We start from the raw sequence: 57,671 nt of genomic DNA, 5'->3' as shown, positions 1-57,671 counted from the left end.
CAACTTCTGTTTAATCACAGGCATAGACCCTGACCAAGTAGACAGTTGGTACCTCGGTATTTACGTCGACGCAATTGAGTGGGTTGAAATGCCAAATACGCGAGGTATGGCACTGTTTGCAGATGGCGGGATCGTCGGAACCAAACCATACTCTGCCAGCGGTTCCTATATCAACCGCATGAGCGACTACTGCAAAGGCTGTCACTACAAGATAAAAGAACGCAGCGGTGAACAATCTTGCCCTTTCAATAGCTTGTATTGGCGCTTTATGAACCAGCACCGCGATGCGTTAAACCGCAACCCACGCATGGGCATGTTATATCGCTCTTGGGACAACATGGACGAGCAATCACAACAAGCGATTCTCGATACCGCTGAACAACGAATCACAAACTTGGAGAACTTATAATGGTGGAGCAACTCAGATTACACATATTGGTGGTCGGTGGGAGCGGCGGTATTGGTTTCGCTGTGGTTAAACACCTATTATCTGAGCTCTCTCGGTTTGACTTTCTTGATGTGCATGTAGACGCGACTTACCACTCTCAACAGCCGGAACTAGAAAACAATCGCTTGAGCTGGCACAAAGTCGACGCCACCGACGAAGCTGATATTAAGCGCTTGAGTTCTGAGTTTGACCAACTTGATTGGTTGATTAACTGCGTGGGTATGCTCCACACTCCAGATCTTGGACCGGAAAAGAACTTGTCGTCCATCGACCCTGAGTTTTTCCTCAAAAACATCTCTGTGAATACCCTACCCAGCTTGTTATTGGCAAAGCACTTCACGCCGATTCTAAGAACGAGTGACAATCCAAAATTTGCTGTGGTATCCGCAAAGGTGGGCAGTATTTCAGACAACAGATTAGGCGGCTGGTATAGCTATCGCTCATCGAAAGCAGCCCTTAACATGTTCATCAAAACCATGTCGATCGAATGGCAACGTACCATAAAGAAAGGCACTGTGTTGGCTTTGCACCCGGGCACAACAGACACGGCTCTGTCGAAGCCTTTTCAGACCAATGTCCCTGAAGGCAAGTTGTTCGAATCTAGCTATGTCGCCCATCAGTTGGTCGATATCATTCGCACTGCCACACCGGACAAAAGTGGGCACTTCTACGCTTACGATGGTGAACAGTTAAATTGGTAGTTAATACCAGTGGCCATCTTTCATGAGTGCAAAAAAGAAAACCCAACAGAAGTGAGGCTCCATTGGGTTGTTTTTTGAAAGAACGCCTCTGTTTTATAAGGCGTTTGCTTTATATCTAGCTAAAGATCAAAGCTGATCATCACGATTACTCAGCCCAGTTGAACTTGCTGTCGTCGACACCTTCTTTCTCTTCTTTCGCACGTTCACGTCGGTGTTGTTCTTCAATTCGCGCAGCGTCTATCTCTTGCATAATGGCTTCGATATCAGCCAAGTCGTCCGTTTCCGTAAACTCACCCGTTAGCTTGCTGTCTGGCTTCAAGTCGCCTTTCTCGTACAGCGCCCACATTTCCTTGGCATACTCGGTTTTCGCCAATTCAGGAGCAAACTGAGCGTAATAATCACGGATGTTATTAATGTCACGAGCCAGCATCCACTCAGCGTTGTTGTTCGCAGAAGCATCAACCGCTTGTGGTAAATCGATAATCACCGGGCCATATTCATCCACCAATACGTTGAACTCAGACAAGTCACCATGGATCAAACCAACACACAGCATTTTAACTACGTAAGTCATCATCACGGCGTGGTCTTCGATCGCTTGCTCTGCTGACATCACCACATCGTTCAAACGTGGTGCAACGTAACCATCATCGTCAGTGACCAGTTCCATAAGCAGTACGCCATCAAAGCAACCATAAGGGACAGGCACACGAACGCCCGCTTCTGCCAGTTTATATAAGGCATCCACTTCGGCACTTTGCCAAACCTTTTCTTGTTGTTCACGACCAAATCCAGAGCCTTTTTCCATCGCTCGAGCACGGCGGCTATTTCGGACTTTTCGGCCTTCACGATACGCGGTCGCTTTTTTAAAGCTGCGTTGGCTAATTTCCTTATATACCTTGGCACAACGGATCGTATCGCCGCAGCGCACAATGTACACCGATGCTTCTTTGCCACTCATGAGTTGGCTTGTCACCTCGTCGACTAAACCATCGTCAACTAAAGGCTGTATTCTTTTAGGTATCTTCATGCCGCCTTTATACATCACTTATCTTACAGATAGAAATATTAACTTGAGAAATGAATGACGAAACGATTAAAGGATCATCAAAATGATGACAAAGGAAGGAAATATTGGAGTTAAGGGCTTTAGATCATGAGGAATGTGCTGATCTGTTCAAGAGTATGAAGACTCAGATTTATTACGACGACAACGTTCAGAACAGTAGATCACGTCATCCCAACAGCGCTGCCACTTTTTACGCCATGCGAAAGGTTTTTGGCAAACAGGACATGTCTTAGTCGGTAAATGGGGTTTCTTGTGCATGGCCGTTTCCTTTTCGATGCGTCCACTTCCTGCGTTTACTAGAGATTCCCTATTGCGTTCGTACCTCACTTTAGGGAATGACGAAGGTAATGCGAACAAAGCCTAGTTATCCATGACGTTCGTTCCTGACTTTAGAGAATGACGAAGTTAATGCGAACAAATCTAGATTCCCTATTACGTTCGTGCCTCACTTTAGGGAATGACGAAGGCAATACGAACAAAGTTAGATTCTCTATTAGGTTCATTCCTCGCTTTAGGGAATGACGGAGGTAATACGAACAAAACCTAGTTCTCTATGACGTTCGTTCCTGACTTTAAGGGGTGACGGCGTAGTGATTGATGACAACTCCCGACTCCGTCATCCTCGAGAAGGAGGAACGACTGAGTCGGGGATCTGCTTCATCTAGCTCTGTTTCTATTTCTACACTGATGGAATATAGCTAGAACCTAAGCGACAACCTTGTACTGCTTCTCCATCTCACTCACACCTAAACCAGAGTGTTTTGTTACTTTAAGCTGAACAGGCACTCGCTCTTTCAATGCTTCAACGTGACTGATGACACCAATCATCTTGCCTGATGCATTCAAGTTATCGAGCGCATTGAGGGCAATGTCCAATGTGTCACTATCCAGCGTGCCGAAACCTTCATCTAAGAATAGAGAATCAATACTGGTTTTGTAGCTCACAAGATCAGAAAGCGCTAATGCCAACGCCAAGCTCACCAAGAAGCTTTCGCCACCTGATAACGTCTTGGTGTCACGCATAACATCGCCCTGCCAAGTGTCGAGCACTTGCAGTTCTAAACCATCGTCGGCTTTACGTTTTAGCTCGTAACGACCATGCAAACGTTGTAGCTGCTTGTTCGCAAGGTACACCAAGTTTTCCAACGTTAAACCTTGGGCAAACTTACGGAATTTATCGCCGTTCTTAGAGCCGATAAGTGAGTTCAGACGTGAGATATCATCAAACTCGACTTGTTGCTCATCGATCTGCTTGAACAGATCTTGCTGATTGGCGCGGTTCTGGCTATCCGTTTCAAGATTGGCAGAAATTGCACCGATCTTTGTCGCATGGCTTTGTTGTGCGTTTTGACACTCAGTCGTCGCTTCTTCAACTTGCTGTTGGTCTTGCTCTTGCCATGCTTTCGCATTTTCGTGGTTTTGTAGATCCACTTGCGCCGCTTTGGCGGTATTCAACCTTGCTTGTGCACTGACAATCGCTTCGTCTAAAGACTTCTTCAGGCTTTGAAGTTGAGTTCTAACCTCTTCATCCAACAACGCCGCTTCAAAATTAGCCTCATCTTCGAATGGGCTCGTTTTCAGTGCTTCTAACCAAGCATTCGACGCTTGTGTGTAGCTGGATTGCTTACTGACTAACTCGTCCGAGAAACCAGTGTGTTTGGTTTGCTCGGTTCGATGTTCCAGTTCGCTGCGGTTAAGCACTAACTGAGCGGCATCAAATGCACTTACCGCTTCAGTGACTTTTTGCTTCATCGCATTGCTGGTGGCTTGAATGTCTTTGTCACCAAACAACTCTGTTCTTTCAGCCGTTACACGAGTGAGTTCTGACACTAAAGACTCATGCTCTTGCGTCAGTGTCGTGAGCTCTTTCTCAACACTGCTTAGCTTGTCATCTAAGGTTTTCAATTCGGCATTTTGAGTAATCCGTTGCTTCTCAATATCGGCCTGTTGCTGTTTAGTTTGCTGCCATGTGCTTGATGCTTGTGATTTCGCAATAAACCAATCATCAATATGTTCAAGTTCAGGCGCTTCGATAGAAGTTTGAACAATGCTCTCTTTCAAATCGTTCCATTGCTGCTCTTTCGCTTGAGCAATCAGAGCCACTTGTTCGTTTGTGACTTGGTTTTGCTTATTCAAATCAGCTAAGCGTTGCTCGGCCAACTCGAGATTAGATTGCGCCTTGTCAGCCATAACACTTACCGACAAGCGTTGTTTCTCAGCTTCGGCGTAATGCGCTTTAGCATCGCCCAACGCTTTGAGTTGCTGTGCGCTGTGACTTAGTTGAAGTTCACACTGCTGAGCAAAGGTCGCGACTGTAGCTTCATTGCCTAAATCGTTAATCGTTAGCAGTGCCAGTTCAGGAGCTGTGCCAACGAAATCCGATAAGCTCTGTTGGAGCTTGCCGACAACGCCTTGCCAATTCAGCTGAGCTTGTTGAATATCCGCTTGCGCACGTTGAATGTCATCATTAAGCGCCGCAATCATAGGGGCAAGAGAATCTAACTGCTGACGATGCTCTTGGCCTTCTTTTTTGATAGCCGTTAGCTCTAGGTTTTCCCTATCTTTTTGAACAACCAAATTTGCAATGTCTTGCGACTGTTCAATCGAATGGTCTGTTGAACCACATAGTGGGCATTCAGTTCCTGACTCTAGAGCTGCACGATATTTTGCTAATTCACCTTCTTGATCAATCAAACGCGTTAATCGTTCAAGCGAAGTCTCTCTCTCTTTATATCGCTCCACCAGCACTTCACGCTCTTTCGAAAGCTTGTCGACCAACTGGGTGTTGGTTTGATGTGCTTGAGTTTTAGCGTGCAGCTGTTGTTGGGCATTTAGGAAACCACGATTGATCTCGAGTAATGAGTGCGTATTGCGATTCCAAAACTCCAACAGATCTTTTTGCGCATTCAGCACTTGCTCGCTAGTGTTGCCTTGCAATGTTTCCCATTGTTGCTTTGCACTACTCTCTAGCACAACCAACTCAGCTAAAGTTTTATCTTGCTTTGCTTTAGCTTCTTGCGCAGATTTGATGATCGTTTGCTGAGCATCAACCGCAGACAAAGCTTGCTTCGCTGAGTTCAACTGTTCTGAATGCTGACGCTCTAGAGTACGAACTTGCTCGACCTTTGCTTGCCATTGACCTAGGTATTTTTCCAGGTGTTGGTCAGCTTGATGCGTATCTAGGTACTCAGTGCAGAGTTGATCTTGTTTCTTCAGTGCATCTGTTTTTTGGACTAAAACAACCTGTTGATTGCGCTGCTGCGTATGTTGCTCGTTTAGCGTATTCGCTGCATTAACGGCCGCAGTTTGCTTATCTTTGAGTACTGCAATTTGGTTATCGAGCGGACGGACAAGATCGATGATCTTCTCTTGATCTTGTTGCTCACTTTTTACCTGTTCGACAATCGCACTGCTTTGAGTCAGTTTAGTTTGCGCGTCTTGCTTCTCTGCATCACGAACGGCAAGTAACTTGGTGCTGTTATCTAGGTGAGCTTGAGTAGTGTTCACCTCTTGTTCGCAACGCTTTAAATCTTTGTGCATTGGGCGCAGCTTTTCAGCCGGCTCACTGTTTGCTAAGCGCTCTAATGAAGGTTGATTACGGTCTAGTTCATCTTGAGCTGTTTTAAGATCGAGCTCACTGCTCGCTATAGTTTGCTCAGCTTTGGTCACGTCTTTCCACCAGCTTAGATGCGCTTGCCACTCTTTTAATTGCTCGGCTAAACGCTTCTGCTCGGCTTCTAGCGTTTCTCGTTCTGCGGTTAGCTCTTTGATTTGCTCTTCAGACAGTAAGCTCACACCTTCTGCTTTCGCTTTAAGGTAATTAAGTGACTCTTCACTCGACTTAAAATGATCATAGATACGCTCAGAGATCAGGCTATAGACTTCGGTTCCCGTCAGCTCTTCAAGTAGCTCTGCTCGATCGTTAGCATTGGCATTTAAGAACGCCGCAAACTCACCCTGAGACAACATGATCGATTTAGTGAAGCGTGAAAAATCGAGACCTGTTACCTGCTCCACCAACTTGGTTTTCTTGGTCAGCATGGTTTCTAAGACTTTATCGGTGTCAGCATCGGCAAATTCACACGTTGGCGTTTGTAATGCGCCATCGTGTTTTCCACGCGCTCTCTTTTGGTGGAAATTAGATCGGTACGTTTTACCTTGAACTTCAAATTCCAGTTCAGCAAAACACTCCCCCGTGCCACGCGTCATTAATTCGTTGTTGCCTTTGGCAATGCTCTTCAAACGCGGTGTGCGGTGGAACAATGCCAAACAAATCGCATCAAGAATGGTGGTTTTACCCGCCCCTGTTGGGCCAGTAATCGCGAACAAGCCATTTTCCGCAAACGGTGACTGGGTAAAATCGAGCTTCCAACGCCCTTTCAAAGAGTTCAGGTTTTCAAATTCTAGGCTTAAAATCTTCATACTGGTTACTCTTCTACTTTGTTTGGCGCTTGAGCGCTCTCAGACACTTCAACCATCACTTGTTTAAACTTCACCATCATGCGCTCTAAACGCGCTTTTTCAGAATCGGTTTCAAACTCTTCTAAGGCAATACGCTTCGTAAAGACGTCCATCGGGCTCAATTCTGACAGCGTTTCTGCCGACTCTTGCTCTAAAGCTTGGTTACGGCGTTCTCTTGCTCGGCGCAGTTGCAGCACTTCAACGTTCAAACCTTCGGTTAGTGCGCGCATGCGTTCTTGAAGATCCGACAAGTAATCTTGGGCTTGTACTTCTATCGATAACCATACGCTTTGGTCACTATCTAAACCTATGTATTGGTTCAGCTGAGATTCGATCTCGCTCAAGTCGCCTTTGATTTCAGCTAGAGGTTGGAATGTAGGAACAGGCAATTGAGAAATGGTGCGCTCACCTTCAACAAACTCAACAACACACACTTGTTTCTGAGACTTAAGTTCATCAAAGCTCAGTGGGATTGGAGAGCCTGAATAACGGATGTATTCACGCTTTGCCACCACTTGTGGGCGGTGGATATGACCAAGTGCGATATAGTCGGCATCTGGGAAGCCATCAGCGGCGAAACCATCAAGATTGCCGACATAGATATCACGTACCGAATCCGATTGTTGGACGCCCATCGCCGTTAAATGACCAGTAGCGATGATCGGCATGTGCTCGCTGTTTTCAAACGTCGCACGTTTAGCAACCGCCGCATCATAAACACTTTGGTAGTGCTGTTTAATCGCATCACCAAGTTGCTTCTGACGCTCAACACCAGTGACACCTGCCTGACTGGTCAACACATCGCGAGGACGAATAAAAGGAATGGCACAAACCAGCGCTTCTACATCGCCATTCTTGCCTTTTAGTTCGACAACCTGAGTCGCATGATCTTCATTGGTATTAGGAATCACGTCGGCACCCATGTATTTGAGTAACTGTTGCGTCTCTTTAAGCACAGAGACTGAATCGTGATTTCCACCTAATAACACCAATTGGCAGCCGATTTTGTTCGAGTCGACCACGAACTTGTTATACATCTCACGAGCGTAACTCGGCGGTGTACTGGTATCGAAAATGTCGCCAGCAACAATGATCGCGTCGATGTCGTGCTCTGTAACTTGCTCAAGTAACCATTGTAAAAACCGTTCATGTTCATTCTTACGGCTTTTATTGTAGAAGTTTTGGCCAAGGTGCCAATCGGACGTGTGAAGAATCTTCATTGCTGCTCACTGGAAGTCTGTAATACCTTTAATCTACCAAAATAGTCGAGATAATTCCCTTTTATAAGCTTGTGAAAACCAACTAATTTCAGGCTTTGGACCAACTCTGCCGATAGCGTGATCAATTGTTATTTTTGACATAAAAAAACCGCTCAACGTTAGAGCGGTTTTAGGTGTCCATAACTTTAGCTTTAAGCTATTTCACAGAGGTCATTAAAAATTGTACGAAGCGCCCAGAGTTACTGTGCTAAACGCTACATCACGGCTTGCCAATCTATTACCATTCGGGCCGAAGAATTCGATATTTACTGCATCTGCTTGTGAGATCAAACGTAAGGTTAGGTTTTCTACTGGCGTGTATTCAACACCGATACCAAAATGGAAGCCTGCACCAGAATCATCATCAATGTAACTAGAGCCCTTAGAGTTTAGCTCAACGTAGCTAAGGCCTGCGGTTACAAAGGGACGAATCGAGTTATCGAAGGTGTAGCCGAGGTTTGCTGCAACAGAAAGCGATGTTGGTGAAAACACCTTAGTACCAAATGATTCATAGTCAGCATAATCCGTATAACCAAGTTCGATACCTACAATGCGGTTAAACTGATAGCCACCATAAAGGCTGTATCCCATGCTTTCAGCATCTAGACTACCTGCGCCGTCAGTGTCTGAGTCTTGATAAACACCAAGGCCTGCGCCAATGTATGGACCACCCTCAATACCAGCAGCAAATGTAGGAAGTGAAACTAAGCCAACTAGGCCCAATAGAAATGATGATTTAAGCATGAAAATACCCTTTTTTTGTCTGTCCTACAGCAACGTTGACCAACAGCCAATAGTTTCCGACACTATTTAACCTGTTGCGTTACTGTTTAAAATAAATTAAATAAGCAACCCCAAATGAATAATAAAACACTGTTCATTTACGGAGCGAATGAGAAAGTACCACAAGATTTTTAGGTCATCAAACGAACAATCATAGATATTTAATCAAGTCTTATTTATGAGACAGTTGTATTTCCTGCGGAATAACGAGTACTAAATTACGAATAAACCTGATAGTAAACAGGAGCATCATCAACATTAAACTTATTATAATCAGATTGTTATCGAGCCAATTGAATTTTCATCCGATCTCAAAAACAACCTGAATCTTCATACCTAAATATAAAAACTCACCCTGTTTCTCTCTTTATCCAATAACAGATATAAAGAGAAGAACGAGTTTTATTTTGGGAGAGCATTTATTTAGAACAGCCTGCTATTAAAATATATTTCAATTTAATCTATATTATTAACGAGCTTCAGCGAGACTAGCCAAGTAGTTATTCGTTAAATAGAAACCGCTGAACTTCTCAATAAAGTCCGCAGGAACGGTTTTATCGGTCAAGCCAGATTCAATCAGCGCCGCTTGCCACTTCTGTACTTTCGGGAAGCCTTCAAGCATATCAAAACCAGAGCCTTCTTTAATTACTGACGCTCGGTGCAACAGTGGTAGCCAAGCGATGTCGACATTAGAGATATAATCGCCTTTAAAGAAGTCACTGCCACCCAATTTATTCTCGGCCTTTTGGAAGGATTTTTGAAGGCTCGCTAAACGTGTCTCAAAGGTTTCTTTATCTTTACTGCCCATAGTTCCACATTGTGGCATGTAATGTTTGCTTGCCTGATAAGACCAAGCGCGATCTAGTGCTTTTTGCTCGGCAGACACTTCTTCTATCGGCGCATATTTATCATCTAGGTATTCAACAATTGCATCTGACTCAAAAAGAACCGTTTCATTTTCTGTAATCAATACTGGCACTTGTCCGTTTGGCGAAATATCTAGGAACCATTGAGGCTTATTATTTAGCACAATGTATTCAATTTCAAATGGGACATTTTTCATTACCAAAGCACCCATTACACGTTGAACGAATGGGCAGTTTTTAAAGCTAACAAGTTTAATCATGGTGACTCCGAATTAGGTCATTAATTTGTATTTGTACCCCTAAGACGAACGCCAAAACTGAAAGACGAAAAATAATTCTATTTTTTTGGAAATAATTAAATGCGGAGATAACTAAAGGCAGTCACTTTAGATACGCACTTTAAGTAGTCACTTTAGGTAGGAGCTTTAGATCATATGTTTGAATGCCTAATTAAGCGCAGCTAGACGATCAAAGATATTGCAATAGATGCCATGATCACGCCAACGACAAATTCCAACACCTTCCACGCTCTCGGGTTCTTAAACATTGGAGCCAAGAAGCGAGCGCCATATCCAAGTGAGAAGAAGAACACAAACGACGCCGATACGGCACCAGCGCCAAACAACATTTGGTTAGGTTGATATTGAGTTGAGATAGAACCCAGCAATACCACAGTATCCAAATACACATGCGGATTAAGCCAAGTGAACGCCAAACACATCGCAATCGCTTTGGTTAGCGAGTCTTTGGTTTCAGCAGTGGCTTCCAATGCGTGGTTTTCGGTAAATGCTGAACGGAAGCTTAAGAATGAATAGACACCCAAAAAGATAGCACCACCATAACGGGCGAACTGCTCAATTTGTGGGAACTGCTTAACGATTGCGCCAAAGCCCGTCACGCCAAAGCTAATCAGTAAGGCGTCAGAAATGGCACATACAGCGCAAACTGCCAAAACGTGTTGGTTCTTAAGCCCTTGCTTTAAAACAAACGCGTTTTGAGAGCCAATCGCAAGAATCAACGAAAGGCCAAGGGAGAAACCTGCAAAGTAAGTCGACATCTAAGGCTAGCCTCTTAACGCAACTCAATACTCATAAACTGACTGTGCGGGTCCAACACATAATCAGCAAAGGGTTCACAGTATCCGAAGCCAAACTTTTCATATAGGTTACGCGCGGCCTTAAAGTAGTCTTCTGAGCCCGTCTCTAAGCTGATTGTTTGATACTGGCGAGCGGTTGCGGTATCCAATACGTGTTGTAAGAGTTGGCTGGCAACGCCTGACTTTCGAGCAAACTGCGAGGTTCTCATTGATTTGAGTTCAGCGTGTTGGGTATTCAGCTCTTTAATGGCGACACACCCAAGCAGTTGGCTGTCTTTCCAAGCGCTGAAAAAGGTAATCTCTGGTGACTTGAGTCCGTTCAGATCCAGAGCATGCACGCTTTCGGCTGGCGAAGTTGCGTACATATCAGCGAGGTGCTCTTCAAGCAATTCAATGACTTCCCCACCCGATAAGTCATCCAGCTTAATTTCTATTGAAGCTCTGCTTTCCAATGCTGTTCCATTTTCCATTGAATCCTGTGCATTTACTGCTGATATCATTGTCCCAACTCTCCTTGTTTAGTTCGCTTATTTAGCTTGAGTGATTTGGCTTTAATTACTGGCCTACTTTCCTGAATTGTTTCCTTTTCAAGAACTCGGTTTGAATCAGTAAAATTACTGCTTAATCATAAAATTATAAATATCACACTGGGGTTACTTAGATACCATATTTTTCCTATCTAGTCTCGTGATAAAAGTGTGCCGCAAAGCCCGTATGGTCGCAGCAGCGAGGGAGCAACACCTGTTTCAGTTAACGAATAAGTAGTCAGAGCAAAGTGAATAGCGATGACACGCGTACTGATGTTGTTGGCAGCTTAAACGTCCCTTTAATCGGTCCCATTTAAACCACCATAAGTTAGAAAATAAAACGCTTTCATTGATCGAATATTTGATTGCGATTTCCCAATTTCGGTATATGATGCGCCACCCTAATTTTTCAGCTTATGCTGCAGGCAAATATGTCCGCCAACGCACTCTATACCGACCTATCCGGTTACTATGATTTAATGTGTGTAGATATTGACTACCAAGCGCAAAGTAACTGCGTACGTAGACTCCATCAAATCTTTGGAAATGAAGGAAAAACACACCTCGATTTAGCTTGTGGCACTGGCCCACACGTTCGTCATTTTATTGATTTCGGTTACCAAAGCGGTGGCCTAGATCTTAACAAGCCGATGTTAGACATCGCTGAAGTTCGCTGCCCGGAAGCCAAGTTCTCAGTACAAAACATGAGTAACTTTGAGGTCACTGAACCACTCGATCTTATTACTTGCTTCCTGTATTCCATCCATTACAACGATGGCCTAGAGAAGCTTAAAGAGTGTATCGAAAGTGTGCATCGCGCGTTAAAGCCAGAAGGTATTTTCTGTTTTAACGTGGTTGATAAAGACAAGATCAGCAACGACCTGTTTGTTAGACACACAACAAACCAAGACAAAGACGATTTCACGTTCCGTTCTGGTTGGTATTACTCTGGTCAGGGTGATAAGCAAGCGCTAAAGCTTAGTATCGAGAAGACGACTGCTGGTGAAACTCAAGTGTGGAATGATGAACACCCGATGGTGGCATTCTCGTTTAAGGAGTTAATCGAGATATTGAAGCCCTATTTCGAGGTTAATATCTTCGAGCACGATTACGATAAGCTGATTCCTTGGGATACTCAGTCCGGTAATGCGCTGATCACATGTGTCAAAATCTAGATAAATAGATAAACGGCGAGTTAAGCCAAACCTATAGATCAAAAAAGAACCCACACTCGCCGTTCTCCTTATAGAGCATCAGCCAGTGTGGGTTCTTTTGTATCAAGCTATCAGTTACTTAACTCTCGATTAGAAGTCCGCTGTCATACCTACGTAGTAAGTACGTGGCTCTTCAACATAACCCATGCTCTCTAACTCTTGTGATACCGCTTCGTCAGTTAAGTTCGTGATACCTGCACGCAGTCGTACTGAAGCATTCACGTTGTAGACAGCACCTAGGTTCAGCGTTGTGTAAGCGTCTTGAGTTAGGTCGCTTTCGATCTGACGTTCACCACGGTAACGCGCACTCACGAAGGTACTTAGATCGTAAGTTGGGCTCCAGTTCAGTTTAACTAAACCCGAGTGCTTGTAACGCTCAAGTAATTCTTCACCAGTAGACTTATCTTCAGTGTCTAAGAATGTGTAATTACCAGACAAGCCCCATTCATCAGTAATTTGGAATTGGCCAGTAAGCTCAGCACCTTGAACTACAGCCTCTGAAACATTTGTATAAGTACGCTTACCATTCACATAATCGTTTGGTCCAGGACCAACTCGACAACCGCTACCCGATTCAAACACTCCACCGTTCTCACAGTATGTTTCATCACGATCAATTAGGTCGTTGATTTCATTTCGGAACAAGGCACCTTCAACATTCCAACGAGGTTGGCTATAAATCGCAGCGATCTCATAGTTCAAACTTGTTTCTGGCTTAAGATCTTCATTACCATATAAATCACACACGCCTTTGCAGCTCTCAACTGTGTAGTCTGTCTGGTTTTGAGTCAATGTTGGCGCTTTAAATGCTTTACCCACACCACCCTTGATGATCAGGTCATTCGTTGTTTGATGAACCAAATACACACGAGGGCTGAACTCTTCACCGTACAGTTCATGCTTATCTAAACGACCACCAATGGTTGCCGTTAGTTGATCCGTCATTAGCCATTGGTCTTGTACAAACAGTGCACCTTGGTAGGCTTCTGATGACCCACTCGACAGGTTTTCCTTGTTTGTTAGCTCGCTTAACTGGTAGTCCATACCAAAAGTAATGGTATGACTATCACCAAGGTAAGTCGTCGCTGATGCTTCTACTATTTGTGTTAGCTCTTCAACATCACTGCTGTAGCTTTCGTCAGAATCTGCCGCATCATGGTCAGTCACGTTTTCACGAGAGTAACGCACCTGTGTATCACCCCAACTCCAAAAGCCACTGTGCGTAATCGCTTGGCTCTGACGCACAACTCGCGTGTCAGATTCCATAACAGAAGTTAGGCTTTCAGCTAATGAATCACGTTCATCGTCGCTATAGCCAAAATCAAAGTCGATAGTTTGATTATCAGTAGCATGCCATGACAGACTCGCCAATAAACTTAAAGTATCTCTTTCTTCTAATGCTGTAATATCAGAGCGATTTGTAACAACATCTTGGCCATCAACTTTGTCTGTACGGTAACCGGAATATGGTTGCCATGCGTTACGGCTTGTTTGGTTAACAGAAACTCGCGCGAACAGCTCATCTTCAATCAACGCACCAGAAGTAGTAAAACCAACAGACTGCTCTTGGCCACCGTTGCCATCCATTGGAGATGAAGTGTCCATGCTTAGAGTAGAGCTCCAATCGTTTTCTGGAGCCTTAGTGATGATGTTGATTGTACCGCCCATACCATCTGAACCGTAAAGTGCAGACATTGGGCCACGGATAATTTCAACACGTTCAATTGAATCAGCAGGAATAGTTGATAGGTCGAAGTCGTTACCACGGATGATGGCACTTGCAGAGCTTAAACGACGGCCGTTTACCATGATAAGCGTGTAGTCTGAATCCATACCACGAATAGAGATCATCTGACGGCCAGCACGTGTGCTATCAAAATCAGACTCTACACTCGTTGATTCTGCAACGATGTCAGCCAAGGTAATACCAGGGCTGTCTTCAATGTCTTGCGCGGTGATAACCGACATTGAAGCTGGCGCTTGTTTTAGTGCCATCTCGGTACGAGTTGCCGTAACAACCATTTGTTCATCTGTTGCTTGCGCTTCTTCTTGCGCTAACACGTTAGCTGAAAGTGAGGTACAAATAACAGCGACTGCGATCGAAAGGGGTTTGCGAATCAAAAGAGATCTCTCAGACATGACATTCATTCTTATATGTGATTAGTAATGATAATGGTTTGCATTAAACAACCAGCTACCATTCTTATCAACGAAAGTTTCATACCAAAAATCGATTCTCGTTATTCACCATTCAAATAATGAAAGAGATCTATATTCAACTCGATAGATATTCATAAGTTTCATTCGCCCTGCAGATGAATTATGTATAGAGCTCTTTGAATATATTGCGAACCCAGCGACACATCGGGTCGTTATGAAAGCGCTTATGCCAATATAGATAGACGTCTTCTGATGGGTGGCGCAACGCTTTAGGCACACGTTTACAAACCAGATCTCTTTGCTTAGCGGCTTGTTGAGCAAAAGGTGTCGGTAAATGAAAGATGATGTCGGTTGCTTCAGCCATATCCGGTGCAACGTTAAAATTGGAAAGCTGAATTGGAATGGAGAGTTGGCGCTGCTTATCAATTAAGCCAAGATCTTTAAATCGACTTTCGATCGAGAGCTTCTTATCCCCTTGCAGTGAGATTTGACCAAGTTGGCTATTCAACAAGTCATCAACGGTGATCTCTTTGTCCGCCAAAGGATGGTTTTTACTCATCAACAAACGGTAATCGCGGCTAATCACGAACATTCTATACAAATTTTGCTCTGAACTTAACGGCTCATGGGTCGACAACACAAAGTGCGCATCACCGGATAACAAAGGCTCAAAGTGTCGTTTAGGGATCGAGTCGATATCAACAATCATGTTCGGCGCTTGTTGGCGTATCTCCGCAATTACCTTCGGCAACAAGTGCGCGACATTAGGCACTAAACCAAAGAAGCGAACCGTACTGTCACTACTTTGCGGCTCGAATACATCGCCATGCACCAGCTTTTCTAAACGTGTCAGAACCGAGTTGAGATCTTGCTTAATGGCTTCTGCTTTTGGCGTTAACTCATAGCCATAAGCCGCTCGCACCAGTAGGTCATCATTGAAAACGGTACGCAGTTTTTGCAGAGATCGGCTCACCGTAGGTTGGCTCATATCCAGTGCCAATGCCGTGTTGGAAACGTGCTTCTCTTCAAGAAGGTGTTTAAGAATAACGAGTAGATTGAGGTCGACTTGAGCAAGATTCATTATGCAAATATTAACAATATAGAAAATTCAATGAGCGCATAGTGCTATTTCTTAACAAGTAATACAATTGATAATCACTCCTATTTTGATCTAGAGCAATATGCAGAGCAGAGTTTAAGGTTAGGTGGGTTATAAAGCTCTAAGTCAGAAATGTTTAAACATAAAAAAGAGAGGCACTGTGGCCTCTCTTTGATTGTCTACTTTATATTTCTAACGTTGAGCTATCAGACTACAACTTAGTCCAAGCATCTTGCCAGTATTGGCTATCCGCTGGAGCGTAAGACGCGCTTGCACACCATGCTGTGTATGGCCAAGGCTTACATTCGTACAAGCCATTATCGCTGCCGACCACAATGTCACCCGCTGCGTAGTTGGTACCCGCTTCATACGGAGGGTAATCACCTGGAGGAGGTGTTGTACCACCACCGTCTTTAACAGCGAACGAATCGTTTACCATCACCATTTCACCGTCAGATGCTTTACCGACCACTTCAAGTGCATATTGCCCTTCCGCTACATCGTACAAGTCGATGGTAATAGCGCGGCTGTCCGTAACGTTAACCTTAGCTTGCTCAACCACAGTACCTGCACTGTTGATCACCATAGCGGTAACATCTAAGGCTTCATTTGATGTCAGTGTCAGATCTAAACGTACATTGCCGTTATCTGGCGCATATTCTGATTGAAGCCCTGAAACTGAAAGCTCTAAGTCGCCGCCCGGATCTGGGTTACCACCACAAGAAGAATCTGAAACTTTTCTCCAAACGCCCCACTCACCTGTTGTTCCTGGTTCTTCGCCACGAGTGTACCAACCTGCTCCCCACGTTGAACCGTCATGAGATACTTGGTCACCTTCAACATAAACGGTGTCTGCATCCCATGCCGCAGCACAGTTAGAACCATCAGTCACAGACACCTTACGGTCAGCGGTTACAGTTTGGTTTGCGCTGTCTGTTACGCTATACACAAGTGTGTAGTTGCCGATTTCATTTACATCGACACTGCCAGTGTGTGTAATAGTGCTTGTCAGGTCGCCATCTTCAGCATCATTTGCCGTCACGCCTGCCATAGCATCAAACGCAGTTCCCAACACAACAGTCGTGTCAGACACACCATTAAATACCGGCTTCTGGCTGTAAACCTCTACCGTTCTCGCTTTAGTGGTTTCGTTGTTATCGCTGTCTTTCACTCGGTAAGTTAAAACGTAAGTGCCAATAACACTGGTTTCAACGTAACCTTCAACATCGATTGATGACGTTAGATCGCCGTCTTCTTTGTCTGTTGCCGTTACGCCATCCATAGGATCAAATGTTGTTCCGTGAAGAACACGCGTATTTTCGATACCTTTAAGAACTGGCTCACCCTCGACTGGTGGTGGCGTTACTTGACCGTGTACAAACGGGCCGTAGTCTTTAATGAACTGCTCGTTGTATTGTTGGCCGTTTTTGTTAGTGCCCATGTCCCAGTTGATAGACCAAGTCATCACACCACGTAGCGGTTGGCCTTGTGCCGTTAGGCTATCAAATGCGTCGTATAAATCTTGTGGCTCTTGCACAAAACCTGTCGCTGCGGCATCGATACTTGAAGGAATACCAAACACGAGCTTGTCATGTGGGATCTTGTGGAAGCCACGCGTTCCGTTGATAAGAGAGTCAGAAATGTAGTAGATAAACTCTTCTTTTAACGCATCGTTATTTTGAGCAATCCAACCCACACCTTCCACCCAGATACCATCGCCACCTTGGTTGTAAAATTGTGGGTTAATCCAGTCGTAGTAGCCTTCTAGATTATCGATATAAGAAACGTACTTACCGCCTGTCGTTAGATACGGGAACTCAGGCGCCATTGTAATAAGGAAGTTTTTACCTTCTGCGCGGTAGTGGTCTTTTACCAACTTAAGTGCATCAGGAATCACGGTTTGGTTGTTTGCGGCGGTTACGGCTGCTTGTTCAAGGTCGATATCTAGACCATCGAAACCGTAACGCTCGGTAAGACGGATAATCTCATCAGCAAAGGCTCTTTCATCACCGGTTTCTAGCTCTACGTGTGCATCAGCACCACCCAAAGCCAACAGTACAGAACGACCTTGCTTGTTGAGTTCAGAGATTTGGTCAATAAATTGTTCTTCTGAAAGCCCAATAGTTGGGTCCAGTTTAAAAGTTGGGATTCGACCATCAGCCACATCGTAAACCTTCATGAATGACACATTCACGATGTTGTACATTGGGTTCACTTCATCCAGCGTTACACATGGCGCATTACCACCTTGGTAGCCGCCACCGTCACACCAGTTATGCCAATAGCCAACCACGACGCCAGAGTCTGGATTCGTCATATCTGAACCATTCGCATAAACAGCGCCAGACATAGCCGCCATGCCGACCGATACTGCTAATTGTAGAGCTTTACGTTTCAACATTAGTCCCACTTCCTTACTTAACAGCTGTGCCAATCACAACCGAACCAATTCATTGTAATCATGAATATTTATAGAGAAGTAATGGAATTTATAGGAAAAGATGACCTTTGATTTAACTTGTGATTTTAAGTCACAGATTGAATATCAGAATCAATATGATTTTGACTTTTCATTCAAATTGAAATGCTAAAACAGTGACTTGTATAACCTTTTGATTAGCATTACGCTCGAAAAATTCACCAGAGAAATAAATTCAAGCTCGTTACAAGTTATTTGTCAATATTGAGACTCAGATCATAAATCTTATATGGTACGAATGGATATCACCTCAAATATAAACAATAAAAGCAAACTACACTGCTTTTTTGGCAGAAGATCACAAAAATATCGAATTTCACACGCAACTCGAATGAATATGCACAGTGTGGCATTTGACAGTTTTGTTATTCATCAAGTATCATTTTCTCGCTAGGTAAGGCTTTGAATCAAGGTCACCAACGTCGCACTGACACACTAAATAACTAACAATAATGCTACAAAAAATATGACATACTATTTCAATAAGGTACCAGGTACGATATGATTGCACTCATAGAAAATTCAAACATTGAGGTTGCTTTGAGTCGTATCACCAAACAGCAAAAAGAAGAAAATTACCAAAAACTAAATTCTGTTATTTTGGACATCTTCTTGACCGAAGGCTGGGGCAAAGTTACATACGATCGTATCTCAAAAATTACTGGGCTTCGTAAAAGTACATTACAAGGCTACTACCCTAGTAATAATGATTTTTTAGTCGCCCTCAAAGGAAATTTAAAAAGTTTAATGCTTGAAGAACTTGACCTAACGAGCAAAGAGAGTTTGTTGGATTCGTGGGATAGAGCTCTTGAAAAGATGGAATTCAGTTTCATTGTTCAAATGCTTATATCGCATTGTATTTCAAGTGAGCCCACGCCAATTGCTAATCAAGCAATGGAAAGCTTCCATAAAACAATTACTCACGCCCTTCCCGATGATGACACCAACGAAATAATGGTTCATGTTTTCGGGTTAGCTGTTATAGCCCCAATAAAAGAGACTCTTACAAAAACTGTTTGTTAAAAATAAACAGTTTTACTATCAGCCACTTAAATTTATCGAGTTAGCTAGGACGTGTTCGTTGTGCTAAGAACGTAGCCTTTTAATACACACTTTTCGGCATAGACGATAACCTAATGGTTATGTTCTCGTCAGTTAACTCGACATATCTCAACTCTCATATTAGTAGTATCTCCACTCCTCTTTAGTCGGTAAATTATCAGTTAATAACTTTCTACTTATTTCACCAAAAAGTATGATTTACCACTTATCTATGTCAACAGCATGTAAAATACTGTTATCCTCTGTCAAGATACTATACGTACCTATTACTTTTTAAAAATTTTGTGCTAATGTTTCATTTATCAACATTATGGAGACAACTATGGCACGTATTAGTAAAGCGCAATGGGAAGAAAATTTCGCCTCTTACAATGCGATCATTCTTGAAATTTTTCTTAACGAAGGCTGGGACAACGTAACTTACGACCGCCTAAGTAAAGAAACAGGATTGAGGAAAAGTACATTACAAGGCTACTACCCTAGTAATGCTGATTTTGAAACCGCGATTCAGGGCAAAGTATTCCCTATTATCCTCAGACATCTCGATTTTTCATCGCGAACTCAACTCATTGATTCTTGGAAACAAGCAATGAGCTCGAATCAATTTAGAATGATCATGCGAATGTTTATCATGCATGCTCATAAGAAAGGCGCCGATGGTAATGGTCGAAATGGTGTGATCACTCTAACGAAGCTCATTTCAGAAAAGCTTCCCGAAGAAGATTCGTTTGCACTAATTCAACTATTATTCGGCTTAACGGTTACCGAGCTAATGGAAATTAACTTTTAATTAACCTCTTATCTTGATGACACTAACAGCTGATATGTAATTGGTGTCTATCAAAAATAAGATGGAGCTCTAACCGATCAAATTTCATAAAAAAAGCAGTGCGACGAATGTCCCACTGCTTTTTTATTTAGCCAACACTAATTTCGTAAACACGGCGACGAGCATCGCTTCATAGTGAGCTCTGCTTAAGCTATCAGTTGAGCGCAACATGCTACAACACTTCTAAGCCGCACAGTTACACGTAACTCTTTAACTGATTTGCTGAAATCAGTCGTATTATTTACCTTCAATTACCAGCTAACAGTCGCACCTAGCGCATAGTTAGTGGCTTGCTGATCAACGACTTTAGTACCGTCATCAACAAGGTTCACTTCAGCATAAACACTTGCCCACTCAACGATTTCGTAACGTGAACCTAGATAAAAGTTATTGATTTCGCCGTCTAAAGTACGTGTATTTGAATCTTGAGAGATGAACTCATAACCAGTGTAACCAAATAGCTTTTCAATGATTTCCATTTGACCGGCGATAGCGAAAGCGTTTTTCTTAACGTCAAGTTGGCTGTTTGAACGGTCTTCAATATCAGTATTGTAGTACGTTGCACCTAGCTTGTAGTCACCCATGTTGAGCTCACCGCTCAGCATAGAGTACAGCTCATCTTTACTGTTTTGAGTCACGTTTGTTGAAGAAGAACCCACACCAGCCGTTAACGTTAGATCAGCAAGGAAATACTGACCGTAAGCTTCCATAATTTCACGGTCTAAGTCACCGGCTTCAGGCCCGTAGTTAACACTTAGAGCAAACACTTCAGTTTCGAATTTGTACTTAAGGCCAAGGTCATGTTGGCTTACCGCATTAAGATTAGCTAAACCACCAAACGCTTCAGAGTAATCAACGCCATTTAGGTCATCAGAAGTTGTTGCATGTTTACCAAACGTTAGCGTACCTAACACTTCGTGTTGTGCGCCTGCATAGTATTTTGATAGGTAAAGATCATCTTCATCTTTATCTTCTTCTGCGTCAAAGTTGATTTCAGCTTCAACCAGTGAAAGTACGCTAGTTGTGTCCGTCACTGAGTAACGCGCATCTACACCAATCTTAGATTCGCCGAACGTATAATCGTTGCTCTCATTGTCGTAGAAAAACGCCCGAGCTTTCACTTCACCATATACATCTAGGTAAGCCGTTTCGTTATTAATAATTTCGTAAGCGTAAGCGGGTGACAGAACAGCCGACGTCGCTAAAGCGAGAATAGTCTTCTTCATTGTTATTTCCAAACTAATAGCTACGCACCATTGCGTACCTAGACCGTAAAATGAATACAAGTGCTGTATTCCTTAAAAAATTTAAAGGGGTGTAGTTGATACCCCATTAAACTCAACTTCTTAAATTGATGAATTCCTGACTTATCTATCAGGACTCATTTAGTCCACTGCGTAATTCATGTCGCACCTAGCTGATATTGCACCTAGTTAATATCTTGCGTAGCTCATATCGCAGTAGTTAATATTTTCACTAATGCCGTAAATTAGGCGATCTTTTGCGCCCATTGGCGACTTGCTTGTAACACCTGTTGCAGAGCAAATTCAAAAGCCTGTTGGTCTTTTTGGTAAGGGTCTGCAATAGTCCCTACGCTCCACTGCCCTAGCAATAACGTCTTATGCCTCGCGTTAGGTGCAATGGACGCCACCAAATCGATATGGGCAGGCTCCATAACCAAAATAAGATCACTAAGATCACACAATTCTTGAGTTAGCTGTTGTGCTTTGTGTTTATTAAGTTCTAAGCCATGATTCGCCGAAACGTCTTGCATCATAGAGTCTGCGGGTTGACCAATTAAGCCACTTGGCTCAGTCGCAATCCCAGCAGAAGAAACCACTTTGTTCGGCATTATCGCTTTCAATGACGCTTCACCTAGTGGAGAACGACAGATGTTACCCATGCAAACCACTAAAATTCGATTAAACATTGTGACTCTCTTGTGTAGACGTGTGGCGTTTGCCCGATGGCAATACAGATGACACCCCGACTAGCACCAAGACCATTAAAAACGTCATGGCATTAGCCGAAGGTTGAAGGTTAAAATCCACGGAAATGTGAATCAGCATGCCAACAATGGCCATGTAGCAGCCAAGCGCTGTCCCTTTCATTGTTTTACTACGGCGTTTACGCATGGTTTGAATCGTTTTATATAAAGCGACAATAAGCATTGTTCCCAACATTAACGTCATTGGTAAACCTGACTCCACTGCAAATTGCAAATACTCGTTGTGCGCATGATCGTAATAACCAATGTTCCAAAAACTGAACCTAGGAAATGTGGAATGAAAGCTACCCGCTCCATAGCCAGTCACAGGTGCCTGCTCAACCATTAACGTGCCCCAATCGACCACTTCAACACGAGTTTCTTTCTCCAGAGCAGTTTGCTCTAAGCGATCTTTTACTTTGGCTAAACCAAACAAAGACCCGACAACGACGGTATCTATCAAGACCAAGCTGATGACTAGTGCTACTAATGCACGCGGCTTTTGATTATAAAACAATAGAGCTGTGAATCCGCCAATCAAGGTAGCAGCGAAAAATGCCGTGTTGCCCATTCTAGAACGCGTCATTACAAGCGCGATAACCATCATGATTAGGCCGCAACGCACAACCATCTTGTTAGAAATTAACCCTGATACCCAACGTTGAATTCGAATATGCCAAGAACCAGAGGAGGACACATGAAGCTGTGAAACCAGTAATCCCGCACCTAAACATAGGCACATCATCATGTAGTTGGCTAAGTGATTTTTATAGATAAATGAGCCCGTTGCGACATCAGGTAGTCGAATGCCAAAAATCGGTGAAAACTCGAACCCAAACAACAACACTAACGCGCCGTAAACGGCTTGAAAGCAACCACTCAACAGCAAAGCGCTAAGCATCCATTTGATGCGTTTTTCCGTATTGATAAGCACGATAGCTAACACGATAAACAACAGGTAAACCAAGCCTTTAATTAGGCTGCTATATGTGCTGAAAGCGTCAACACTAATTCGGGCCAATCCTTGTGTATTTGTCGCTAAATGTACCTGTTCATAAGCCAAAGAAGCCATTGGCGATATAAACAACAACAGAGGTTCAGACATTGGCAATAGTTGCAATCCCGTCCAAAATTGGAAAAAAGCGATGGGTAAAAGTAACCATTTGAATTGGTTCAGGCGCGGAAAAGGGAATGCTTGCCAATGAGAACGAAAGCTCAGAACCGCTGCGATTAAAGTAGTGCCTACCCAAATTCCAGCAATGGACCATGCCCATATGCGGTTAGAGCCTAGCGGAATAGGTAACCAAACTAGCAATGTAAGTAAGCTATAGAAGCTAAAAGTATTCAAACGCATTAATCGTAACATTCTCATTGGAAAACAAATCGTGCCAATAAAGCCCGCTCCCTCTTGATATACAAAAGCTTGGTAGTGCGCAATATGACCGTTTCAGGTCATTTATCGACTACCCAATGCTATACATCAGTAAGGGCTGTGTGCGGGCTTTATACTGTTTTAGTTGCCTGAAACAGGTGAATCTTTCACAGGTTTTGTCGGCTCTGCACCAGGGAACTTCTTGTCCGTGTCAGGCCCTTTTGGTGTTTCGTCTTTTACTGGAGCGTCGTCATTGACTGGTGTGTCAGCGACAGGTGCGTCAGCAACTGGAGCCTCTTCATTGACTGGCGTTTCAACTACAGGTGTTTCTGCTACTGGAGCCTCTTCAACGGGAGCATCTTCGATAGGTGCCTCTTCAACAGGAGCTTCTTCGACAACAGGTACCTCTGCAGCAGGCGCTTGCTCTACTGCTTCAACAGCTTCTTGAACCTGAGTAGGGTCAATGCCAGCTTCAATCGCCGCTTCTGTAACTGCTTGGCTAGAAACACCCGCTTCAGCAGCTACTGTTGCTATAGCAGCAGCTTGTTCTGGTGCCGCTGCGATCGCCACAACCGATACGGCTTCAGCCGATTCTGGTTCAGCTGCTACTGCCGCTTCAACAATCGAAGCCGCTTGTTCTGGTTGCGCCGTTACAGCTGCAGTTACTACCGACTCAGCAGCTTCAGGGTTAGCCGTTACAACCGTTTCAACGATTGCTGCAGCCATTTCTGGGTACTGAGCGATCAACTGTGCAACTAGCTCTTCTGGTGTCAGCTCACTTTGTTCTACGATACCCACTAAATCGACAGATTCAGATGTAGCAGCATAAGTGACCGAAGTTGACATCGTCATACCAAGCAATGCGCTTAGCATAAATTTGTTTAACTTCATGTATATACCTCTTTTAAGAATTAAACAGCGTGAATTCTGCATCCACACCATGGTTTACCAAAGCAAGCTAAGCTGATAGCTGTTGCTTAATCCGATAAATTGAGAAAAGTTGATAGATACCTATTCCGATAAACAAACCAACCATGTTCGCGAGCCAGTCATTAACTGAAAATGTTCGCGTAGAAATAAAATACTGTGTCGCTTCGTCTAAACTGACTAACGTGACACTTAAAACAATGAGCGCGGCTTGCCGTCCACTAAAGTAAAAGAAGTGGCGTTTTGGCTTATTCGTCATACCAGCCCAGGAGGCACTAGCACCTAAGCAAACAGAAACCGCCAGATGCAAAACAACATCGCCACCCACTTTGTTTTCTAGCTGGACGATTAACCCCGCTAGAAGATCTAAAGATTTGGCCAACGAAGCCATTCCACCTAGCGCTAGCACGATCAAAAAGACTCCTACCCGCTTCCAGCTTGTTTGTCTTTGTTCAGAAATCACTTTGTTACTCTCAACAACTGTACTTTTTAAAACTGTTGCCTTGCTATACACAAAGAAACTTGTTCAACTCAACCATTTCAGATTCCTTTACATGCACGCGTAGTTTTGTCATTGAACGCAAGCAACCGACATGCACGTAGCTTCTCTGGAGAACGCGCAACAGTCGTGTTGATTTGCCAGTGATTAATACCATACTTGTTAGGCTCTAGCAGGTAACTCGACACCAATACACGCTGTTCGACATTTAGCCTCGTCCAATAAGCGAGATAAAACTCCAGACCAAACAAGGCAACAGGTCTTTCAAAGCGACCATTTTGCAAAGCAATTTCAAACGGCGCGTTAACTTGTTCAAATGACGCGCCATTCCGCCATTGGTATTCAGCCTCAGCAACAAACGCTTTAGCGTTCATGGGCCTGAGCAACTGTGCTTGTTTTGCTGTTGCTATCGCATCTTCAAACTTGTATTCGACACTGTAAGAATCATTTTCTGACCCAAGTTCATGAACTTGCGATGCAATCACTGCTTGGTATGCCGCCAACAATAAAAGACTATCCGGGTTATTAGTGTCCCACTCAGCAACCTTTTCCATCGCAGATTCTAGTTTGGCCAAATCAAAAACCGGCTGACTTTTTGTACTCTGACTTTCTTTATTCTCTAGGAAAGCGCTTAACTGCTTTTCTGCATCCAACACGTAAAAATTGGCCAGTAGCATTTTAGTACTCACACCAACAACAAAAGCCGACAGTAAAAAAATCAGGCTGATTCCCACGAAAACTTTCACTTTGTTTGCTCGTTCTTTTCTTTGTGCACTGCCAGCTTCAATTACTACTGGGTGTTCTTTATCTTGAATTATGGTTGTCAAAAGCAATGCCTTGTTTAATGCAATTGGTATAACTAAAAAGTAAGCAAGTGTTTAGTCTGTCCGGGCATCAGTTATCTAAACACTGGCTTACTAAACTCTCGACATAACCGGTGCGATTTTGAGCACAACTTTGTATCCAGTCGCTCTATTCCACACGCTTCAAAAACATGTTCTGGTAGCAATAGTTGGTTGCATCGATATAACCTTCAACGCTTCCGCAATCAAAGCGTTTACCTTTGAACTTATATGCAATGACACATCCCTGCTTTGCCTGTTTGAGGATCGCATCGGTTACCTGAATTTCACCGCCTTTACCCGGTTCTGTGTTTTCAATATGTTCGAAAATATCAGGTGTTAAAATATAACGGCCAATAATGGCTAAGTTACTTGGTGCTGTGCCGGGTTCTGGCTTTTCAATCATGTCCGTAACACGAATTAAGTCATCACTTAGATGCTCACCTGCAATCACACCGTATTTATGGGTTTCATGCATTGGCACTTCTTCCACAGCAACAATGGTGCAACGAAACTGTTTGAACAAACCAATCATTTGTTCGAGTACACCCTTCTCTGGGTTTACACACAAATCATCGGCCAACAACACAGCAAACGGGTTGTCACCAATCAACTCTTTACCGGTTAGAATCGCATGTCCCAATCCTTTCATTTCGCGTTGGCGAATGTAGGTAAAGTGGGCAGAATCGATAAGATCACGAATTTCATCCAACAGCCCTTCTTTTGTGGTGCCGTGAATTTGGTGCTCGAGCTCGTAGTTCTTATCGAAATGGTCCATCAACGAATTTTTTCCGCGACCCGTTACAATCGCCATACTCTGCATCCCTGCTTGTATCGCTTCATCAACCCCATACTCAATCAATGGTTTATTCACGATTGGCATCATTTCCTTAGGCATTGACTTTGTTGCTGGTAAAAAGCGAGTTCCGTAGCCAGCAGCAGGAAACAAACAGTGTTTAATCATTAAAGGACCTTTTGTGTACCTAGTACCCATTATGGATAAAGTATTTCATCAAACATACCTAGCATAGGAACATCCAATATTTGAACTTTTATATTCCTAGCAGACACCTAGGATCAATAGGTCGAGATTATACGTATCAAGTACCAAGTACGCAATGGTAAATTCATTCTATACCATTATGAATACTGATTTAATGAACGCTTTATTCATTAATCACTTACAACGGGATTAATGAATAAAGCGATCCACAATTTGAATTATTAGTCTATTCGAAAACGCTTAATAAACTAGACTCTAATTCAAAATTCAAACCAGTTCCTTTTTAAAAACAAGAACATTGATTCAGTAGACGCTGCACACGAACTCGCTCTATCGCTTGAGTATCAAAAGAGTGGAGCATTTGGTTGGTGTTATTACATTGATGCGTCTTAACCTGGATAAATATTTGAGCATTGCGCAATGTAGACTGAAATGCGTGATACCCAGGAGTCGCTAGCCCTTTCTGTAGGGTCGAGGCCGACAAAGCTTTAGGGTAAGCATCTACCATTAAATCCAATAACTCCCTATGCTTACCTGCGGCCTTGGTAAACTGTTGAATTAATATCTGCTTCTCTTCTTCTATTGATAATGAATAAATCACAAAACACCTTCCCTGTATTCTTTAACATTGATTGATTTCTACGGCTAATGTCGTGCTATTCGGTATCCTCATCGGCTGATAAATCAACACTGTTTAATGCTTGATCATTTGCTCGTTTTTCTTCAATCATTGCCATAATCCGACTTTTCATTGGGTGTTCCGGATTCTGTTGTGCGTACTCCGCAACCAAAGTGTCAACATAACGAGGCGTGTTGTTTCTGCCTCCCTTTTTTCTTTTTGATTCCTTCTGAGTGATTATGCGTGCAGTAATAACACCGCCATACTGTGCGGAATTTGCCTCCTCCTCCGTGTAAATCTCGTCACCGTGTTTTTTTAATGCACAAGTTTGATCGCCATGATTCATTTCGTTGCGCTTATCAGTTACGCAGTTATTGTCGGTTCGATTCCTGCTGCTCTTTCTTACAGCAATATCCGTTTCAACGTTGATTTTCGATCGAGACATTGCCTCAGATTTTTTACTGTGGCTTGATATCTCTGGTTCCTTTTCTTCACACTCTGCATAACCATTTTCAATATGACGATCATCGAGTAGATGAAGTTGATACAGATTACTTCGCTGCCTACCTCTTTTATCAAAGCGCTTTATCTTCTCTACAAACCCTAAGCTTTCTAACCGTTTGACGTGATCTTTAACTGTTCTCTCTGAAATCTCACAATACTTGGCCAAATATCGATAAGAAGGAAAGCACCGCCCGTAGTTATCCGCATTATCGGCTAACTTAAGTAAAATCAATTTGCTGATTGGTGAATCCGTTCTCACCAGCATGAATTCTGTTATTAACGAATGACTCATCACCCTGCTCCATTTATGAAAGTTAATGAATATCTAAACAATATCTTTCAAATTAGGGGCAAAAATAGGCCTCATAAACCTGTAACAAAAAGTACGCTGCTGCATTTCTCACATCATTTGTCGTTAACCCATCATCGTGATCATAAAAAATGCGGCGCACTTAAAATAATTTAAGCTGGCTTTTATTTGAAAAACCCTAACGAACTATTCGCGATTATGGTTATCCGCTCATTCAGTAACATCCTTAAAACGCGAACGTACTGGCTAAACCACGTACTTACAGATCGGATGCACTGTCCATTTCACTAGTTAGGAGCTATTTATGTCACCAGCCATTCGGCGATTTATTCATACTTTCAATCACGACAGTCATTCATTTCCACTTGATCAAGCACATTGGAATTCTCATTCGCTTGGGTATTCACCACACTCTATCCACTCCCCCAAAAACCACGACTTAGAAGATGAAGCGAGTGATTTTATTTGGTTGGTCGTGAAAGCAAAGCGCCAGCACCCAGTAGGATACGCCATCGCTTATGTGTGGTTGATAGACCACAAACATCACCAATCATCGGTTTTGTTAAGGGAGGTGTTCTGCAAATTTGGTAAACGAAACAGGCAAGATCAGAAAGTAGAAACAGACGTAAAGATTAGTGCAGGGGTTAAAGACGAAGTTGAGGGTAAGCCTAGAATTGAAATGAGGAGCGAGCTAGAAAAATGGCTCAATGATCAAGCTTATGTGTTCTTTGGGTATTTAGAACACCTAATGTTGAAAGAGGTAAACCTTAGTGGCTAATAGACTCAACAAACGAAACCAACCACTTAGTTTTGATTGGATCACAGTTCATTGCAGTGCAACACCACCCAACATGAACATAGGCGTAAAAGAAATTCGACGTTGGCACAAGCAACGCGGCTGGAGGGACATTGGATATCACTGGGTGATTACCCGTAATGGAGAGTTACAAGTCGGCAGGCCAATAGATCAAATGGGTGCCCATGTGAAAGGATACAACCGCCATAATATTGGTGTGTGTTTAATTGGCGGTTACAACGAACATTTAGAGCCACAAGACAACTTCACCCTCGCGCAGCGTAAAACCTTGTTTAAGTTCATTAGTGAACTGCAAGACAAGTTCAAGATAACCGATGACAAAGTGTTAGGCCATAACCAATGGAACCCAACTAAAGCCTGCCCCGTCATTGGGCTTCATTCGCACAGTGATCCAAACAGTATGAACGCATTTCAGTAGTTTTAAGGAAGAAAAGAAGGTAGGAAATGGATTCAATACAGCAGACAAACATAGGAGCATGAATGAATTTGCTAGGACAAATCTTTGGAAGCCAATCGATGTTAGAACGAGGCTTAAAAACCATCACTCAAACAGGAGACGCGATGTTCTTTACCGATGAAGAGAAAGCCAAACACAAACTTGCCCTTCTGCGCGCCTATGAGCCATTCAAACTAGTACAACGTTACATAGTATTGCTATTCACCGTCCCTTACGTTTTATTGCATTCGTTTGTTGTGATTGGCTGCATGCACGGTTACGAGTGGCAACCGATTGGAGTAATGATCAACGAAGCCTTTGGCTATCCTGTTCTAGCTATTATTGGATTATATCTGACCGGCGGCGTTTTACCCAAAAAGAAATAACCAGTAGTTTCCTAACATCGATGAACGAGCACGCTAGCGTCATTCACAACTAACCTCCCCCGTCATTCCTTACAGTGAGGCACGAACGTGATAGGGAATCTCGTTTTGGGTCTGAGATTCCACATACCTCGTCCCTCGGTTCTGGAATGACGGCCATTTGAGCTCCTATGCCAGTTGTTACAATTCTTGAGGATGAAAGCATTGTAAGCGTTTATTCTATTCTTCATTCCTTACATCGAGGAACGAGCACGCTAGCGTCATTCACAACTAACCTCCCCCGTCATTCCATACAGTGAGGCACGAACGTGATAGGGAATCTCGCTTTGGGTCTGAGATTCCACATACCTCATCCCTAGGTTCTGGAATAACGGCCATTTGAGCTCCTATGCCAGTTGTTACAATTCTCGAGGATGAAAGCATTGTAAGCGTTTATTCTATCCTTCATTCCTCACATCTAGGAACGAGCACGCTCGTGTCATTCACAACTAACCTCTCCCGTCATTCCCTACAGTGAGGCACGAACGTGATAGGGAATCTCGCTTTGGGTCTGGGATTCCACATACCTCGTCCCTCGGTTCTGGAATGACGGTGGAATTACCAAACAACCCTCGTCGTCATTTATTACGACAAAGAACAACAACCACTTAATTCAGATCCAACGACCCTAACCCGTCATTCCCTACAGTGAGGAACGAACGTGATAGGGAATCTGTTTTTTGCTAGCTAGTACTTATTTAATGCCATGAGTGCTTCTGCGTTTGGTAGTTTTACGAGTAACGTTGAAGGGGGAACCATGAAACAGCCTGCGATTTACATATTATCTAACAGCTCTAGTTCGATTTTGTACATAGGTGTTACTGGAAACCTTTCACAAAGGATCTGGTTACATAAGACGGGAGAAGTCGAGGGCTTCACTCAGAAGTACAATGTTCACAAGTTAGTTTATTTTGAAATCTTCGAAGACTTCAAATCTGCGATTGAGAGAGAAAAGCAGTTAAAGAGATGGAATCGTTCATGGAAGGAGGAACTGATTAGCGAGCGGAATCCGAGTTGGCGAGACCTATACGACGATATATTGTGAGATTCCACATACCTCGTTCCTCGGTTCTGGAATGACGGTGGAATTACCGAACAACCCTCTTCGTCATTTATTATGACAAGGAACAACAACCACGTCATTCAGCTCCAACGTCCCTGGCCCGTCATTCCCTACAGTGAGGAACGAACGTGATAGGGAATCTCACTTTTACCCGTTAGTTCGAATAGTAATCCGTTAGCACTTGAATAAAGCTCTGCTTATCCGCTTCTGGCAACACATTAATACCAGCAGCCGCTTTACGCCCACCGCCTGTTTCAAAGCCTGAACATACTTCATCAGCCCCTGTTCTATTCGACAAAGGAGCACGTAAACTCACCATGTAAGATTGACCATCTTGATTTTGCGTTAACACAGCCTGAGCACGGTTCGGATCTTGGTTAACGATCTCATTACCAAACACACCGCTAATACGCCTTGCCCATGCCTCACTCGGCAATTCAAAAACGCGCACCGCATCGTTCTCGTGAACGGGTGCAAGACTAGAGACTTGCTGGTAATCACTTTGATAAGCCACACGTAAACGGTAGAACACCGATCCTTCATCGCTTAAAAGATCAAATGGATTCGGGTATTGATAAAGCGTTTGGTAAAGCTCAACAGGTGTAAAGTGCAAATCACCCAGTGATGCTCCATAACCGTTATAGTTAACCAAAGTACCCAACTCTTCCAAGAACGCGATTTGTAATTCATCAAAACCGTTTTCAATCGCAAGCTGATTAGCAACCGCTTTAAGATTGTCACCAAAGGCCGCAGCAATCGCCCACGCCACATTCTCACCATTGAGTTTTTGATTGATTAACAAACTAGTACAGCACTCTGGCGCGGTATCGATTAAGGTTTCAAGGTATGTAGAATCAGGCACTTCACCAGTACGATGGTGGTCACAATAAAACACATCGACTTTTGCATCCAAAAGCGAACGCAACGCGTCTTGGTTTTTCTCCATCGATACATCTAATACCGTGACAGACGAAACATCCTTTTGAGCGACTACTTGAGAAAGCAACTTAATATCACGCTTAACACCAGTAATAAGCGCACTTTCTTTTGGCTTACTTAAGCGCAATTGCAACAACGCAATAATGCCATCTGCGTCTCCATTAAATACATCGTAGTGCATTGGGGTTCCTTTTCTTCTCTAAATCGATTTAGACATAAACTTATAGTTGTATTTTTACAAGCGACTGCATTTCACATCAATATCATGTTGTTAGGTGATATAACACGATTGAACAAAGCCGATACTAAATACAACCAAATGAGCGCTTAGATATAGCCACGTTCAAGCAACACTTCTACTACTTGCTCACCGCATTCCTCAATACTCTTACCCGCCGTTTGCACATGGATCTCTGGATTCACAGGGGCCTGGTATTCTGAATCAATCCCAGTGAAGTGCTTAATTTCACCTTTACGAGCTTTCTTATACAAACCTTTAGGATCACGTGACTCACATACTTCTAGCGGTGTATCAATAAACACTTCTAAAAACTGCTGCTCCCCCAACAAATCACGTACTTGTTGGCGGTCTGAAATAAATGGTGATATGAATGCCGTGAGTACCAAAGTACCAGAGTCGACAAACAACTTTGCCACTTCACCAATACGGCGAATATTTTCGATACGGTCTTCATCACTAAAGCCCAAGTCATTGTTTAAACCATGACGGACATTGTCACCATCAAGTAGATAACTGTGTTTGCCCAATGCCATAAGTTTCGCTTCAACGGCATTAGAAACCGTCGATTTACCAGACCCACTTAAACCTGTAAACCACAATACCGCTGGCTTCTGCTGTTTGAGTTCAGCTCGTTGTTGATGCGTTACAGTGGCATTGTGCCAAACCACATCACTCGATTTTTCTGTTACATCTGTTTTTTCTTGATATGGACTTGTCATTAATAACCTTTATAAAAAACTGAACACTTCGCACTAATTCCCCGTCATTCCAGAATCGAGGAACCGGATATCTGGAATCTCATACCACAAGCGAGATTTCCTATTACGTTCGTCCCTCACTCTAGGGAATGACGGTAACTAGCACAAAAACTTTAAAACAACCGTCGAAAACTCGAAAGCAACCGTCATCGAGATCCTAAAACAGCCGTCATTCCAGAACCGAGGAACGAGGTACCTGGAATCTCAACCACAAACGAGATTCCCTATTACGTTCGTCCCTCACTTTAGGGAATGACGGTAACTAGCACAGAACTTTAAAACAACCGTCGAAAACTCGAAAGCAACCGTCATCGAGCCCCTAAAAAACCGTCATTCCAGAACCGAGGAACGAGGTATCTGGAATCTCAACCACAAACGAGATTCCCTATTACGTTCGTCCCTCACTTTAGGGAATGACGATAACTAGCACAGCAACTTTAAAACAACCCTCAAAAACTCGAAAGCAACCGTCATCGAGACCCTAAAATCCCCGTCATTCCAGAATCGAGGAACGAGGTATCTGGATATCTCAAACCACAAACGAGATTCCCTATTACGTTCGTCCCTCACTTTAGGGAATGACGGTAACTAGCACAGAAACTTTAAAACAACCGTCGAAAACTCGAAAGCAACCGCCATCGAGACCCTAAAATACCCGTCATTCCAGAACAGAGTAACGAGGTATCTGGAATCTCAAAACACAAACGAGATTCCCTATTACGTTCGTCCCTCACTTTAGGGAATGATGATAACTAACATAGAAACTTTAAAACAACCGTCGAAAACACTAAAGCAACCGTCATCGAGACCCTAAAACAACCGTCGAAAACCCAAAGGCAACCGTCATCGAGCCCCTAAAAAACCGTCATTCCAGAATCGAGGAACGAGATATCTGGAATCTCGAACCACAAGCGAGATTCCCTATTACGTTCGTCCCTCACTCTAGGGAATGACGAACGCAAACATCTACCCAACTTACCTTACCGTCATCCCCGAGAAGGAGGAACGACTGAATCGGGGATCTCTTAATATCCACCTAAAACGGAGAAACCACCGGAATCATCACTAACGCAGTAATGGAATACACAATCGAAAGCGGCAGCCCCAGCTTCACATAATCCTTAATTGAATAATTACCCGCCGAGTACACCATCAAATTCGTTTGATAACCAAACGGCGACAAAAAACTCGCACTTGCACCAAAAGCAACCGCCATAACAAACGGCATTGGATCGGCGCCATATTGCTGCGCTGTCGCAAGTGCAATAGGAAAAATGATCGCCGCCGCTGCATTATTGGTGATTAACTCTGTAAGCAATAACGTTGCCAAGAACACACCAATATACGCGCCGTACACACCATATCCGTTAGTCGCAGCAAGCAAACTACTACTGACGGTATCCGCTAACCCACTGGTTTGCATTGCATGAGCTAAGGCCAATGCACTGCCCACAATCACAATAATTTCAAACGGGATACGACGACGGACGTATTGAACATTCAAGACACCCATTACCACATACGCACCCAGCAAGATCAGTAAACCTTTAAGCAATGGAAATAAACCAATAGCCGATAACCCAATTGCAGCTGCAAAACCACCAAGTACCCAACGAGACTGAGCTTTAGAAAGCGTCTGCTGCTCACCTGAATGATTGCCAAAGTCAGCCCCATCAAGGAAAACAAAGTTACGCTTTAAGTTATTCCTATCTTTAAAATCATTCCCGATAGTCAGAAGCAACATGTCACCCGCTTGCAAAACGGTATTACCCAAGCCACCGCTTAGCTTTTGGTTACCACGGCGAATACCAATAACAGACGCATCAAACAGAGATCTGAATTTCACTTGTTTAATCGTTTTCCCCACCACGACCGAATCTGCCACGAGTATCGCTTCAACTGTTTGGCCAATGTTCACGTCTTGCTCACTCACAGCGCCTAAAGTTTTCAAACCTTTAAACTGTTGCAAAGTTTCTAATGCATCGACATCACCGCTAAACAACAACCTGTCATTTGGTCGCAGAACCTCATTGGGTGATACAGGCGTAATAACACCGCCCTGGCGAATGATTTCACTCAAATACAAAGAACCCAAATCGCGCAACCCGTTTTCAAAGACCGTTTTGCCAACTAATGATTGGCCGTTAACAAACACTCGAACTTGGGCTTCAATAAAGTAACTCGTATTTTCTCGATGTTGCTCTTTCGTATTACTCGATGGAAGCAAAGGAATACAACACAACAAACAAACTAAACACACGCCGACTACTACAATCGCCACAGGCGTAGTGGTCAACATAGAGAACGGCGCTAACCCTGCTTCTTGCGCAAAGCCAGAGACAATTAAGTTAGTCGAAGTACCAACCAACGTTAACGTCCCCCCTAAGATAGAAGCATAAGAAAGAGGTAATAAATACTTGCTGGCGTTGCTTGGTAAGTTCTTCTTTATACAGCCCATTAGCGTTGCCACTACCGCCGTGTTATTGGCAAAAGCCGAGGTAAAGCTGCTAACTACCAATAATTTAACGTAGTTCGGGACAAACTTGCCATTGAACAACGATGCCCCTAAATGGCGCACATGATAGGTTTTCTCAATCGCGAAACTACAAATGATCAACACCATCAACGTCATTAAAGAACCATTGGTAAAGCCATCTAAATAAACCGTTTGGTCAACTGTGCCAATAATAAATAATGCAGCTCCAACACCCGCAAACGCCAACAACGGACGTATATGGAACACAACTAAAGCAATAAGCAACGCTACAACTAATACAGCGATTAATAATTGAGAATCAAACATACACCCAACTCAAAGCAACTGATCAACAGTTAAACCTTTCTAAATACGTTCAACGTATTAAAGCCTAAACGTTTCTTTACCATCCAAACCGCCAACAAGTTCTGCGTTGCCACAGAAGTAGCTGTTGCATAGGCTGCGCCAATTAAACCAAAATGACTGGTTAAACCAAACGCCAACACAATAGCTAGTGGCCCAGAGAACAACACAACATTACGCATGTCTTTTTCATGGTCTGTCATGTTAAGCAAGTAACCTACAGAACCTGTAATCACGTTAATAAACTGGCCTATCGCTAGTATTTGCAATAACGGAGCTGCAACCTTGTACTCTTCACCAAACAAACCCATTAAAAACTCAGGAAAGAAGATCATAAATAGCAGAACAGGTGTAGCAAGTAGCATCATTAATCGACTAGATAAGAGTGATAGTTTTTCTACTTCCATTCTATTACCTTGACCAAAGGCTTTCGCAAACTTGGGAGCGACGACTAAATTAACCGCAATCAATACAAAACTGGCTAATGTTGCTGTGCGCTGAGCCGAAGCAAAAAATGCAACATCTTGACTAGAAAGAAATCTAGCCGTGGCAAAGTGTCCAGCCCACGCTACACATTGCCCCATAGCCGTTACAATAAATAATGCAGTAAGACTACTTTTCAACTCTTTAGAAAAGGGGGCTTTGAGATCAAATGTAGCACCATTCTTTTTAAACCAGAGCACAGCACCGCAACACACTGCAAAGAAAACACATAAAAAATAAAGATAAAACAATGAATTAAATGATTGGGTGAACCCATAAAAAACCAATAACAAAAGAAGAGTTATAAAAGAGAGTTGAGTCACAACATTCTGTACAGTACTAGCCCAAACAGCCTGTTGCCTACCTTGTAGCATAAATGAAAACATCTGTTGAAAAGCAAATAAAAACATACACAAAGCAATTAAAGGTAATAACTCAGGGAGCTCTGGCAACCCAAACAAATTGGCGATTTGATTCGAAAAAACTAAACTAATCGAGAACAATAGTGCAGACAATATAAAAACTGTTCTAAGAAGTACTGACACTGTTTGATTGATTCGCTGCCAACTTAAACCAAAATCAGCACCTATCACTTTTAGTAAAATGTTCAAAGAACCGATAGTTAATAGTCGTCCACCAGCTTGAGTTAACGCTAACGCGAAAAAGAAAACACCGGCATCATTAACTTCAGTAGTATTTGTGACAACTAAGCTCATCAAAAAACCCGCAGCAGCACCAAAACCACGAACGACAAACACCTGTAGCGATTTGAGCATAAGATTCATTTAGTTGTAAACCCTAGCAAGCTTGCCGATACCGCAATACTTATAACTCACTGAGTTGTTGAACAAAAACACCGACTCGCCAGGTTGCAACGTTAATTCTTCATTACCGGACTTAATGGTGACACGGCCTTCAGCACAGAACAAAATTTCAGGCCCACGAACATACTGGGTTACTTCATTTTGTTGAGCCTCAAGAATATCAAATGCAAAATCATCAACAGGGATTGGATAACTCAACTTTTGATCTTTGACGATTGGTTGCATTCGAATTGTTTGTGGCTCAATAGGCTCGAACTTTGTGTTATCAATTAACTCGTCTATGTCAACGTGCTTATTGGTTAACCCTGCTCGCAATACATTGTCTGAACTCGCCATGACTTCTAGAGCTGTACCTTCAACATAAGCATGAGGCGTCTCGGCGAACAGGAACATAGCCTCACCCGGCGCAAGCTCAACCGTATTAAGTAGCAACGGTGCAAACAAACCAATATCACCTGGGTAATGAGCATCAAACGCTTCGCTATAATGCAGCGCTTCACGAGCAAGCAATGTTTTAACAGGCTTTCTGTATGATGCTTGTAACTCAGCGATTGCTTGAGTCTTTTTATCGCCCTCTAACGTCATAATTGCAGTAAATAATGTGCGTAAACCGTTTGCACTGCAGTCTTTTTCAAATGCAGTAACATATTCACTTAGCTGAGGAACATTCACTTCTTTAAACAACGAGACGATCTGCTCTAACGGTCTAAAGCCGTTCATCGCTTTATAAAACGTTAAAGCGTAGACTAATTCCGGTTTATGGTTTGCATCTTTGTAATTACGATTTAGTGCAGTTAACGAAATACCTTCCTCGTTCTCACGCTTAAAGCCTAATTCCGATTTTACTTTGTTAGGGTGAACTTGAATGGATAATGGCTTCTCTGCAGCTAACACCTTGAACAAAAATGGCAGCGCACCAAAACGTTCCGCTGTGTAGCTACCTAACGTAGAAATCTTGTCTTGATCGATAACTTTAGAAAGCAACTCACCTGTTTCAGAAATAATGGAACAGCCCGAGTTATGCGCTCCCATCCAAATTTCGGCTTGAGGTTCGTTGTCGGGATTAGGGCGACCAAACAGATCATGAATAGCAGTTCGACTCCCCCATTCATAATTTTGCACCGTATTTTCTAATTTAAACAAAGACATTTAACACCTATCAACTATAAATACCAAGTACGTTATCTATTTAAAACCAAGCTGAGCAGAACTTGTTGAACCAGGCTCTATACTTGCAACCGCGCCTAGGACTTTAGCGACAACAGATTTTGCATATGAAAAGTCACTTGCTTCTGCATAACAGCGGAGCTCTGGTGCGTTTCCTGAAGGACGCAAATGAACAATGTCTGAATTAGAGAGAGTGATACGTAATCCATCAGTATTATCAACATTCACTACTTGTGGGTTATCAAATCCAAGTTCGCTTAATAACACTTGTGAGTCTTGATTGCCTTTATCTATCAAAGCGACACTTTTCTCTGTAGCAAAGTTTTGAATGCGATCGCTGTGAGCAAAACGCTGTGGCAGATTTGAAACCAGAGATTCAACGCTCGACGTTTTTGCCGCAGCAAGCAGCATTAAGGCAGGCAGTACAGCATCGCGGGTCGGCAGTGCTTTTAATATTTTACCGTTAATCTCAATATCGCTTCCTAGCAAGTAACCGCCGTTCGCTTCAAAGCCCGCTATCGATTGATATGAACGTGCAAGCGGTTCAAATTCAGCAATTACGTAAGGTGAGCCAATACGTGTTTTAGATACCTGTTTGAACTCTGGAGACTGAGCAATAATAGTGTTGCAGCTAACTGGAATAGCCAGCGCTTCAATATTCATCTCTTTCGCACACAACAAACCTAAAATATCACCACGCAACCATTCGCCTTTTTCATCAGCGACTAACGGGCGATCACCATCACCATCGGTTGAGAAGATAAAGTCAAGGTTGAACGCTTTCGACCACTCTCTTGCTTTGTCTTGGTCGGCTTGTGCTACGGCTTCTGTATCGATAGGTACAAATTCATTAGTACGCTCCAACGAAACAACTTCTGCGCCCAATGACTCAAACAAACCTTGGTATAAGTCGCGCCCTGCGCTTGAATGCTCGTAAATACCTATGCGTTTGCCTACCAGTAAATCATCTTCAAACAGTGAAGTATAACGTTCAACATAGAGTTCTGCCGCTTTCGAATTAATCACTAATTCTGGCAACTCTGATAATGAAGAAAAAGCCACATCAGCGTTTAATATTACTTTCTCGTCAGCCTTCGTGATTTCCCCATCAGGACGATAAAACTTAAGGCCATTTCGATCAAAAGGAATGTGGCTACCAGTCACCATAATACAAGGAATGTTATCTTGCATAGATACGTAGGCCAACGCTGGGGTTGGAACCACACTGTAATAAATAGGCTCAATACCTAACTGTAGTAACGCCCCAACACACGCTTGGGCCATTGCATAACTACTTGGGCGGTTATCAATCGCAATTGCAACTTGCGTAAAGCTAAAGCCTTGTACCATTCCGCTAATAAACGAATGCGTAAACGCCGCACAAACTTCCGGCGTAAACTGCTCCACTAAACCGCGAGCGCCACTCGTACCAAACTGAACGCCAGACTCTTTGATAACTTGAGATGTAACTAAATGACTAGAGTGCTTCATATTAATAATCTCCGCCCAGTTTAGATGTTTGCTCGTCGAAACGAACAATATCATCTTCTGCTAAATAAGAGCCTGAACGGACTTCGATAAGCTCAAGTGGGACTTGCCCAGGGTTCTCTATCGCATGTGGCATACCAATCGGGATATAAGTCGATTGGTTTTCGCTGATTAAGAAAGTCTCATCACCTTTTGTTACTTTTGCAGTACCAGAAACCACAATCCAATGCTCCGCTCTGTGGTAGTGCATTTGTAGAGCCGTCTTCTCTTTTGGTTTTACGTGTACCTGTTTTACATGGTAACGGTCGCCTTCAGATACCGTGTCGTGTGAACCCCAAGGACGAAATACTTCACGATGCTGCAAATATTCAGTACGGCCAGCCGATTTCAACTGAGACACAATAGCTTTGACGTCTTGTACTTTATCTTTGTTAGCAACTAACACCGCATCTTTGGTTTCAACCACAATAAGGTTTGCTACACCAACCGTTGCTACAAGTTTGTTCTGAGAGTAGATAAAGCTGTCTTGCGTATCTTCGGTTAACACATCACCACGCGTTGCGTTACCGTTGTCATCTTTGTCGTTTACTTCCCAAAGTGCAGACCAAGATCCAACATCGCTCCATTCAGCATTCATAGGGACAACAATCGCCTTATCTGTTTTCTCCATGACTGCGAAATCAATCGATTCGTCAGGAATCGCGGCAAACAAATCAGGACACATACGTGTGAAATCTAAGTCGCCAAAACAGCTTTCGTGAGCTTGGGTACAAGCTTCAAAAATATCAGGGCGGAACTTCGCAAGCTCTTCAAGGTAAACAGAGGCCTTGAACAAAAACATTCCGCTGTTCCAAAGATAGTTTCCACTTTTCAAATACTCTTGTGCTGTCTCTATATCTGGCTTTTCTACAAAACTATCTACAGAGAAACCTTTATCAGAGCCATTCACCTCAATAGAAGCACCGGTTTTGATGTAGCCATAACCCGTTTCCGGTGATGTAGCCCCAATACCAAACGTCACCATCTCGCCACGTTCAGCATAAGGAATAGCCGCTTCCACTGCTTTATGAAATGACTCTGTATCTTTGATCACATGATCAGCAGCCAGAACCAACATCAAGGCATCGTCACCTATGCCTTGGGTCATTTGGGCAGCAAGTGCGACCGCTGGTGCCGTATTACGTCCAACAGGCTCCAACAAAATACCGCTATGTGAAGCGTTAACTCGTCGTAATTGCTCAGCCACTAAGAAGCGGTGTTCTTCGTTACAAATAACAAATGGCGAATGGTGTTCTAATCCATTCATTCTTTCTAGGGTTTTTTGAAGCATGGTCTGTTCATCAGTGACAGATAAAAACTGTTTCGGGTACTTGGTACGTGATAAAGGCCAAAGGCGGCTACCAGAGCCACCTGCCATGATGACAGGAATGAGCATAATTAGATTCTTAAAAAGTTATTGGATAATGGTTAAAAACAACCCAAAACAAAGGTTATATAATTTGATAACACACTTCACGTACAGCAAATAGAAAGTATCTATTTTGATATGCAAACGGGTTCGAAATACCATTTGGTGTGAGTGTGAACGTCATCACGAAGCTTAAGTTCATCAACACTGAACCAACGATAACCTGAGTGTTGAATATTCATAGGCAGCGCGAGGTCTGCTCGATTAATTCTTAACTTATAAGCTATAGCCACGTAATGAGTTGAAAAACTCCCATTAAACACGTTGTCGTCATACAAGTGTGTAAAAGGGCCAATCAAAGAGGCAGAGTTTAGTTCATAGTGCGAACCCAATTCTTCTAACGTTAATCGAGCAAACGCTTCGGATAAAGTTTCGTCTTTAAGTACCCTGCCTCCAGGAACAAACCAAAAGCCTTGTGCAGGACGATTAAGACGTTCGCCAAGAAGTATCTGCTCCTGTTCATCTTCAATGACAAGATCGATTGAAATTAAAGGGGTGTTCTCGATAACGTTCGAAAAACTTTGCTTATCTAAAAACATAAGTTAACCACGGTAGCTATGTTGGTTTGCTAAAAACCAATCATAGGTAGACGCTAAACCACTTTCTAATGGTTTTTTTGCTTGCCAACCCAGATTTCTCAAGCGAGATACATCCATAAGCTTGCGCGGCGTACCGTCAGGTTTAGTCGTATCAAATTCGATTTCGCCATCAAAGCCTACTACTTTCGCTACGGTTTCGACCAACTCACGAATTGTACAATCAACGCCAGTACCTACGTTAATATGACTAAGCATAGGATCAGTATTTGCTCGGTAAATCTCTTCATCTAAATTCATGACGTGAATTGACGCTTCCGCCATGTCGTCTACATGCAGAAACTCGCGCATTGGCTTGCCACTACCCCACGCAACTACCTTGTCGTCGCCAGCTAAAACCGCCTCATGGAAACGACGAAGTAATGCCGGAATCACATGTGCATTTTTTGGATGAAAATTATCATTCTGACCGTATAAATTCGTTGGCATCACTGAGCGATAGTTACGGCCATACTGCCTGTTATAAGACTCACACATTTTAATACCTGCAATCTTAGCAACAGCATAAGGTTCGTTTGTCTCTTCTAACACATCTGTTAGTAACGATTGCTCTGTGATTGGCTGTTGTGCAAATTTAGGGTAGATACACGATGAGCCAAGAAATAATAGATCTTGAACACCATGAGTATGTGCAGCATGAATAATATTGTTTTGAATCGTCAAGTTTTCATAAATGAATTCAGCTGGGTAAGTATTATTCGCAACAATACCCCCTACTTTCGCAGCCGCTAAGTAAACTTGATCAATAATTTCATTGGTAAAAAACGAATCTACCGCAGCAGAATCTAAAAGGTCCAAGTCATTTCGATCTCGCGTGATTACTTCAACGTTTTCATCTTGCTCTAGCTTTCGAACAATCGCAGACCCAACCATGCCTTTATGGCCAGCGACAAATATTCTTTTAATGGTCATGATTCAATTAGCTCTCTAAAGACATTGAAACATCAAAGCCATGCTCTTTTAGCAATGCATGTTGCTTAGCTTTTTTAATATCTTCACCGACCATTTCAGAACACATCTGCTCTACTGTAATTTCCGGAATCCAACCTAGCTTTTCTTTTGCTTTGCTTGGGTCGCCCAGTAGGGTCTCTACTTCTGCAGGACGGAAGAACTTAGGGTTAACCTTAACGATCACATCACCCACGCTCACTGCCGGCGACTTAGAAGAGTCAATACCGACGACGGTCGCAATTTCCTTGATGCCTTCACCTGTAAATTCCAATTCGATACCTGCTTCTTTTGCTGATAACCGAACAAATTCACGAACCGAGATCTGCTTACCAGTTGCTATAACAAAATCTTCTGCCACATCTTGCTGCAACATCATCCATTGCATACGAACATAGTCTTTTGCATGGCCCCAATCGCGTAGTGCATCCATATTACCTAGTTCTAAACAAGATTCGATACCCAAGGAGATGTTAGCAATAGCACGAGTGATTTTACGAGTTACGAAAGTTTCCCCACGGCGTGGCGACTCATGGTTAAACAAGATACCATTGCTCGCGTGCATACCGTAAGATTCACGATAGTTCACTACCATCCAGAACGCATACATTTTAGCGACTGCATAAGGCGAGCGAGGGTAAAAAGGCGTGGTTTCACGCTGTGGGATTTCACGAACCTCACCATACAATTCTGAAGTAGACGCTTGGTAAAAGCGGGTTTTCTTTTCCAAGCCATTGATACGAATCGCCTCTAGCAAACGCAGTGTACCCATGCCATCCACGTCGGCTACGTATTCAGGAGACTCGAAAGACACCGCGACATGAGACATTGCGCCTAGGTTATAAATCTCATCCGGTTGAATTTCACTGACCAAACGAATCAAATTTGCAGAATCAGAGAGATCACCGTAATGAAGCTTGATGTTTGCACCTTGGTTCAACAAGTGGTCAATACGACCAGTGTTGTAAGACGAAGAACGGCGAATAAGGCCGTGTACTTCATAACCCTTATCTATTAGAAGCTCTGCTAGGTAAGAGCCGTCCTGGCCAGTGATTCCTGTAATTAATGCTTTTGGGATTGTCATGATTAAACTCACATAATGCGTACTTAGTACATATTAATTTCAAAAAAATTTATGTCAATGTTTTATACAATCGATTCTAAATCTGAGCAGAATCGCTTCAGTATCGCTTGCTTGTCCAAGTTAGCTTCTGCGTAAGCACGAGCTATATTGTTATACGATTGAGTGTCTCTAGCGAGGAGCTCACTCAGGCCATCAATAAATGCTCCCGTATTTTCTGGCTCTACTCGGTGATAAATCTTCGGGTGTTCCAATTCGATCTTGCCTAGTTCAGTATGCGCTTCCGCAGTTACTAACGCATGCCCGCCAGCAGAAAGGATGTTAGTAAGTTTAGATGGAAGCACTGCATCGGCAGCTCCCTTCTTTTGTACAACCAAATGAACATCAGCTAAAGCGAGCATTTGCGGTACACGCTCCCAAGGTTGTAACGGTTTGAAATAAACATTATCTACCCCTGCCGCTTTAGATATCGCTTTAAGCTCCTCTACGTAGCTACCCGAACCGACCAAAACGAACTTAACACTTTCATCGTCTTGGAATTTTTTAGCAGCTTCTACAACAACCTCTAAACCCTGTTTTTTACCTATATTCCCAGAGTAGAGTACGACTTTGTCATTTTTACCAAAGCCCCATTGCCTCTTTAACACTGAACCATCGGTATTTGGGGTTACAAATGAAGTATCGGACCAATTCGGAAAATAGATAATCTTGCCTGCATCTACACCTTTAGCCTTCGCGTTTTCTATCATCGAATATGATATAGTCGAAACAGCGTCAAAGCGCTTCATCAACCAGCTTTCACAACCACATACAAACTTTTGTAGCAACCCGCCTTTCATCATCCCGAGACCAAACAAAGCGTCTACTTCATAATCTTGAACATGCATTATCGTTTTAGCTCCAACGCACTTCGCATACAACAAAGTAAATGGAGCACAAAACAAAGTTGGTTGTACAAGCATCACCACATCAGGCTTGCTCATTTTGCTTTTAACTAAGCCAATAACTGATGAAGCAGCGAAACTCGCTAAGTGTAGGATACGCTTTAAAGTTGTTGGTTCAGCTGGAACATATATAGGGCAGCGTTGAATGTTGACACCATTTACCTGTTCTTCCCTGAATAATTTACTTGTGAAATCTTTATGGACTTTCCATTCTGGATAGTAAGGGGGGGCAGTAACTACAGATATTGAATGGCCTTGTGTAGCTAAGTCAGCACACATTTCACCGTTATACTTACCGATACCGGTTAGTTCAGGTGAATAGTTAAGGCTAATCAAACAAATATTAAAATCCATCTATTAACCTATATTTTTTATTACTTTAGCCGGAACACCAGCAACAACTACATTAGGAGGAACATCATCAACAACCACAGCGCCTGCTGCGACAATAGAGCCATGACCTATAGTCACAGTCCCGATGATAGTACTTCTATAACCAACAAAATTATTCCCCTCGAGCGTAACTATCCCGGGCTTATTACGTAGACTCCAAAAAAAACTTTCCCTCTCGTTATACAAATCATGGTCATGCCCAACAATAGATACATCACTAGAAATGAGGCAATCATCTCCGGATCGGAAATCTGTTTGAACGAAAAAACCTTTCCCAGCACGGAAGTTATTACCGACTTCAAAAATACTTGAAGAAAATACTTTCACCTCGGGACCGAAGGCAACATTTCTACCGAATTTCAGTGACTTTAGTTTCTTTAATCTAATCTTTAAAAGGACATTTCTAATAATCCTGATATAACCACGAATAGCAATGACGAAATCACTCTTCACAGCATCGGGGTTATATACAACTCCCATTTTAAGACTTGTAACTAACCTATCACTCATTACATTAGCTGAATATGCGACCTGGCAAGCAGCCACAATTTCATTAGAGTCAAATCTAAATTCATTAGATATATATTGAGTAAAGACATCACAAAAACTTTGAATAGAGTCAGATTCAAACATTAAGCTATTTAATCTAGGTTTAGATGCTTCAATCTCTGGGCTATGTGGCTCGTCTTTTGAGACCATCATTGGTACACCGAAAGCAAAGCTTTGTGTAATAGATAATCCTACATACCCTGGAGATACAGAAAATATGGCTTTAGAATATAAAGCCTCTAGTTGTTCAAAGTCACTGATATGACCTTCGAAAGTTGTACACCTTTCTATATTAAGATTTTCCGCTAACTTTATTAAACTAGCTTTTTCTGGTCCGTCACCAACAATTATCAATTCTAAATTATCATAGATTCCCTTCAAAGACGAAAATGCACGTAACAGAAAGTCAACTTTCTTCCTTTCTACTAATCGACCAACATAGATAATACTATTACGAGAACTATTTTCTGTATGTTTCATCTGGGAACATGAATATAAAGAATTAGGAGCTACAATTACTTCACTGCTGGGCTCCTTTTCTAATAGCTCATTTTTTTGTGACTCAGTATAAACAACAATTTGTGTTGCAAGCCTTCTTAATAAACTTCTAACTCTGTCTGTTTTTGAGTTAATTCCACTTCTAGGCCAAGCATGCCCCCACATAACAACTGGTTTAAACATGAGTCTCCGAGCAATTGCAATCAACCAAGTGTTTACTATTCTGGGGTTCATTTCCAATATAACATTAGAGCAAAAGATTGATTGCCAAAATGCACCTATTTGGATCAAAAATCTACGATTTAGAAAGAAAACATTCCTTAGATTGATGACTTCACGAGAAAAACTGACATTGGTTATTGTTGAGGACTCAAAATACTCGTTACCACAAGCTATAGTTAACTCATCAGCCAATTTATTTTCCAATTGAGAAATAACTTCTTGCCTATAGTCAGCGATTGATGTCTGAAGAAGTAAATATTTAACTTTCATATAACCTCATAAAATTAACACTTAAAAAATACAAATAAAAATCAAATAAGAACAGTTCGTTCTCTTACCAATTCAATATCATAACCAAGCAATTTGTACTCTTCTAAATGCTTGTCAATAAACAACTCCAGAGTTGATAACCTTAACTCAATCGCTTTTCCATTCCCGGCCATATTCATGTGCTTAAGAGCATATTCAATATTTAATCTATTACAAACCAAATTAAAATCTTCTTTCAATGACTCAAACTTAAAAATATCATCTACGAGTTTAACATCACCATCGAAAATAAAATCCGACTGAAATTTGATATCATTATTCAACCTCCAATAAAGGTAATCATCAAATGTCATATCTTTTACTATCTTGTGTTGAAAATGGTTGTTATTTTTTTTCATGAAAAAGTAAAGCGACTTTTGCCAATCAAGAGGTTCCCTTACAAAACAAAATTTATAATATTTCCAATATTTATCTCCTAAATGATCCCTTACATCCTTGAGGTATGGATGATATTTTGACAACGGATCTTTAGCTTTAAACCCGAAAGTAACATTCAGAGAATGATAGATAGCTTGATTAAAAATTTGCTTCTTATTGGAATAAGGTAATAAATTATTCCTAATACTTGATCCTGCCACTTTATAAACATGATAGAATAAGAATTGTTTTTTATCTGAAATTAACACTTAAACCTCGGCGTAAATATAAAAAATAAATTAGCGGAACTAAAACTAAACCTCCAGATAGTGCGGCTGTATGCAGCTCTCTAGTGGTAATGAAAAATGCATTCAAAAACATTTGCGAGTTAAATGTAATATAAAGTAACATTGATTCTTTAGATAGCAGGATGGAGATTTTGTTAATGAAAGTAATAATAATTAGAACTATAGTAATGAATAACGGTATTGCGTATAAACCACCAAACGATAAAGCTGTTCCTAAAAATCCTACTTGCATGGAAGTAAGTTCTCGTGAATGATAATAAAATGGTATATGCGCATTTACATTTAAACATTTATCAAGATCAAGTAAAGAGCAAATTTTCCCTACGCTGGCAATACCAATCGGTGATGATTCATATAAGAAATAATCAATCCACAAACGTAGCGCATCACTGCTAGCAAAGAAAACTCTGAATATTAAAGTTTCTTTAATATTTGAAATAAAAAAATCATCATCTATAAGTACACTTGAATATTGAAATTTATACAGTTCCATAACACCAAAACCAAATGCAATAACAAAAACAAATCCTAATGGTACTAATTTCAACACACGATTAGTTTCAAACCCTTCTTTATATTTAAAATTTATAATTAATATAAAAATCAACATAATAAAATACAAAAAGAAAAACTTATTCAACTGAATTGCACAAGTAACTAGCAGAGAAAAACAAAAAAATAAAGTTCTAAGCTTACCAATATTACCCATTAAAAAAGACATGAAAAACATTGAGAAAACAACTGGTACCAATGAGAATCTTATTAAATTGGAGTAAGATGCCCAACCTGTTTCGCTGAAAAGCTCTCTTCTTACTTCAGTATAAGAGAAAGCACTACTGCCGAATAAATATTTAATATGCTCATAAGATATCCCAACACCTTTTTGCAGGGCTAAAGATATCACTACAAAAGCCACGAACATAAACGAAATTCTTGAATTTAACTTGCAGCTTATAGATATACAATCTGATATATCAACTCTATTTTCAAAAGCCCAAACTTTAAGATTAAAAAAAGCAAAAATTAAAAAAACAAAGCTAATAATAATAACATATAAGTCATTAACACCACCCGAAACGCCATACGACAAACGTAGATAATCTTCATAAAGTAAAGATGTATGTGGTCCATATTGAATTGAAAGGAATAAAAACAAGCCTGTATTAAAATCAACTAATTGTTTACGTCGACAAAAAAATGACAATAAATAGAATGAGTAAAATATAAAGTGTATATAGATCAAGTAAACCCCTCAATGAATATTTTTAAAAATAGATATCAATAATTTTTTTTGCTCTAAGCAGATACTTTTAACATCTATATTACTCATTGAATTCAGGTCTAAATTTCCAATCGAATCTAAAGAAAAAACATTACCAGACAAACCAATAGTTTCAAATAAATCAATTATTTTCCTATCTTTCTCATAATCGACAATAGCTAAAGGTATTGCTCCATTTATCATCCCAAGTAAAAGGACGTGTAAACGGTTTGATATTATATATTTTGATCTTGAATACAAATCAGTAATTTGAGAAATGGTATTTGGGCAAGAGGTATCATATAACAAACATGTAGTGTTAGATTGAATTGCCAATCTATTGTTTAATTCGTCATCAAAATTAACTTGACTTACATAACTTATTTCAAACCCATCATTTGAATATTTATCCATATTAAAATCGCTACCGAAAAATCGATCATATCTTAGTGAAATTGTTATTTTATCTCTATTTCCCCCTTCAGACAATTGTGAGAATATCATATCTCTTTCGTCAAAAAAATAAAAACACAGATCAGGACAATACACTGAATTACCTGCCGAAATTATTAACGAACTATTGTCACGGACAAGATTTACGCTACAAATTACATCTCTAAATCTATCAATTCTGTTATATAAACTTGTTCCAGAGTTTGAAATTGAATATGGTTCTCTTATGACTCTCGCACCCTTTAACTTAAAAAAAGCAAAATATATTGTTTGTAATAACCTTTTAAAAGCCAATCTTTTCGTCTTTATGCCAGAGTACCCCCCTGGATTAACTAACAAATTTTTAAACTTAATCCCCTTGAAATCTGGTATAAATTCACCAGTAAAACTAACATTATCGGGTAGAGGTTTATAGCAAAACGAATCAATATAGCAATCGGGGACTCCCCTTATATTTAAAATTATATTTCGTTTTTGTTTAGCTAGCATATCTACTATTGAACGGGTGATCAACAAGTCACCCAAATTTTCATATTGAGTACGCAATGATATATAAAAAATCTCATTAGTCATTTCCAAAAAATCCCCTTGTATATACTTTACTCTTAACCACATACAGTTTTTTAACCATTCGATTAGTTACAATTACATCCGAAACTTCTTTAAATTTTTCCAAATCAGTAATCACTCTCGAATGAAAAAATTCACTATCTTCAAGTACAGGGTCATAGTCAGTAGGTGTTGCAATAACAACAAAATCGGCATCTCGATACGCAAGTGACTTATCTGTTGTAGAAAAGAAATCAAGCGTCTTATTTACTAAAAAGTCTTCAATTTCTGCGTCAGGAATTGGTGAGATTCTGTCGCTCAACATATCGACTTTCTGTTGAACAATATCAAGTGCAACAACTTCATTGTGTTGCGCTAGAAGCATCGCATTTGATAGGCTAACGTAACCAGTTCCAGCGATAGGCATCTTTAGTTTCTTACCCATTAGATAGCCTTACAATTCCACTCAGGGAAGTGAACTCTTACGTAAGCATTAAGCGCAATTTCAGCCTCAGTATAAGACGTAGTAGTTTTCTGTTGATCGCTGCCGGCTTCAAGCTTACTAACCATTCCCGCTCCAACCGTCACATTGGTCATTCGGTCAATAACTACAAACGCACCGGTTTGTTTGATTTGTTTATATAAATCAACAGCAATAGCTTCGTTTAGGCTAAGCTCCACTAAGCCAATTGAATTAAGCACTAATTTATTGGTTTCACTGTTTTCAGCTTTCAGCGCCAGTGTATTTACATCCACTTCATGAATAATATTGTTTACTTGTCCGTTCACTGTTTTGGCTGCGAACTTAAATAAGTATTCTTTATTTGGTTGTAGCGGTGCTTCGCACATCCAAACCATATTCGCTTGTACGTTATCGCCGACTGTTGGGAGGTTGTTGCTGCGTACTAGAACATCACCACGACTTACGTCGATTTCGTCATTTAGCGTAATAGTTACCGCGTCACCTGAAATTGCACTTTCCAACTCACCTTCGAAGGTCACAATACTTTTCACTGTGCTTTGTTTGCCTGATGGCATTGCAGTGATCGCATCACCCGAGCGAACCACCCCAGAAGCGATGGTTCCGCAGAAACCACGAAAATCTAGGTTCGGGCGATTTACGTATTGTACTGGCATACGGAAGTCTTCAAGGTTTTTGTCTTGCTCAACCTTTACCGTTTCAAGTAGTTTCATTAGCGTTGCACCTGGGTACCAATCCATGTGCGTGCTTGGCGTTACTACGTTATCGCCGTTTAGAGCCGAAATAGGAACAAAACGTAGATCTTGAATGTCTAGCTCTTTGGCCATTTCACGGTAATCGGCTTTAATCTTCTGGAATACTTCTTGGCTGAACTCCATTAAATCCATTTTGTTGATGGCAACAATAATGTGCTTGATACCCAGCAAAGAACAAATGTAACTGTGACGACGCGTTTGAGTTTGAATACCGTGGCGTGCGTCTACCATTACAATCGCTAGGTCACACGTAGAGGCCCCAGTTGCCATGTTGCGTGTGTATTGCTCGTGCCCTGGGGTATCCGCAATAATGAACTTACGCTTATCGGTAGAAAAATAGCGATAAGCGACATCAATCGTAATGCCCTGCTCTCGTTCGCTTTGTAAGCCGTCTACTAATAGTGCTAAGTCAAACTCTTTGTCTGTGGTGTTGAACTTTTGGGAGTCTTTTTCGATGGCTGCCATTTGGTCTTCGTAGATCAACTTTGAGTCAAACAACAAACGGCCGATAAGGGTTGACTTACCATCGTCCACTGAGCCACAAGTAATGAAGCGCATTAGGTCTTTGTTTTCGTGTTGCTTTAGGTACGCTTCAATGTCTGATGCGATTAAGTCTGATGCATGGCTCATTAGAAGTATCCCTCACGTTTTTTCTTTTCCATCGAGCCAGACGAATCGTGGTCGATAGCGCGGCCTTGACGTTCTGATGTGGTGGTTAACAGCATCTCTTGAATAATTTCTTGTAGTGTTGTCGCTTCTGATTCCACAGCACCGGTTAGTGGGTAACAACCAAGTGTGCGAAAACGGACCATTTTCTGTTGCACTTCTTCGTGTTCTTCAATTGGCATACGTTCGTCGTCAACCATGATTAACAAACCGTCACGTTCTACCACTGGGCGTTTTTCAGAAAGGTACAAAGGTACAATTTCGATGCTTTCTAGGTAGATGTATTGCCAGATGTCTAGCTCAGTCCAGTTTGATAGCGGGAATACACGGATAGACTCGCCTTTGTCGACTTTACCGTTGTAGACATTCCAAAGTTCTGGGCGCTGGTTTTTTGGATCCCAACGGTGGTTTTTGTCACGGAATGAGTACACGCGTTCTTTAGCACGCGATTTTTCTTCGTCGCGGCGTGCGCCACCGAATGCTGCATCAAAGCCGTATTTGTCCAGTGCTTGTTTAAGGCCCTGAGTTTTCATGATGTCGGTGTGCTTTGAGCTACCGTGAACGAATGGGTTGATACCCATTTCGATGCCTTCTGGGTTTTGGTGAACAATCAGGTCCATACCTACTTTTTCAGCCATTTGGTCACGGAACTGGATCATCTCTTTGAACTTCCAGTTTGTGTCTACGTGCATTAGTGGGAACGGAGGCTTCCCAGGTGCAAATGCTTTACGAGCAAGGTGCAGCATTACTGCTGAGTCTTTACCTACTGAGTAGAGCATTACTGGATTATCAAACTCAGCGGCTACTTCACGGATGATGTGGATCGATTCCGCTTCTAACTGCTTAAGGTGTGTTCTTTTGGTGCTATCTAAGACTGTCATGACGTTGTTATTGCCTTTGGTGTTGCCGCCCTTAATTTAAGTATTAAGTACGAATATTGAATTCAAGGGGAGGTGCTAAAAGCAGATTCCCTATTACGCTCGTCCCTCGCTTTAGGGAATGACGTGTATGTTATCGTTGCTCGCTGCAGGCATGACTGATTCGGGGATCTCAAACCCAAAAACGAGATTCCCTATCACGCTCGTTCCTCGCTGTAGGGAATGACGTGTTTGTTGTCGTTCCTCACTATCAAAAGTGACGTATGTTGTCATTGCTTGCTGTGGGCATGACTGAATTGGGGACCTCTCAACCAAAAGCGAGATTCCCTATCACGTTCGTTCCTCACTGTAGGGAATGACGTGTGTGTTGTCGTTCCTCACTATCGAGAGTGACGTGTGTTGTCATTGCTTGCTGTGGGCATGACTGAATTGGGGATCTCAAACCCAAAAGCAAGATTCCCTATCACGCTCGTTCCTCGCTGTAGGGAATGACGGTGTTGGCGTCCCTCGTTATGGGGAGCGACGTGTTGTCATTGCTCGCTGTGGGCATGACTGATTCGGCGGTCTCAAACCCAAAGCGAGATTCCCTATCACGCTCGTTCCTCGTTGTAGGGAATGACGTGTGTGGCGTTCTTCTTTATAGGGAAGGACACGTATCTTGTCGTTCCTCATTATTTGGAACCGCGCGTTTGTTCTGGTTCGTCACTATTGGAATGACGAACAGGTCGTGGCGCTAACCACCGTCATCCTCGAGAAGGAGGAACGACTGAGTTGAGGATCTCTAAACCAAAAGAGAGATTCCCTATCACGTTCGTTCCTCACTGTAGGGAATGACGTATGTTGTCGTTCCTCGTTATGGGGAGTGACGTAATGTAGTCGTTCGTCACTCTGAGGAATTACGTGTGTGCTGTCTTTCCTCGCTAAGGGGGATGACGATTCCTGCATAATAAGGTTACTTTTGATACGCTACCGCCCTTAGGATTCAGCCCCTAATCTGCTATCAATTTTCTAATTTTTCGTTGTTTGGCTTTGTGTTTTTAGCTAACTTGGTCGTCATAACGATTAAAGCTAATGGGCTTCATTCAGACCAGTTTTTTAGCCATCACTTTATGGGGTGTGATTTTATTGCGTATTTAGTACGCTGTAAAGGCTTTATTGCGTATCTGGTACTTTTTGTTGTTATGGTTGTGTGATTGATTGTAAATATCAAGACAACACGCTGTTTTTATTACTAAATGAATTCAGTTGTACAGATCTAAAAAGGCCAAGCTGTTTCCAACTTGGCCTTTCACTGCGGTGTTACTTGAACTACGTTGCTTAGTTAAACGGGTTGCTTCGCTAGGTGGTTGTCACCATAGCTTCCGTAGTAACCACCATAGCCATACTCGTTCTTTAACGCTTTTTCAGTGACTTGGTTAATCACGATGCCGTCTATCTTTATGTTGTGTGTCATAAAGCGGCCTAGCGTGTTTCTTACACTTGCAAGGCGTGTGCTGTTAGCTTTTACCACAACGGTAATTGAGCCCACCAAACGGCTTATTACTAGGCTGTCTGCGACAGGTAATGTTGGTGGCGTATCGATGATTACACGGTCGAATTGCTCATCTAACTGGTCTAACATTTTAGCGAATGCTTCTGATGTTAAAAGCTCTTGTGGGTTTGGCGTTAACATACCTGCAGGTAAAATCGTTAGGCCTGACTTCTCATCTTTGTATAAGCAGTTTTCTAATGCGTCGCCCATTAACAAGTGGTTAGTAATACCCTGCTGAAACTTCTTCAAACCAAAACGCTCTGCTACTGCTGGTTTACGTAAATCCGCATCGATAAGCAATGTACGTTCTACTTGTGCATACGCCATCGCTAGGTTGATAGACGTTGTAGTTTTACCTTCGCCCGGTAATGAAGAGGTAATCGCTAGTCGCTTACTGTTTGATTGCATTTTTGATAACGTCAATGCAGTACGAATAGAACGAACTGATTCGCTGAAAGAGTTAGCTTCTTTCTCAAAATACAGTGCTTTGTCTAACGCTTTCTTTTTGTATTTCTTCATTGATACTTTTGGTAAGCCACCCAATGGGATTAAACCAAAGCGATCTTCGAACGTTTTTACTGATTCAACGGTGTTACGCAGTGCGTCTAACAGGAACACCATCACAACGGCAAAGCCAAAGCTTGCTACGAATGAAAGCGCAATGATTAACCCTTTCTTCGGCGCAGCGGCTTTTTGTGGGATCATCGCGTAGTCAGTAAAGCGTGCACTTTCTGCTGCAAAGTCACTGGTTGCTGAAGTCTCTTTTTGACGCGACAGGAACAAGTTGAATACGTCACGGTTAGTTTTTACTTCACGCTTTAACGCTTCAAATTGACGCTTTTTAACTGAAATAGTCTGGTAAGCATCTTTATTGGATTTCAGCTCTGCTTTTAGTAAGCGCTCTTGTTGCACTACCGATTTAAGCTCTTGGTCAATGCCATTAACCAGCTCTTTTACCACTGATCTTATTTGGTTATCTAAAGAACGCACCTTTGCATTCGCAGCCTTCATATCTTCATGAGCTGGACCATAGCGTTTCGCTAATTTGCTGAGCTCTTTATCGGCTAAGATCTTTTGCTCTTTTAGCGCCAGAACTTGAGGGTGCTTAGACACAAGTGGGATAGTAATAAACGCTTCTTGAGTTTTACCTTGTGCCGCTCTTAATGTGCTGTAAGAAGATTCAATCTCAATTCTTCTATCTGTAATCTCTGTTAAACGTGTGGTTAAGCTACTGATTGTCGAGCGAGCTTGTGCATCAATGCCGCCCTCTACACCACTGTCATCAACCAGTTTTTCTTTAGCAAGAAAGTCCGTTAGAGCCGTTTCAGAGCCCGACAGTTGTTCTTTTAGTTCTGTTAGTCGGCTGGTGATCCAGTGTGATGCTTGTTGCGTTGCACCTAAACTCGCTTCTAAGTTTAGGTTGATGTATTCCTCACCTATGGCATTAGCAATTACAGCTGCTAGCTTTGGGTCTTCCGATTCAAAGCTGATGTTAACTAACTGAGTTTTTCGAATTGGTTCAATCGTTAAACGCTCTTTAAATGCATCCAGTACCGACTGGCGAATTGCTTCTTGAGCATCTTCTTCGGTTATTGGTGTATTGTCACGATACGCGTCAAACACAGGTAGAGATTTCACTGAATCTACAAGTTGTTCCTTCAGCGACAACTCTGGGTCCAATGACGAGTTGAATTCTAGCTTATTAGTTAAACCTAGCTTGTCGATCACACGCTCAGCGATTTGGTTCGACTTTAAGATCTCAAATTGAGTTAGATAATACTCTTTTTGATTTGAATCGATGCCAACCACTTCTTCAATTGAAACGGCTTTCTTTTGCTTCGATTCAATCAATAGCGTTGCAGTCGCTACGTATTTTGGCGTTAGTGCGAACACCACTAGCGTCGTTAAAATAGTGATAACCAAAGTAAACATGGTGATCTTCAACCAGCTTTGTTTGATAAGCTGGAAATACTTTCCGAGATCGATGATCTCTTCACTGTTCGTATTATTTTCTTTAGAGAGCAATTGCATAGCGAGTTGTATTCTCAATAGATTTAAATGGGTAATTGTCAGACTCTGGCTAAAAGTCTAAAGCCGTCGGTTTCACTAAGTGAGTTATTAACTCACAGCTAAAAAATATTCACGTTTACCAGAACGAACCAATAACATGCAGTGTGTCACCCGGCTGTATCTTTTGATAAAGCGCAACTTCATTTTCAGTATCGCTTTCAAACGCTTTTGTTAACTGTTCAGAAGTGTAACCTTCGTATTCACCTGCTGACGTTAGGTAAACCTTTGCGCTACGGCGGTATTTCGTTAATACGCCACCAGCCAACGAGATTGCTTCTTGTACAGTTAGTGCTGGTTCATATTCGTAACCGCCCGGTTTATTCACTAAGCCGTTTACGTAAATATTTCGATATTGGACGATCGAAACATTAACTTTAGGATTGATTAGCACGTTACCTTTCAATCCATCAGTGATTTCTAATTGAAGTTGCTCTAGTGTTTTACCACCTAGCTTAATTCTCCCTAGGTACGGGTAATCAACTGTTTCGCGGTTATCGATTTTTAGCTCTTCAATTGAAAGGTTTTCTTCGCCATATACGGTGATACTGATGGTATCGCCCGCTGTTAATGTGTAAAGAATTGGTGCTGGCTTTGCATTGCTAACTGCTGATGTGAACAGGGTTAACATCACAATCAATGAACCAAGTAGCTTTTTAAACATATGTTTGCTCTTATTGTTTGTCATTGGTAATCGTTTTTCATTCGTGAATCAGTAATTGAGTAAGCAAGTCGACCTGATGTTGAAAGGTCAGTGACTCTTTATTCGGTGACTCGCGTTTACGCTTGTCGCATTTTGTTAGGGCGATCAGTAAGCTGCTTTGCCTACAAAGCCTTTGAATACCGTCATCACGATGATTTTAATATCTAACCAAAGCGACCAAGTTCGAATGTATTTCAAATCGTATTCCACACGTTTTTCCATTTTGTCTAACGTGTCGGTTTCACCTCGATAACCACTTACTTGCGCCAAGCCAGTTATCCCCGGTTTCACGTTGTGACGAAGCATGTATCTACCTACAATTTGACGGTATTCCTCATTGTGTGCGACCGCATGGGGACGAGGGCCAACGATCGACATTCGCCCTTGCAACACATTGATAAATTGGGGTAATTCATCAAGCGATGTTCTACGGATGAATGCACCAAATTTAGTGACTCGAGGGTCATTCTTCGTTGCTTGTTTCACCACGGCACCGTTATCTTGTGTGCTCATTGAACGAAATTTCCAAATCAGAATTTCTTCTCCATCTAGACCATAGCGTTTTTGCTTAAAGATCACTGGGCCTGGCGAACTTAGCGTCACGCCGATGGCAACGGCTAACAATACCGGCGATATCATCGCCAAAATAAGCGTCGAAAAAACAATATCTTCCATACGCTTGATGCTGCTTCTTACGCTGTTAAACGGCGTATCGTGCACACTTACAGTCGCGACACCGTTAATGGTTCTCCAACGAGATTGCACGAGATTAAACGTTTGTAAGTTTGGCACCACGTATACACGGGCGTTTGAATCAGAAAAACGATCAACCAAAGCTTTTGTTTTTTGGCTTCCTAACGGGTGTAACGCAATGAACACATGTTTTAGCTGTCTCGATTTTGCTAAAACCAGTGCTTGTTCAATATTGCCTTTGACTGGATAAGCCACAGCTCCATTAGACGAAGTCGTTGTTGGTTGGTTAATGTTCTTTTCTGCGTCATCGTAAATACCTTCAAATGTTAAAATTGAACCTTTTTGAT

49 protein-coding genes and 1 pseudogene (2 of these 50 running past the window's edge) are annotated in these 57,671 nt (G+C 42.1%); 9 read left to right on the top strand and 41 right to left on the bottom strand.

Features of this window, described 5'->3' with window-relative positions:
• Both MSG34_RS13765 and MSG34_RS13760 read left to right on the top strand, forming a co-directional pair.
• A protein-coding gene (locus MSG34_RS13765; RefSeq protein ID WP_248337947.1) for a cryptochrome/photolyase family protein crosses the window boundary here: on the top strand, window positions 1–409 show its 3' end. It extends 1,163 nt beyond the left edge of the window; the window shows 409 of its 1,572 coding nt (coding positions 1,164–1,572); the start codon falls outside the window, past its left edge; it ends in the stop codon at window positions 407–409.
• A complete protein-coding gene (locus tag MSG34_RS13760; RefSeq protein ID WP_248337945.1) occupies window positions 409–1,149 on the top strand; it encodes an SDR family oxidoreductase in 741 nt (246 codons plus the stop codon). The genes MSG34_RS13765 and MSG34_RS13760 overlap by 1 nt, the downstream gene beginning before the upstream one ends.
• Window positions 1,150–1,294: 145 nt before the next feature.
• Here MSG34_RS13760 and MSG34_RS13755 read toward each other — a convergent pair whose 3' ends face one another.
• From MSG34_RS13755 to MSG34_RS13720, 8 genes are all read right to left on the bottom strand, one after another.
• Window positions 1,295–2,179: a PA4780 family RIO1-like protein kinase gene (locus MSG34_RS13755; protein WP_081231109.1), complete on the bottom strand. Its 885-nt coding sequence runs from the start codon at window positions 2,177–2,179 to the stop codon at window positions 1,295–1,297.
• A gap of 147 nt (window positions 2,180–2,326) precedes the next feature.
• On the bottom strand, window positions 2,327–2,476 hold the full coding sequence (locus MSG34_RS13750) for a DUF2256 domain-containing protein (protein WP_082153984.1): 150 nt from the start codon (window positions 2,474–2,476) through the stop codon (window positions 2,327–2,329).
• 447 nt (window positions 2,477–2,923) lie between these two features.
• Window positions 2,924–6,640: an AAA family ATPase gene (locus MSG34_RS13745; protein WP_248337943.1), complete on the bottom strand. Its 3,717-nt coding sequence runs from the start codon at window positions 6,638–6,640 to the stop codon at window positions 2,924–2,926.
• Window positions 6,641–6,645: 5 nt separating this feature from the next.
• The gene (gene sbcD / locus MSG34_RS13740; protein WP_248337941.1) at window positions 6,646–7,899 is read right to left on the bottom strand and encodes an exonuclease subunit SbcD; all 1,254 of its coding nucleotides are present in this window, start codon (window positions 7,897–7,899) and stop codon (window positions 6,646–6,648) included.
• Between the two features lie 213 nt (window positions 7,900–8,112).
• Window positions 8,113–8,682, bottom strand: coding sequence for a porin family protein (locus MSG34_RS13735; protein ID WP_248337939.1), 570 nt, complete (start codon window positions 8,680–8,682; stop codon window positions 8,113–8,115).
• 508 nt (window positions 8,683–9,190) lie between these two features.
• Window positions 9,191–9,847, bottom strand: coding sequence for a glutathione S-transferase family protein (locus MSG34_RS13730; RefSeq protein WP_248337937.1), 657 nt, complete (start codon window positions 9,845–9,847; stop codon window positions 9,191–9,193).
• A gap of 200 nt (window positions 9,848–10,047) precedes the next feature.
• Window positions 10,048–10,644, bottom strand: a complete 597-nt coding sequence (locus MSG34_RS13725) for a LysE/ArgO family amino acid transporter (protein WP_050645216.1) — start codon at window positions 10,642–10,644, stop codon at window positions 10,048–10,050.
• A 14-nt stretch (window positions 10,645–10,658) separates the two neighbouring features.
• The gene (locus MSG34_RS13720; RefSeq protein ID WP_248337936.1) at window positions 10,659–11,183 is read right to left on the bottom strand and encodes a GNAT family N-acetyltransferase; all 525 of its coding nucleotides are present in this window, start codon (window positions 11,181–11,183) and stop codon (window positions 10,659–10,661) included.
• Between the two features lie 458 nt (window positions 11,184–11,641).
• Between MSG34_RS13720 and MSG34_RS13715 the strand changes: the two genes are divergently transcribed.
• On the top strand, window positions 11,642–12,385 hold the full coding sequence (locus tag MSG34_RS13715) for a class I SAM-dependent methyltransferase (protein ID WP_029235856.1): 744 nt from the start codon (window positions 11,642–11,644) through the stop codon (window positions 12,383–12,385).
• A gap of 129 nt (window positions 12,386–12,514) precedes the next feature.
• Here the strand turns inward: MSG34_RS13715 and MSG34_RS13710 are convergent, their stop codons facing one another.
• The 3 genes from MSG34_RS13710 to MSG34_RS13700 all read right to left on the bottom strand — a co-directional run bounded on the left by MSG34_RS13710 (window position 12,515) and on the right by MSG34_RS13700 (window position 18,084).
• On the bottom strand, window positions 12,515–14,563 hold the full coding sequence (locus MSG34_RS13710; RefSeq protein ID WP_248337934.1) for a TonB-dependent receptor: 2,049 nt from the start codon (window positions 14,561–14,563) through the stop codon (window positions 12,515–12,517).
• A gap of 181 nt (window positions 14,564–14,744) precedes the next feature.
• Window positions 14,745–15,665 carry a LysR family transcriptional regulator gene (locus tag MSG34_RS13705; RefSeq protein ID WP_248337933.1) on the bottom strand — a complete coding sequence of 307 codons (921 nt, stop codon included), beginning with the start codon at window positions 15,663–15,665 and terminating at the stop codon, window positions 14,745–14,747.
• A 229-nt stretch (window positions 15,666–15,894) separates the two neighbouring features.
• Window positions 15,895–18,084: an immunoglobulin-like domain-containing protein gene (locus MSG34_RS13700; RefSeq protein ID WP_248337932.1), complete on the bottom strand. Its 2,190-nt coding sequence runs from the start codon at window positions 18,082–18,084 to the stop codon at window positions 15,895–15,897.
• Window positions 18,085–18,663: 579 nt separating this feature from the next.
• On the opposite strand from MSG34_RS13700, the gene MSG34_RS13695 reads away from it, so the two are divergent.
• Window positions 18,664–19,185, top strand: a complete 522-nt coding sequence (locus MSG34_RS13695; RefSeq protein WP_050645222.1) for a hypothetical protein — start codon at window positions 18,664–18,666, stop codon at window positions 19,183–19,185.
• A 361-nt stretch (window positions 19,186–19,546) separates the two neighbouring features.
• Window positions 19,547–20,014 (top strand): hypothetical protein, encoded by a 468-nt coding sequence (locus tag MSG34_RS13690; RefSeq protein WP_050645223.1) that lies wholly within the window; start codon window positions 19,547–19,549, stop codon window positions 20,012–20,014.
• Window positions 20,015–20,304: 290 nt separating this feature from the next.
• Here the strand turns inward: MSG34_RS13690 and MSG34_RS13685 are convergent, their stop codons facing one another.
• The 9 genes and pseudogenes from MSG34_RS13685 to MSG34_RS13645 form a co-directional block, all read right to left on the bottom strand.
• On the bottom strand, window positions 20,305–21,279 hold the full coding sequence (locus MSG34_RS13685; RefSeq protein ID WP_050645224.1) for a porin: 975 nt from the start codon (window positions 21,277–21,279) through the stop codon (window positions 20,305–20,307).
• A gap of 263 nt (window positions 21,280–21,542) precedes the next feature.
• Window positions 21,543–21,983 (bottom strand): low molecular weight protein-tyrosine-phosphatase, encoded by a 441-nt coding sequence (locus tag MSG34_RS13680; protein ID WP_050645225.1) that lies wholly within the window; start codon window positions 21,981–21,983, stop codon window positions 21,543–21,545.
• Complete coding sequence (locus tag MSG34_RS13675) at window positions 21,976–23,394, bottom strand: O-antigen ligase family protein (RefSeq protein ID WP_248337931.1); 1,419 nt, start codon at window positions 23,392–23,394, stop codon at window positions 21,976–21,978. The genes MSG34_RS13680 and MSG34_RS13675 overlap by 8 nt, the downstream gene beginning before the upstream one ends.
• A 159-nt stretch (window positions 23,395–23,553) precedes the next feature.
• The gene (locus MSG34_RS13670) at window positions 23,554–24,303 is read right to left on the bottom strand and encodes a hypothetical protein (RefSeq protein ID WP_050645227.1); all 750 of its coding nucleotides are present in this window, start codon (window positions 24,301–24,303) and stop codon (window positions 23,554–23,556) included.
• Between the two features lie 67 nt (window positions 24,304–24,370).
• The gene (locus MSG34_RS13665; protein WP_248337930.1) at window positions 24,371–24,802 is read right to left on the bottom strand and encodes a VanZ family protein; all 432 of its coding nucleotides are present in this window, start codon (window positions 24,800–24,802) and stop codon (window positions 24,371–24,373) included.
• A 77-nt stretch (window positions 24,803–24,879) separates the two neighbouring features.
• Window positions 24,880–25,665, bottom strand: coding sequence for a hypothetical protein (locus MSG34_RS13660; RefSeq protein WP_248337928.1), 786 nt, complete (start codon window positions 25,663–25,665; stop codon window positions 24,880–24,882).
• Window positions 25,666–25,810: 145 nt separating this feature from the next.
• Window positions 25,811–26,644, bottom strand: a complete 834-nt coding sequence (gene galU / locus MSG34_RS13655; RefSeq protein WP_248337926.1) for a UTP--glucose-1-phosphate uridylyltransferase GalU — start codon at window positions 26,642–26,644, stop codon at window positions 25,811–25,813.
• Between the two features lie 322 nt (window positions 26,645–26,966).
• Complete coding sequence (locus tag MSG34_RS13650; protein ID WP_248337924.1) at window positions 26,967–27,284, bottom strand: hypothetical protein; 318 nt, start codon at window positions 27,282–27,284, stop codon at window positions 26,967–26,969.
• 550 nt (window positions 27,285–27,834) lie between these two features.
• A pseudogene (locus MSG34_RS13645) lies at window positions 27,835–28,098 on the bottom strand (helix-turn-helix domain-containing protein); the annotation flags it as partial.
• Between the two features lie 322 nt (window positions 28,099–28,420).
• Here MSG34_RS13645 and MSG34_RS13640 point away from each other — a divergent pair.
• The 4 genes from MSG34_RS13640 to MSG34_RS13625 all read left to right on the top strand — a co-directional run bounded on the left by MSG34_RS13640 (window position 28,421) and on the right by MSG34_RS13625 (window position 30,836).
• Window positions 28,421–28,894, top strand: coding sequence for a hypothetical protein (locus MSG34_RS13640; protein ID WP_248337922.1), 474 nt, complete (start codon window positions 28,421–28,423; stop codon window positions 28,892–28,894).
• On the top strand, window positions 28,887–29,351 hold the full coding sequence (locus tag MSG34_RS13635; RefSeq protein WP_248337920.1) for an N-acetylmuramoyl-L-alanine amidase: 465 nt from the start codon (window positions 28,887–28,889) through the stop codon (window positions 29,349–29,351). Before MSG34_RS13640 ends, MSG34_RS13635 begins: the two co-directional genes overlap by 8 nt.
• 62 nt (window positions 29,352–29,413) lie before the next feature.
• On the top strand, window positions 29,414–29,755 hold the full coding sequence (locus MSG34_RS13630; RefSeq protein ID WP_102463789.1) for a hypothetical protein: 342 nt from the start codon (window positions 29,414–29,416) through the stop codon (window positions 29,753–29,755).
• 742 nt (window positions 29,756–30,497) lie between these two features.
• Window positions 30,498–30,836 carry a GIY-YIG nuclease family protein gene (locus MSG34_RS13625; protein WP_348983361.1) on the top strand — a complete coding sequence of 113 codons (339 nt, stop codon included), beginning with the start codon at window positions 30,498–30,500 and terminating at the stop codon, window positions 30,834–30,836.
• Between the two features lie 172 nt (window positions 30,837–31,008).
• Here the strand turns inward: MSG34_RS13625 and MSG34_RS13620 are convergent, their stop codons facing one another.
• From MSG34_RS13620 to MSG34_RS13515, 21 genes are all read right to left on the bottom strand, one after another.
• The gene (locus MSG34_RS13620) at window positions 31,009–31,974 is read right to left on the bottom strand and encodes a DHH family phosphoesterase (protein WP_248337916.1); all 966 of its coding nucleotides are present in this window, start codon (window positions 31,972–31,974) and stop codon (window positions 31,009–31,011) included.
• Window positions 31,975–32,120: 146 nt separating this feature from the next.
• Window positions 32,121–32,753, bottom strand: a complete 633-nt coding sequence (gene cysC, locus MSG34_RS13615) for an adenylyl-sulfate kinase (RefSeq protein ID WP_248337914.1) — start codon at window positions 32,751–32,753, stop codon at window positions 32,121–32,123.
• A 1,075-nt stretch (window positions 32,754–33,828) separates the two neighbouring features.
• Complete coding sequence (locus MSG34_RS13610) at window positions 33,829–35,595, bottom strand: SLC13 family permease (RefSeq protein ID WP_248337913.1); 1,767 nt, start codon at window positions 35,593–35,595, stop codon at window positions 33,829–33,831.
• Between the two features lie 29 nt (window positions 35,596–35,624).
• Window positions 35,625–36,899: an MATE family efflux transporter gene (locus tag MSG34_RS13605; RefSeq protein ID WP_248337911.1), complete on the bottom strand. Its 1,275-nt coding sequence runs from the start codon at window positions 36,897–36,899 to the stop codon at window positions 35,625–35,627.
• Window positions 36,900–38,087 (bottom strand): mannose-6-phosphate isomerase, class I, encoded by a 1,188-nt coding sequence (gene manA, locus MSG34_RS13600; RefSeq protein ID WP_248337909.1) that lies wholly within the window; start codon window positions 38,085–38,087, stop codon window positions 36,900–36,902.
• A gap of 36 nt (window positions 38,088–38,123) precedes the next feature.
• Window positions 38,124–39,596, bottom strand: a complete 1,473-nt coding sequence (locus MSG34_RS13595; RefSeq protein ID WP_248337907.1) for a phosphomannomutase — start codon at window positions 39,594–39,596, stop codon at window positions 38,124–38,126.
• Between the two features lies 1 nt (window position 39,597).
• Window positions 39,598–41,028, bottom strand: coding sequence for a mannose-1-phosphate guanylyltransferase/mannose-6-phosphate isomerase (locus MSG34_RS13590; RefSeq protein ID WP_248337905.1), 1,431 nt, complete (start codon window positions 41,026–41,028; stop codon window positions 39,598–39,600).
• Window positions 41,029–41,129: 101 nt separating this feature from the next.
• Window positions 41,130–41,600: a GDP-mannose mannosyl hydrolase gene (locus tag MSG34_RS13585; protein WP_248337903.1), complete on the bottom strand. Its 471-nt coding sequence runs from the start codon at window positions 41,598–41,600 to the stop codon at window positions 41,130–41,132.
• Window positions 41,601–41,603: 3 nt separating this feature from the next.
• Window positions 41,604–42,563 carry a GDP-L-fucose synthase gene (locus MSG34_RS13580; RefSeq protein WP_348983363.1) on the bottom strand — a complete coding sequence of 320 codons (960 nt, stop codon included), beginning with the start codon at window positions 42,561–42,563 and terminating at the stop codon, window positions 41,604–41,606.
• A 13-nt stretch (window positions 42,564–42,576) separates the two neighbouring features.
• On the bottom strand, window positions 42,577–43,689 hold the full coding sequence (gene gmd / locus MSG34_RS13575) for a GDP-mannose 4,6-dehydratase (protein WP_248337899.1): 1,113 nt from the start codon (window positions 43,687–43,689) through the stop codon (window positions 42,577–42,579).
• Window positions 43,690–43,751: 62 nt separating this feature from the next.
• Window positions 43,752–44,984 carry a glycosyltransferase WbuB gene (locus MSG34_RS13570; RefSeq protein WP_248337897.1) on the bottom strand — a complete coding sequence of 411 codons (1,233 nt, stop codon included), beginning with the start codon at window positions 44,982–44,984 and terminating at the stop codon, window positions 43,752–43,754.
• Between the two features lie 3 nt (window positions 44,985–44,987).
• Window positions 44,988–46,562, bottom strand: a complete 1,575-nt coding sequence (locus tag MSG34_RS24195; RefSeq protein ID WP_282449706.1) for a glycosyltransferase — start codon at window positions 46,560–46,562, stop codon at window positions 44,988–44,990.
• A 41-nt stretch (window positions 46,563–46,603) separates the two neighbouring features.
• Window positions 46,604–47,248: a sulfotransferase family 2 domain-containing protein gene (locus tag MSG34_RS13555; protein ID WP_248337895.1), complete on the bottom strand. Its 645-nt coding sequence runs from the start codon at window positions 47,246–47,248 to the stop codon at window positions 46,604–46,606.
• A complete protein-coding gene (locus MSG34_RS13550; RefSeq protein ID WP_248337893.1) occupies window positions 47,232–48,377 on the bottom strand; it encodes a hypothetical protein in 1,146 nt (381 codons plus the stop codon). The genes MSG34_RS13555 and MSG34_RS13550 overlap by 17 nt, the downstream gene beginning before the upstream one ends.
• A gap of 162 nt (window positions 48,378–48,539) precedes the next feature.
• Window positions 48,540–49,574, bottom strand: a complete 1,035-nt coding sequence (locus MSG34_RS13545; protein ID WP_248338192.1) for a polysaccharide pyruvyl transferase family protein — start codon at window positions 49,572–49,574, stop codon at window positions 48,540–48,542.
• Window positions 49,567–49,995 carry a hypothetical protein gene (locus tag MSG34_RS13540; RefSeq protein ID WP_248337891.1) on the bottom strand — a complete coding sequence of 143 codons (429 nt, stop codon included), beginning with the start codon at window positions 49,993–49,995 and terminating at the stop codon, window positions 49,567–49,569. Before MSG34_RS13540 ends, MSG34_RS13545 begins: the two co-directional genes overlap by 8 nt.
• Complete coding sequence (gene cysN, locus MSG34_RS13535) at window positions 49,995–51,416, bottom strand: sulfate adenylyltransferase subunit CysN (RefSeq protein ID WP_248337888.1); 1,422 nt, start codon at window positions 51,414–51,416, stop codon at window positions 49,995–49,997. Before cysN ends, MSG34_RS13540 begins: the two co-directional genes overlap by 1 nt.
• The gene (gene cysD / locus MSG34_RS13530) at window positions 51,416–52,333 is read right to left on the bottom strand and encodes a sulfate adenylyltransferase subunit CysD (RefSeq protein WP_248337886.1); all 918 of its coding nucleotides are present in this window, start codon (window positions 52,331–52,333) and stop codon (window positions 51,416–51,418) included. Before cysD ends, cysN begins: the two co-directional genes overlap by 1 nt.
• A 1,318-nt stretch (window positions 52,334–53,651) precedes the next feature.
• Window positions 53,652–55,892, bottom strand: coding sequence for a polysaccharide biosynthesis tyrosine autokinase (locus MSG34_RS13525; RefSeq protein WP_248337884.1), 2,241 nt, complete (start codon window positions 55,890–55,892; stop codon window positions 53,652–53,654).
• 115 nt (window positions 55,893–56,007) lie between these two features.
• A complete protein-coding gene (locus tag MSG34_RS13520; protein ID WP_050645240.1) occupies window positions 56,008–56,592 on the bottom strand; it encodes a polysaccharide biosynthesis/export family protein in 585 nt (194 codons plus the stop codon).
• Between the two features lie 144 nt (window positions 56,593–56,736).
• On the bottom strand, window positions 56,737–57,671 hold the 3' portion of the coding sequence (locus MSG34_RS13515) for an undecaprenyl-phosphate glucose phosphotransferase (RefSeq protein WP_248337882.1). It continues 487 nt past the right edge of the window; 935 of the gene's 1,422 nt are visible here — the last part of the coding sequence; the start codon falls outside the window, past its right edge; the stop codon is at window positions 56,737–56,739.

Source organism: Vibrio sp. 1CM2L (genome assembly GCF_023161695.1).
Taxonomy (GTDB): Bacteria; Pseudomonadota; Gammaproteobacteria; order Enterobacterales; family Vibrionaceae; genus Vibrio; species Vibrio coralliirubri.
This window is presented reverse-complemented; position numbering and strand designations above follow the sequence as displayed.

Bases quoted from the DNA above. Each gene is read 5' to 3' on its own strand.
- MSG34_RS13760 (WP_248337945.1), top strand. From the start codon at position 409: ATGGTGGAGCAACTCAGATTACACATATTGGTGGTCGGTGGGAGCGGC.
- MSG34_RS13755 (WP_081231109.1), bottom strand. From the start codon at position 2,179: ATGAAGATACCTAAAAGAATACAGCCTTTAGTTGACGATGGTTTAGTC.
- MSG34_RS13750 (WP_082153984.1), bottom strand. From the start codon at position 2,476: ATGCACAAGAAACCCCATTTACCGACTAAGACATGTCCTGTTTGCCAA.
- MSG34_RS13745 (WP_248337943.1), bottom strand. From the start codon at position 6,640: ATGAAGATTTTAAGCCTAGAATTTGAAAACCTGAACTCTTTGAAAGGG.
- sbcD (WP_248337941.1), bottom strand. From the start codon at position 7,899: ATGAAGATTCTTCACACGTCCGATTGGCACCTTGGCCAAAACTTCTAC.
- MSG34_RS13735 (WP_248337939.1), bottom strand. From the start codon at position 8,682: ATGCTTAAATCATCATTTCTATTGGGCCTAGTTGGCTTAGTTTCACTT.
- MSG34_RS13730 (WP_248337937.1), bottom strand. From the start codon at position 9,847: ATGATTAAACTTGTTAGCTTTAAAAACTGCCCATTCGTTCAACGTGTA.
- MSG34_RS13725 (WP_050645216.1), bottom strand. From the start codon at position 10,644: ATGTCGACTTACTTTGCAGGTTTCTCCCTTGGCCTTTCGTTGATTCTT.
- MSG34_RS13720 (WP_248337936.1), bottom strand. From the start codon at position 11,183: ATGATATCAGCAGTAAATGCACAGGATTCAATGGAAAATGGAACAGCA.
- MSG34_RS13715 (WP_029235856.1), top strand. From the start codon at position 11,642: ATGTCCGCCAACGCACTCTATACCGACCTATCCGGTTACTATGATTTA.
- MSG34_RS13710 (WP_248337934.1), bottom strand. From the start codon at position 14,563: ATGTCTGAGAGATCTCTTTTGATTCGCAAACCCCTTTCGATCGCAGTC.
- MSG34_RS13705 (WP_248337933.1), bottom strand. From the start codon at position 15,665: ATGAATCTTGCTCAAGTCGACCTCAATCTACTCGTTATTCTTAAACAC.
- MSG34_RS13700 (WP_248337932.1), bottom strand. From the start codon at position 18,084: ATGTTGAAACGTAAAGCTCTACAATTAGCAGTATCGGTCGGCATGGCG.
- MSG34_RS13695 (WP_050645222.1), top strand. From the start codon at position 18,664: ATGATTGCACTCATAGAAAATTCAAACATTGAGGTTGCTTTGAGTCGT.
- MSG34_RS13690 (WP_050645223.1), top strand. From the start codon at position 19,547: ATGGCACGTATTAGTAAAGCGCAATGGGAAGAAAATTTCGCCTCTTAC.
- MSG34_RS13685 (WP_050645224.1), bottom strand. From the start codon at position 21,279: ATGAAGAAGACTATTCTCGCTTTAGCGACGTCGGCTGTTCTGTCACCC.
- MSG34_RS13680 (WP_050645225.1), bottom strand. From the start codon at position 21,983: ATGTTTAATCGAATTTTAGTGGTTTGCATGGGTAACATCTGTCGTTCT.
- MSG34_RS13675 (WP_248337931.1), bottom strand. From the start codon at position 23,394: ATGCGTTTGAATACTTTTAGCTTCTATAGCTTACTTACATTGCTAGTT.
- MSG34_RS13670 (WP_050645227.1), bottom strand. From the start codon at position 24,303: ATGAAGTTAAACAAATTTATGCTAAGCGCATTGCTTGGTATGACGATG.
- galU (WP_248337926.1), bottom strand. From the start codon at position 26,644: ATGATTAAACACTGTTTGTTTCCTGCTGCTGGCTACGGAACTCGCTTT.
- MSG34_RS13640 (WP_248337922.1), top strand. From the start codon at position 28,421: ATGTCACCAGCCATTCGGCGATTTATTCATACTTTCAATCACGACAGT.
- MSG34_RS13630 (WP_102463789.1), top strand. From the start codon at position 29,414: ATGAATTTGCTAGGACAAATCTTTGGAAGCCAATCGATGTTAGAACGA.
- MSG34_RS13625 (WP_348983361.1), top strand. From the start codon at position 30,498: ATGAGTGCTTCTGCGTTTGGTAGTTTTACGAGTAACGTTGAAGGGGGA.
- MSG34_RS13620 (WP_248337916.1), bottom strand. From the start codon at position 31,974: ATGCACTACGATGTATTTAATGGAGACGCAGATGGCATTATTGCGTTG.
- cysC (WP_248337914.1), bottom strand. From the start codon at position 32,753: ATGACAAGTCCATATCAAGAAAAAACAGATGTAACAGAAAAATCGAGT.
- MSG34_RS13610 (WP_248337913.1), bottom strand. From the start codon at position 35,595: ATGTTTGATTCTCAATTATTAATCGCTGTATTAGTTGTAGCGTTGCTT.
- MSG34_RS13605 (WP_248337911.1), bottom strand. From the start codon at position 36,899: ATGAATCTTATGCTCAAATCGCTACAGGTGTTTGTCGTTCGTGGTTTT.
- manA (WP_248337909.1), bottom strand. From the start codon at position 38,087: ATGTCTTTGTTTAAATTAGAAAATACGGTGCAAAATTATGAATGGGGG.
- MSG34_RS13595 (WP_248337907.1), bottom strand. From the start codon at position 39,596: ATGAAGCACTCTAGTCATTTAGTTACATCTCAAGTTATCAAAGAGTCT.
- MSG34_RS13590 (WP_248337905.1), bottom strand. From the start codon at position 41,028: ATGCTCATTCCTGTCATCATGGCAGGTGGCTCTGGTAGCCGCCTTTGG.
- MSG34_RS13585 (WP_248337903.1), bottom strand. From the start codon at position 41,600: ATGTTTTTAGATAAGCAAAGTTTTTCGAACGTTATCGAGAACACCCCT.
- gmd (WP_248337899.1), bottom strand. From the start codon at position 43,689: ATGACAATCCCAAAAGCATTAATTACAGGAATCACTGGCCAGGACGGC.
- MSG34_RS13570 (WP_248337897.1), bottom strand. From the start codon at position 44,984: ATGGATTTTAATATTTGTTTGATTAGCCTTAACTATTCACCTGAACTA.
- MSG34_RS24195 (WP_282449706.1), bottom strand. From the start codon at position 46,562: ATGAAAGTTAAATATTTACTTCTTCAGACATCAATCGCTGACTATAGG.
- MSG34_RS13545 (WP_248338192.1), bottom strand. From the start codon at position 49,574: ATGACTAATGAGATTTTTTATATATCATTGCGTACTCAATATGAAAAT.
- MSG34_RS13540 (WP_248337891.1), bottom strand. From the start codon at position 49,995: ATGGGTAAGAAACTAAAGATGCCTATCGCTGGAACTGGTTACGTTAGC.
- cysN (WP_248337888.1), bottom strand. From the start codon at position 51,416: ATGAGCCATGCATCAGACTTAATCGCATCAGACATTGAAGCGTACCTA.
- cysD (WP_248337886.1), bottom strand. From the start codon at position 52,333: ATGACAGTCTTAGATAGCACCAAAAGAACACACCTTAAGCAGTTAGAA.
- MSG34_RS13525 (WP_248337884.1), bottom strand. From the start codon at position 55,892: ATGCAATTGCTCTCTAAAGAAAATAATACGAACAGTGAAGAGATCATC.
- MSG34_RS13520 (WP_050645240.1), bottom strand. From the start codon at position 56,592: ATGTTTAAAAAGCTACTTGGTTCATTGATTGTGATGTTAACCCTGTTC.